This is a genomic window from Ruegeria sp. N10 (assembly GCF_056531545.1).
Map to the genome: position 1 here is coordinate 1 of NZ_JBQFLY010000001.1, position 55,984 is coordinate 55,984.

The following is a 55,984-nucleotide window of genomic DNA, read 5'->3' on the forward strand; positions in this document are numbered from 1 at the left end:
CTCGATCTCGTCGCGCTGACGACCCAGCTCAGACCGGATCGAGCCAAAAAGCTCAGGATCGCGGTCCGACAAGGACTGGGTGAAAAATCCGGTGTCACGAAGATTGGCGTTCATTGGCGCTCCACATGGCTGGGTATTAATCTTGCGGATTTCCTATCGGAAACGCCACATTCGCAAAAGGCTTAAAGCGACGATTTGGCCTGCTGCGGCGTCAAGACTGGCCTATTGGGGAAAGGTATGTTTGTTTCGGAACCAAATGTGCAACACCGGAAACCACAAAACATGAAAAAGAGAATCGCCTTTCTCGCCAGTGAGGTCAAAGTGGCGCAAACGGCGCGCGACATCCTGGTGGCCAAACATGGTAACGTGGCACCTCGGGACGCAGATATTGTGGTTGCATTAGGTGGGGACGGCTTCATGTTGCACACCCTGCACAACATGCAGCGTCTTGATACTCCGGTCTACGGGATGAATCGCGGCACGATCGGCTTTCTGATGAATGAGTATCACGAAGACGACCTGATGGCGCGGCTGGAGGATGCCGAGGAAGAGGTTATCAACCCGTTGGCCATGCAGGCGATGGATCAATCTGGAAAACTGCACGAGGCGCTGGCGATCAACGAAGTGTCATTGCTGCGTGCCGGTCCTCAGGCAGCAAGGCTCAAGATCAGCGTAGACGGCCGGGTGCGCATGGCCGAACTGGTCTGTGACGGGGCGTTGCTTGCCACGCCTGCGGGATCGACCGCCTACAACTATTCCGCGCATGGGCCGATTGTTCCGATTGGCGCTGACGTTCTGGCCCTGACACCCATCGCGGCGTTTCGCCCACGGCGGTGGCGCGGTGCCTTATTGCCGAAAATGGCGAAAGTCAGGTTCGATGTGGTCGAAGCTGACAAGCGCCCGGTCATCGTGGCCGCCGATTCCGTTTCTTTCCCGGATATAGACTGGGTCGAGATCAGGTCGGAACCAGCCATTGCGCACCGTATCCTTTTCGATCCCGGCCATGGGTTGGAAGAACGCCTAATATCCGAACAATTCACATAAAATTAGGATTCCCCAAATTTTTCTCACGCCTGTGTGAAGCAGTTCACAGGAATTCCCTTAACGATTGGCTAATGTGAACTTGCCCGGAGAACGCGCCAAGGTGGGAGTGAGTGGCCACCTGAACGGTGTTTTCGAATGGTTGCGCAGATTTTGCGCTGGCGAGGGTGGGTGGTGCTACGCTCGTCATCAGAAATCCGGGCTTATTTTAGCAGCTGGACCCCGGGCACAATGACCCGGGGTCTATTTTTGCTACATATGATCCCAAAGCGGCAAACACATCTGTCCCACGCGGGCTTCTATCGCGGCGGCGGCATCCACGGCCAGATCCTCGCGCCAGCGCTGTGCCGCGATCTGTACGTTGATAGGTTGAGGCCCTTTGGGAAGATTGGCCAGCCGCGACGGAACGCAAGCTGCTGGCAGTCCTAGAAAGTTCATCGCATAGGAATAGACAGCGCATCCCAAAACATCATGCACGCCTTCCGCGCCTTCGGTGTCCCGGTCAGGTTTGAAAAATGGCTGTGGCAGGAAAGGAGACAAAACCAGCGGGTAGTCTTGCATAAACAGGGACCATTCGCGTGCATAATGGCTGCGCTTGGCCAGCATCCGAACCAATTCTGTTTCAACGATGGGCGGGAACTCCTGAAAGTAGACGTCAAAGATGTCGCGGATGGTTCTGGAACCAGCGGCTTCAATGTCAGATTTCATCAGGGTCAGCACTTCGCCCATCAAGGTCCGATACCCGATCCGGCCACATTCAAAGACATCGGGCGGATCGACCTCTTCAACGACGTACCCTGCATCGACCAGCGCATCGCGCGCAGTGTCGAGGGCTTTTTCGACCTCGGGGTGCAGGGCATAGCCGAAGGTGTTCTTGGTGAATGCCACCTTGATCGGCTGGTCAAAACGCTCGCCGTGCCAGGGCATTGGAACGTGGAATGGGTCCCGCGCATCGGTGGCGATCAAGCTGGGCATGGACAGGTGCAGATCCGCAGCCGACCGGGTGATCAGGCCCTGAACCGACATTGACTGCGCCAGCAATCCGCGTTCGGCCTTCTGACTTGGGTTCCACGCGGGAACGCGTCCCAACCCCGGTTTGACCGTCACGGCACCGATGGCGGCAGCCGGAAAGCGTAGGCTACCGCCAATATCGTTGCCATGGGCCAGGGCACCGACACCCGCCATCACGGCGGCAGCAGCGCCACCAGATGATCCCCCGGGTGAAATGTGCCGTCCCCACGGGTTGAACGTGCGCCCATGCAGGGGGTTGTCGGTGTCGGCCCTGAAGGAAAACTCGGGCGTATTCGTTCGCCCGATCACAATGGCCCCCGCTTTTTGCAAGTTGCTGACCACCGGCGCGTCATCCGGTGCAATCACATCCTTCAGCGCAATGACACCGTTGGTGGTCGCGTGGCCTTTTTGATCGACATTCACCTTGATTGTTACCGGAACTCCATGCAGCGGGCCGGTCGGCTGACCACGCTCCCGTGTAGCATCTAGCGACTGCGCGCGTTCCAGGGCCTCGGTGCGCAAATCTTCTACGACTGCGTTCAGCGCGGGGTTCACCGCGTCCATGCGATCAATCGAGGCCTGAACCGCCTCGGTTGCACTCAGATCGCCGCGTCGGGTCAGGGTGGTCAGCTCTGTGGCGCTGAGACGCCAGATATTGGTATGTGTCATGGGCCCTCACTGTCTTACAGCGACAGTAGGGGCCCAGATTCAGGTTGCAAGGGCGGACATGGTATGGGCGGCCGATGCCGCCCGATGGTTACTTTGCGTAACCAATTGTCTGCAACGCCACCTTGATCTCATCAAGGATGGCAGGATCGTCAATTGTTGCAGGCATTTTGTAATCTTGACTGTCTGCAATCGACACCATCGTGCCGCGCAGGATCTTACCGGAACGGGTCTTGGGTAACCTGTCGACAACAACAGCCAGTTTGAAGGCGGCCACCGGCCCGATCTTTTCCCGAACCATTTTGACGACTTCCTGAACCACATCGCCATGATCCCGTGTGGCACCAGCATTCAGGCACAGGAAGCCGACCGGCATCTGCCCCTTCAGTTGGTCCGAAACACCGATTACCGCGCATTCTGCCACATCGGGGTGGGCGGCCAACACTTCTTCCATCCCACCCGTCGACAGGCGATGGCCCGCCACGTTGATGACGTCATCGGTGCGCGCCATGATGTAGAGGTACCCGTCTTCGTCAATCATCCCGGCATCGCCGGTTTCGTAATATCCGGGGAAGTGTTCGAGATAAGATTTCTTGAACCGTGCCTCGGCATTCCACAGTGTTGGCAAGGTGCCTGGGGGCAGGGGCAATTTAACCGCGATGGCACCCAGTTCACCGGCCTTCATCGGGTGACCGCCTTCATCCAGAATTTGCACGTCATAACCCGGCATCGGTTTTGCGGGCGAGCCCAGCTTGACCGGAAGCTCTTCGATACCCAGCGGGTTTCCGGCTATGGCCCAGCCGGTTTCGGTTTGCCACCAATGGTCGATCACTGGAACCTTCAGTGCGTTTTGTGCCCAGATAATTGTGTCAGGGTCGGCGCGTTCGCCTGCCAGATAGAGGGCCTGTAGATGAGACAGATCGTATTTGGCGATCAATTCGCCTTTTGGGTCTTCTCGTTTGACGGCGCGGATGGCTGTAGGTGCGGTGAAGAAGCTTTTGACCTTATGTTCCGAGATCACGCGCCAGAAGGTGCCCGCGTCCGGTGTGCCGACCGGTTTGCCTTCGAACACAATTGTGGTGTTTCCATGGATCAGGGGCGCGTAGCAGATATAGGAGTGTCCCACGACCCAGCCCACATCGGAGGCTGCCCAGAATACGTCACCCGGATCGACGTTGTAGATATTCTTCATCGTCCAGTTCAGTGCCACAAGGTGTCCGGCAGTGGGGCGCACGACCCCTTTGGGCGCTCCGGTTGTGCCAGAGGTGTACAGGATATAAGCCGGGTCATTGCCATCAACCGGTACGCATTCAGCTGGTTCGACACCGTATTGGAAGCCATGCCAGTTGAAGTCGCGCCCTTCAATCAACTGAGCGACTTCTTGTTCCCGCTGGAAGATCACACAAAAATCAGGCTTATGGTTAGCCAGGTCGATCGCGCCGTCAAGCAGGGGCTTATAGTGAACCACGCGGCCCGGCTCCATCCCGCAGGACGCGGCGATGATTGCTTTGGGTTTGGCGTCGTCGATGCGCACAGCCAGTTCGTTGCTGGCAAACCCGCCGAACACGACTGAATGCACGGCGCCGAGGCGGGCGCAGGCAAGCATTGCCTCAAGCGCTTCGGGGATCATCGGCATGTAGATAATGACACGGTCACCTTTCTCGACACCCTTTGCGCGAAGCGCGCCGGCCAGAGTGGCCACGCGGTTGCGAAGCTCGACATAGGATATCTCGCGCTTGGTGTGGGTGATGGGGCTGTCATAGATGATGGCGGTTTGTTCACCGCGCCCGTTTTCCACATGACGGTCCACGGCATTCCAACAGGTATTGACCCGCGCGTCGCTGAACCATTCGTACAAGGGCGCATTGTCGTCGAACAGTGCCTTGCTGGGGGCCTTGACCCAATCGATCCCTTTTGCGGCGTTCATCCAGAACGCTTCGGGGTCAGTCTTCCAGCTGTCATAAACGTCCTGATACGCCATCTCGTCCTCCTCACAACGGCCTGGACATTGTGTTAGGTTGCAGAAAACATCCGGGCAAGCGCGACGCATGACGACGCGTCAGTTTATCGCAAAAAATTTGCAGATCAGCGGAATATGACTTGCAAATTTTTGCAAAATCGCAGGTGTAGCAGAGTTTTCATCGCCGCAGTGCGAAGATTTGCAAAGTTGCAAACTTTTACATGCAAATCTTGGGCTCCTCCGGGAATCATCTCAACCAGCCGTTTTGGCGTAACGTGGCAGCTTGTCCTGAAGGTTCAGCCAGGGCAGGTGATCGGCGTGGAACACGTGAAACTGTGGTGGCAGGGTTTCCGGTTCGTCCAGCGTTGCGGTGTATAGATGTATGTTCACGCAATCGCGCGCTGTGCGATAGGCCATCTGGGTTCCGCAGTTGCCGCAAAAAAGACGTTCGACCCCTTCAGATGAACGATAGATCTTTGGTGCCTGACCCAGCCATCTGACTGCTTCATGCGGCAGCCCGAAAAAAGCCGTGACCGGCGCGGCGCAGTTTCGCCTGCAATCTGAACAGTGGCAATAACAGCTCCACGCGACTTGGGCATCGCTTTCCCAATGCACGGCGTTGCAGTGGCAATGTCCTTTCATGCGCTTCCCCCCTGTTGACAGGGGCGCCAGCAAGGCTGCCCCCGGTTAACCGTAATGCGCCACGGGTGTTCCTGCAATCGCCGCCATGTTCAGCAGACCGCGCGCGGTGATGGATGGAGTAACAATATGGGCCTTGTTGCCCATTCCCATCAGGATCGGGCCAACTTCAATCCCGTCCGCCTTCATCTTCAGAATATTGCGCACGCCGCTGGCCGCATCTGCGTGGGCGAATATCAGAACGTTTGCCGCCCCCTCCAATCGCGACGCCGGGAAGATGCGCGCCCGCAGGTCTGCATCCAAAGCCGCATCTACGTTCATTTCGCCTTCGTAGACAAAATCGCGCGGCTGCCGATCAAGGATTTCCAGCGCCGCCCGCAGCCGTTTGCCTGATCCTTCAGCCTGATTGCCAAATTGCGACTGCGAACAGAAGGCGATCTTGGGCTCGATCCCGAACCGGCGAACATGTCGCGCAGCACCAATGGTGGTTTCTGCCAGTTCTTCCGGCGACGGCAATTGCCGGACATGCGTGTCGGCAATGAACAGGGGGCCATCTTCCAGGATCATCAGGGACAAGGCACCATGCGGGCGCAGTTTGTTGTCGTCCAACACCTGTTCGACATAATTCAGGTGCCAGCGGAATTCACCAAATGTGCCGCAGATCATGCTGTCCGCTTCGCCACGATGCACCATGATCGCGCCAATGGCCGTTGTGTTGGTGCGCATGATCGCTTTGGCCAGATCCGGTGTAACACCGCGGCGCTGCATGATCTGGTGGTAGGAAGTCCAATAATCGTAATAGCGCGGGTCGTTTTCCGGGTTGACGATCTGACAGTCCTTGCCCGGACGAATGGTCAGCCCCAGCTTTTCACACCGGGTTTCGATCACATCGGGTCGCCCGATCAGAATTGGCGTTTCCGTCGTCTCTTCGAGAATGGCCTGCGCGGCTCTCAGAACCCTTTCATCTTCACCTTCGGCAAAAACGATGCGACGGGATGCGACGGCCGCAGCCTCGAACACAGGACGCATCAGAAGGGCAGACTTGAAAACAGTCTGGTTGAGCTTTTCCTTATAGGCTTCAAAGTCGTCGATAGGGCGTTTTGCAACACCGCTTTCCATGGCGGCTTTGGCGACCGCCGATGACACCACGCCCACAAGACGCGGGTCAAATGGTTTTGGGATCAGGTAATCCGGGCCAAAGGTCAGTTGCTCGCCCTTATAGGCAGCCGCGGCTTCGGCGCTTGTTGTTGCGCGCGCCATCTCAGCGATACCATCCACGCAGGCAATCTGCATCGCGTCGTTGATCTCGGTCGCTCCGACGTCCAATGCACCCCGGAAGATAAACGGAAAACACAACACGTTGTTGACTTGATTGGGAAAATCGCTTCGACCCGTGGCGATGATTGCGTCTGGCGCAACTGCGCGCGCGTCCTCTGGCAGGATTTCCGGCGTCGGGTTGGCCAGGGCGAAGATAATCGGGCGGCTGGCCATTTTCCGGACCATATCAGGCTTCAGAACATTTGGTCCGCTGAGACCTAAAAACAGGTCAGCCCCACCGATCACATCGTCCAGCGTCCTCAAGTCCGACTTCTGCTCGAACTGTGACTTGTGTGGGTTCATGTCCTCGGCCCGTCCTTCGTAGACAAGCCCGTGAATGTCGCACAGCCAAATGTTTTCACGTTTCACGCCCAGCTTGACGAGCATGGTCAGGCACGCGATCCCGGCGGCCCCGCCACCGGTTGACACGACCTTGATGTCCTCAAAAGACTTTCCGGCCACATGTAGCGCATTCTTGGCCGCAGCCCCGACCACAATGGCAGTTCCGTGCTGGTCATCATGGAAAACCGGGATGTTCATACGTTCACGGCAGAGCTTTTCGACGATGAAGCAATCGGGGGCCTTGATGTCTTCAAGGTTAATGGCGCCAAATGTCGGTTCAAGGGCACAGACGATATCCGCCAGCTTTTCGGGATCGGGCTGATCTACCTCGATATCAAAACAGTCGATGCCCGCGAACTTTTTGAACAGAACAGCCTTGCCTTCCATGACCGGCTTCGAGGCGAGTGCCCCGATATTCCCCAGGCCGAGCACGGCGGTGCCGTTTGACACCACAGCAACAAGGTTACCGCGCGCGGTGTACCGCTCGGCATTGGCTGCATCGGCCTTGATTTCAAGACTTGCCTCCGCCACGCCGGGCGAATAGGCGCGGGCCAGATCGCGACCGTTGGCCATAGGTTTGGTGGCCTTGATCTCAAGCTTTCCGGGTTTGGGAAATTCATGATATTCGAGCGCAGCTTGTCGCAGGCTGGGGGTGTCAGACATCGGCGATTCAGCTCCCATTGAGAATTTGATTTAGCCTTAAACTATTTATTTGAACTTGGCTACGCTACGTAACTCTGCCGTGATGTCGCAACCAGAATCCGGATTGATATTGTCTGAGTTCATTTTCACCTTTTCACATTGCGACGTCCAAGATCACTCTGGCAAGGCCGTCGTGACATTCAGGCCTGATGACATGGCTGGTAACCAATGAGGGATCAGTAGGTTGGATGTTGGTTGCAGCGATGCTGGGCAGTTGTTGTCGCCCAGATTTTGGTCGAGTTCACCGCGCTGAACGGCGGAATTTTACCCGTGATCATTGAAATGCGGTTCTTCGCTGCGGAAGAAATGCCGGGGATGTTTTTTTCGGTTGGCATTTTGGCGTCTGTTCTGATCGGATGGCCAAAGTTGCAATTCGAAGAGAATACTGATGACCAAGACATCCGATCTGGCGAAAACGCACGCTGAGATTCGCCTGCCCACGCGGGAAATTCGCGACGACATCCCCTTTTACACGAAAAAACTGGGGATGAAGATGGACATGATCTATCCCGCTGACGATCCGCGCGTCGCGGTGTTTTCGGGGCATGGCGTGCGGTTGCGCATTGAAAAAGACGCACCGGAAAGCCCTGGAACCTTGCGTATTCTGACGGATAATCCGTCTGATTTCGCGGGTGGTGAACGCGTTCTGGTGGCGCCAAATGGCACCCGGGTCGAAATTGAAGAACGAAATCCGCCACTGGTGATGCCAGAGACCGTGCATTCCTTTGTCGTGCGCAGGCTCAAGGATCAGGCCCCTTGGATCATCGGTCGGGCCGGGATGCACTATCGCGATCTGGTGCCGGATCGGCTGGGCGGGTCGATCATCGCCAGTCATATCCGCATTCCCGATGGCGGACCGGTCCCGGACATGGTGCATTTTCACAAGGTCGGGTTTCAGCTGATCTTTTGCATCCATGGCTGGGTGGATGTGGTCTATGAGGATCAGGGCGAGAAAATGCGCCTGACAGCGGGGGACTGCTTTATTCAACCACCGGAAATCCGGCACCGTGTTCTCGAAGCCTCTGATAATGTTCAGGTCATCGAGATTGGAGTGCCGGCTGAGCATGTCACGGAAATCGACCATGACATGATACTTCCCACTCCGCACATCCGCCCGGACCGCGAATGGCAGGGGCAACGTTTTGTCTATAATCAGGCCAAGGGTGCCGAGTGGATGCCCTTCCGTCTTCCGGGTTACATCTGCCGCGACACCACGATTGCCGAGAACACCAAGGGCGTCGCTGGGGTGCAGGTTGTGCGCAAAGGATCGGGTGATCCGGAATGGGCCATCCATGACACCGACATTCACTTTACCTTTGTGATGGACGGAGAGGTCACCCTGGAAGGAGAGGGGCGCGATCCCTACCGGCTGGAGCAAGGGGATGCGTTCGTCATCCCACCTGGGATGCGCACACGGCTGTCCGACCCAACAGACAATATCGAATTGTTGGAAGTCACCTTACCCGGTACCTTCAACACAACGCTGGGTTAAGCGAAAAACACGGGTCGGGGGCTTCAAATTCCCCGCTTTAATACGTTAGCGTGCAAATTTCTGACCAGATGATCAAAAAAATGGGGAATCGCCATGTCGCTGAAAGACGCCGCCTTGTCTGTCCGGGAAAACGCCTACGCGCCATATTCGAACTTCAAAGTTGGCGCAGCGCTCCGGTCTTCTTCGGGTCATGTCTTTTCCGGGTGCAACGTCGAAAATGTGGCCTATCCCGAGGGCACCTGCGCGGAAGCAGGTGCAATTGCCGCAATGGTGGCCGCGGGTGAGCAGGAACTGACCGAAGTCTACGTGGTTGCCTCCAGCCCTCAGCCTGTGCCGCCTTGCGGTGGATGCCGTCAGAAGCTGGCCGAGTTTGGCAAGCGCGATGTAAAGGTCACTCTGGCAACCGTCGATGGTGCGGAGTTTGAGACAACCATCGGAGATTTGCTGCCGGGTGCGTTTGACGCGTCGCACATGGAAGATGTCTGAACGCATGGACGCCCGTTCAATCATAGCCAAACTGCGCAGGCACGAAGTTCCAGGCCGCGACGAGCTGATCTGGTTCGCGCAAGGGTTGGCAGACGGCAGCGTCAGCGATGCGCAGGCCGGGGCGTTTGCCATGGCCGTCTGTATGGGCGGGCTGGGCCCTCAGGGGCGTGCGGACTTGACGATTGCGATGCGCGATAGCGGCGATGTTGTCAGTTGGGATGTGGACGGGCCGGTGATCGACAAGCACTCGACCGGTGGGGTCGGGGACTGTGTCAGCCTTGTGCTTGCTCCGGCGCTGGCGGAATGCGGTGCGTTTGTTCCGATGATCTCGGGCCGGGGTTTGGGGCACACGGGTGGAACATTGGACAAGCTTGAGGCGATTCCGGGTGTCAGCACTCAGATCAGTCAGGACCGACTTGCGCAGATATTGCGCGAAACGGGTGCGGCTATCGTCGGCGCGACGGGCCAGATTGCACCGGCGGACAAGCGGCTTTATGCAGTTCGGGACGTGACGGCGACGGTCGAAAGTCTGGATCTGATCACAGCATCGATCCTGTCCAAAAAGCTGGCGGCCAGCCCGGATGCCTTGGTTCTTGACGTCAAGGTCGGTAGCGGTGCCTTTATGAAAACAATTGAGGATGCCCGCAAGCTGGCCACAGCATTGACCGAGACTGCGAACGCGGCCGGGTGCCGGACTTCGGCGGTGATCACCGACATGAACCAGCCTTTGGCACCGGCGCTGGGCAATGCACTGGAGGTCGCGGAAGTGATGAAGGTTCTGACCGGTCCGGATGCTTCGCCTCTGGTGGACATATCTTCCGAGTTGGGCGGCGTCCTGTTGGCCGATGCAGGCATGTGCAAATCGGTCGAGGAGGGGTGCGAGCAGATCGCCGAGATCATCCGTGACGGTCGCGCCGCCGAACGGTTTGGTCGCATGTTGGCTGCGGTTGGTGGTCCTGTGAAATTTGTCGATACCTGGACCCGTTTCCTTCCTGAGGCGAACGTTATTCAGGAGGTTCCTGCCTCCGAAGACGGTTACATCTCCGCCATCGACGGTGAGGCGTTGGGCCTTGCCGTTGTCGCGCTGGGTGGCGGCCGTCAGGTCGAAAGCGATGAGATCGATCCGGCAGTAGGAATATCCAACATCCTTAGGCTGGGGGATCGTGTGTCCAACGGTTCACCGATTGCCGTGGTCCACGCTGCGCGGGAAGACGCCGCACGGCGCGCGGCGGAAACTGTGCTGTGCGCGATGACGATCAGCGATACAGCTCCCAAGCGTCCCGATCTGATCCACGAAAGGATCAGCGTATGAGCCGTGCATTCCTTGTGGTTATGGATTCCGTCGGAATAGGCGGGGCACCCGACGCAGATCAGTTTTTCAACGGTGATGTCCCGGATACCGGGGCAAACACGCTGGCCCATATCGCCCAAGCCTGCGCGGAAGGCCGTGCAGAAGAGGGGCGCACCGGCCCATTGCACCTGCCCAACCTAGACGCGCTGGGTTTGGGCGCGGCTGTGCGGCTGGCGTCTGGAGAGGCCACTCCGGGCCTCGATGCCGAACCCGCTGGACTATGGGGCTGCGCGCGTGAGCATTCGCCCGGTAAGGACACGCCCTCAGGCCACTGGGAACTGGCTGGCCTGCCGGTGCCCTGGGATTGGCATTACTTTCCAAACACGGTTCCGGCTTTTCCAACGGAACTGAGCCGCGCGGCAGCCGAAGCTGCCGGGACCGAAGGCATTCTTGGCGACTGCCACGCGTCCGGAACAGCGATCATTGCCGAGCTGGGCGCCGAGCATATGCGCACCGACTGGCCGATCTGCTACACATCCGCTGACAGTGTATTTCAGATCGCGGCTCATGAGGAAAGCTTTGGGCTGGAACGGTTGCTGGACATGTGCCGCGCGCTTGCACCGCGTTTGCATCAGATGAAAGTCGGGCGTGTCATTGCGCGCCCCTTTGTCGGAACGCCTGAGGCGGGGTTTGATCGGACGACCAATCGCAAGGATTTCGCCATTCTGCCCCCGGCACCGGTGCTGACCAATTGGGTGCAGGATGCAGGGCGGCGGGTTCATGCTGTAGGTAAGATCGGCGACATCTTCTCGATGCAAGGGATCAACACGCTGCGCAAAGGGTCGGATGCCCAGCTAATGCAGCACCTGTCTGACCTTGTGGACGAGGCGGAAGAGGGCAGTCTGGCCTTCGCCAACTTTGTCGAGTTCGACAGCCTTTACGGACATCGCCGGGACATCAGCGGATATGCGCGTGCGTTGGAATGGTTCGACCGCGAGATCGGAGAAGTCCTTAAGAAGCTTCACCCGGGCGACCTGTTGCTGTTGACTGCTGATCATGGCAATGACCCAAGCTGGACCGGAACAGATCACACCCGTGAACAGGTTCCGGTTCTGATTGCGGGGCAGGGTGCGGGACAGATCGGGCAAGTGGATTTTGCCGATATCGCGGCCAGCATTGCCCATCATCTGAATATTCCGGCGCAAGGGCCGGGAAGGAACTTTTTATGAGCGTTGCTGACCTGCCCAAAATTGAACTGCATCTTCACCACGAAGGTGCAGCGCCTCCGGCCTTCATCCGCCAGCTTGCGCATGAAAAACGTGTGGATCTGAGCGGTATCTTCAAGGCGGACGGGTCGTATGATTTTCGTGATTTCGCGCATTTTCTGAGCGTGTACGAAGCCGCTTGCGAAGTTCTGAAAACGCCCGAAGACTTCCGGCGGCTGACATTGGCCATTCTTGAGGAAAGCGCTGAAAATGGCGTGGTTTATTCCGAGACATTCCTCAGCCCTGATTTTTGCGGCGGTGGCGACCTGCATGCGTGGCGGGATTATCTGAACGCCATTCAGGATGCGGCAGACGAAGCCGAGCGTAAATTCGCTATCACCTTGCGCGGTGTCGTTACCTGTGTCCGCCATTTTGGCGCCGAACAAGCCAGGCGAAGTGCCCATTGTGCGGTCGAGACCGCCGGAAACTGGATCACCGGTTTCGGCATGGGCGGCAACGAATCCATCGGCACGCAGGGCGACTTCAAATGGTCTTTCGATTGTGCCCGCGAAGCCGGGCTGCGCCTGACCGCGCATGCAGGTGAGTTTGGCGGTCCGGACAGTGTGCGCGACGCTGTGCGCGATCTGGGGGTTGAGCGTATCGGGCACGGCGTCCGCGCCATCGAAGACCTTGATCTTGTTCGTGAACTGGTTGACCGGGATATCACGCTTGAAGTGTGTCCGGGTTCGAATGTGGTTCTGGGCCTTTTCCCGGATTTTGCTGCCCACCCCATCGCGAAACTGCGCGATGCGGGCGTAAAGGTTACGGTTTCCACCGACGATCCTCCGTTTTTTCACACGACCATGCGGCGGGAATATGAGATGTTGAACGCGGCTTTCGGTTGGGAGGCTGGGGATTTTGCGGCATTGAATGAGATGGCCCTGAATGCGGCCTTCTGCGATGAAGACACCCGCGCGCGGGTCAAGAAAAGACTGGAGAACACATGAGCGAACATCTGACCGTCGTCGATCACCCGCTGGTGCAACACAAGCTGACGCTCATGCGGGACAAGGGCACCTCGACCGCCGGGTTCCGGCAGTTGTTGCGCGAAATCACATTGCTGCTGGCCTACGAGGTCACGCGCGACATCCCCTTGACCACGCGCAATATAGAAACGCCGATGGAAGAGATGGACGCACCCATTCTGGCAGGTAAGAAAATGGCGCTGGTGTCAATCCTGCGCGCCGGAAACGGGATGCTGGATGGGGTGCTTGAACTTGTGCCTTCAGCACGCGTCGGTTTCGTGGGGCTGTATCGCGACGAAGAAACGCTGAAACCCGTACAGTATTATTTCAAGGCCCCCGAAAGCCTGAAGGACCGTTTGGTCATTGCGGTGGATCCAATGCTGGCCACCGGCAACAGCTCGGCCGCGGCCATTGACCTACTGAAAGAGGCCGGGGCGACGGATATTCGCTTTCTGTGCCTGTTGGCGGCACCCGAAGGTGTCGCGCGGATGAAAGAAGCGCACCCTGACGTGCGTATCGTTACAGCAGCGCTGGACCGCGAGTTGAACTCGAAAGGCTACATCATGCCCGGTCTGGGGGATGCCGGTGACCGGATGTTCGGAACTAAGTAACCCGGTTTATTCGCCGCAAATATTCTGTAGCCGGACCCAGTCGCGGTCCGGCAGCACCTGTTCCAGCGCCCTTCCCGCCATTGGATCCGCTTCGATCAGGCCAAGAACGGTTTCGCCGGTCACATCACGGGCATAGGCGTAGGGGGTAGAGGGAAGCGCGCTTTGCGAGAACATCGCCAGCAAGTCGTCATCAGAAATGGCCGGGCGGGGCTGTGACAGGACCTGCTCGGTATATGTGTCGATAATCTCGGACGTCAGTCCGCCGGTTGTCAGCAGTCTAAAGGCAGAGGTTGCGCCGGTTCTGTCCAGCAAGTCATCCAGCGGGTCTTTGTGCGCGGTCCGCGCCCGTTCAGCAATCACATAGCCCGCTGCGACCGCAGGGTCTTCGTAATCCTCTACCAAAGCACGGCTTAGCAGGACTGTGCCGCCAGGCAGGCTGAGGCTGTCCTGAACGCCTGCGGGCAGAATGATGATTTGCCGTACGCCGGTGCGCCGGGCCAATTGTTCCAGTGAATCCCGAGCATCCCGCGACGTACAGGCCCGGCCCGAGACGCGCTCGATCCGATGCAAGATCATATCGCCGATTTCTTGCCGTTTAACTTGGGGCACGACCGAGACAACATGGTTTTGCAGCGCACCGGGCAGCCAGAACAGCAACAGCGCCAGCACAGCGGCCACGACGCCTCCGACACTCAGCCAGCGCAAACGCCCCGGGTGGGGGCGGGACCGATCTATAGCGCGCTGCAATCGGTCGATCGCTTCAAGCATCGTGGTTTCGGATTCGGCCAGCTCAAGCGTTTCATCCGGATCACCGTCCGGGTTGAATATGGCCGGAAAGGAACCGGGGTTCTGGCGTTCAAGTGCCGCCAGCGACCAGTGGGTCAGCGCCCTGTCATTGAAATCGGAAATGGTCAGGGTGGCTTCGCCGATAGACACCACAACCTCGCGCCGCTGTTCATCGGGCGAGGGGCGCCACAGACCGGTGGCTTCGATCCGCTGGTACTGTTTCAGGGCCGTCATCTGGGTGGGTCTGCTCGAATTTGTTTTGCCGCAGCTTAGCATGCTGAAATCGCAGGGCGCAAACCTGTTGCGCAGTCATTGCGAATTGTGCTGGATACCCGAAAGGATCGAGACTGTCGGTCCACGATCACAATCAGGACACGACTTCATGCAGGCGCATTCCTCATCTTCTGCTATGCTGGCTTCGGCCCTGATGGTCAGTGCCATGGCAATTATCGGCGTCATCGACAATGTTGTGATCCTTTTGGCCGAAACCGTTGGGCTGTGGCAGTTCCATCTGACCCGTGCACTGTTGATGCTGCCGCTGATAGTTGGCCTGTCGTTTCTGGGGCTGGGCGGGTTGAGGCCCGTGCGGTGGGGCCCTGTCATTTTGCGCAGCGTTCTGATTACCACGGCAATGCTGTTCTATTTTGCATCCCTTGCCATGATGCCAATTGCACAGGCGCTGGCAGGGTTGTTCACCTCACCGATTTTTGTGCTGTTGATTTCCGCTCTGGTGCTCAGGCAACCAATAGGGCCGTGGCGCATACTGGCAGTACTGATTGGATTTACTGGCATCCTTCTGGTGCTTCAGCCAAACCCCGGCGATTTTGACCTGCGCACGTTGGTGCCCGTGGCGGCCGGGTTTTTCTATTCCCTCAGTTCGATCCTCACGCGTACACATTGTTCTCAGGAAAGCACTGTGGCCATGCTGGCCGTCATGGTCATTACGCTGGGTTTGGCCGGTGCGATGGGGCTCACGTTTCTGACAATCTCGCCGGTCGTTACGGCAGACGGTGCCGAGGGGTTTGTTACGCGTGGATGGGTCTGGGATATGGGGCCTGCCATACCGTGGCTGGTTACTCAGGCTATCGGTTCTACAATCGCGGTTTTCATGCTGATCAAGGCGTATCAGGTGGGCGAGCCGTCTTATGTGGCGGTGTTCGAGTATTCTGTCATGATTTTCGGCCCGCTTTTCGCTTTTGTGGCCTTTGGACAAACCATTGGCGTCTTTCAGATTTCGGGCATCCTTATGATTGCGTCAGCGGGTCTGTTGCTGGGGTGGCGCGCCAGCCGATCATCTGACCAGCAAAAAGTTGCCTGACGCGATTGGGTCGTATGTACGCCTAAGCCAGACCGTTTTGTTATTTCCGTATCCAGTGAAACGCCGTGGATTCGGAGGATCGACAAATGGCATTCGTTTCAGAAATGGCAAAAATGCCCGGTGAGCTTCCTGGAGTGTTCACGAAAACCCTCGGTAATTACGCGGAATTGGTCAAAAATGGGCGCAAATATGTCTGAAATGTGACGGGCGGAATTTTTGCTGTTAGCTCATTGGCATAACCGTTTTGTGCCAAAAGGGGGTAAGGCACGTGTCCAAAGTAACAAGTATTTCTGTTTATCTGGATCAGCTGCCTGAAGTTGATCGAACCAACAAAAAACAGGCGGTAAATGCGCGCCGTGGCGGATTTTTGCACGGCACCAAGATCGCCACGACTGCAGGGTGGAAGCCGGTCGAACGGATCACGGTGGGTGATCTGGTTAGAACCCTCGATCATGGGTTCAAAGAGGTACGGCGCATCTCAATAAGCGTTGTGGTCATTCCGGCCGATGAACGCCGGGTCGAGTTCCTGCCGGTCCTCGTGCCCGCCCACGCTGCATATAACGGGCGAGCTGTCTGGTTGATGCCCGAACAGGGCATGGCGCTGAACCTGTCCCGGATTAACGCCAAGGCCGATGGACCTTCGGTGGTGCCCGCGCGTTTGCTGAACGGAGCCGGTCGCCTGACGTCACAGGCACCGGGGTCGTCTTTTGAAGTGTTTTCCTTGTTCTTTGATGATGATCAGGTGATCTTTGTCGAAGGCGGATTGCAGGCCTATTGCCCGTCCGGTCGCTTCAACATGCGCGGCGCAACTACGGGAACACGGTATGAAGTCGCGACCGAAGAGGTTGCCTCCGACCTGATCCATTCTCTTTTAAGCAGGGGCGATATGTCGGCTCTTGCCAACCCATTGGGTGCGCTGCCTGCGCCCATTCCCCAGGAACCGATATTTCCGATCCGCCCGCCATTTGGGGTCAGGCGACCGGGTCGACCGGGACGCCCAAGCGCGCCGGTTCTGTTCCTGCGGCCCGAATGGCAGATCTAACCAAACACTGACAAGAACGATGCGGGCGCATGATGACATGCGCCCGCGTCATTGGATTAAGCGGCTTTTGCTTCGGGGTTGAAGCGACCGTAGAAGCTCTGACCTTTTTCAGCCATCTCGCGCAGCAGCGGCGGGCAGGCAAAGCGTTCGCCGTATGTCTCGGCCAATTGATCACAACGCTCGGCCGCATAGGGCGTGCCGATGATGTCCAGCCAGCTGAACGGACCACCCGACCACGGGGCAAACCCCCAGCCCAGAATTGCACCGACATCGCCCTCGCGGATGTCTTCCAGAACACCTTCTTCCAGTGCGCGGACCGCTTCCAGAACCTGAGCAAACATCAGACGTTCCTGCACTTCGATCAGGTCAGGCTGGTCATCGGCAAGCGGATACTTCTCTTGCAGGCCCTTCCAGTATTCGACGCGCTTGCCCTTTTCGTCATAGTCGAAGAAACCCGCGTTCGCCTTGCGACCCAGACGGCCCTGTTCTTCCATCCAGAAGATCAAATCGTCCGAGGGGCTTTCCGGATAGGCATCGCCCATCGCCGCCTTTGTCGCGCGGGCGATCTTGGCACCCAGATCAATCGAGGTTTCGTCGGTCAGCTGGATCGGACCGACCGGGAAACCCAATTGCCGCGCGGCGTTGTCGATCAAAATGGGGCTGACGCCTTCAGTGACCATGCGCGCACCTTCGTTGATGTATGGAATGATGCAGCGGTTTGCGTAGAAGAAACGCGCATCGTTGACCACGATCGGGGTCTTGCGGATCTGACGCACATAGTCCAGCGCCTTGGCCACCGCACGATCCCCGGTTTCCTTGCCCTTGATAATCTCGACCAGGAACATCTTCTCGACCGGTGAGAAGAAGTGGATGCCGATGAACTGGTCAGCCCGCACCGAGGCTTTGGCCAGATCGCTGATCGGCAGGGTCGAGGTGTTCGACGCAAAGATGCAGTCTTCGGGGATAATCGCCTCGACCTTCTTGGTCATCTCAGCCTTGACGCCCATGTCTTCAAAGACGGCTTCGATAATCAGGTCACACCCTTTCAGGTTGTCCAGATCCGGCGTCGCGGTGATGCGACCCAGCATGGCCTCTTTTTTCTCAGCCGTGACCTTGCCGCGCTTCATGCCTTTGTCGAGATAGGTATCGGTATAGGCTTTGCCTTTGTCCGCAGCCTCCTGGTCGCGGTCGATCAGAACCACTTCCATACCGGCCTGCGCCGAAACCAGGGCGATACCAGCCCCCATCATGCCCGCGCCCAGAACACCGATCTTCTTGACCGACTGATCCGGGACACCGGCGGGGCGCACGGCGCCTTTTTCCAGCGCTTCCTTGTTCAGGAACAGCGACCGGATCATCGCACCTGACGAAGGGTTCATCAGCACGGACGTGAACCAGCGCGCTTCGATTTTCAGCGCGGTGTCGAAATCCACCAGAGCGCCTTCGTAAACCGCGCTCAGCAGAGCCTTGGCTGCCGGGAAAGCCCCTTGGGTCTTGCCGTTCACCATCGCCGACGCGCCAACGAAGTTCATGAAGCCCGCAGGATGATAGGGGGCGCCACCGGGCATCTTATAACCCTTCGCGTCCCATGGCTTGACCAGATCGGCGTCCTTGGCGTTCAGCACCCATTCCTTAGCCGCTGTCATTGGATCGGCTGCAATTTCGTCGACATAGCCTGCGCCCTTGGCTTTCTTGACGTCCAGCATCTTGCCTTCCAGCAACAGCGGTGCCGCCGCAATGGCGCCAACTTTGCGGACCATGCGGGTGGTGCCGCCCGCACCGGGGAAGATGCCGACCATGATCTCGGGCAGGCCGTACTTCGCCTTTGGGTTTTCAGCCGCGAAGATACGATGGGTGGACAGCGGCAGTTCCATACCGATGCCCGCAGCGGTCCCCGGCAGAACTGTAGCAATCGGCTTGCCACCTTTCTTGTTCTTGGGGTCCATGCCAGCCAGTTCGATCTTGCGCAACAGGGCGTGCATTTTCATCGTTCCCTCGAACAGACCCTTGGCCGGATTGTCGCCCGCCTGTTCTTTCATCACCGCCAGCAGGTTCAGATCCATGCCGCCCGCAAATGACCCTTCCTTGCCCGAAGTAACGATGATGCCTTTCACCTCATCGTCGGCCAGCGCCTGATCGATGCAATCGCTCAATTCTGCTAGCCCATCAAAGGACATCACGTTCATGGTCTTCCCGGGCACGTCCCAGGTGATCGTGGCGACGCCGTCTGCGTCTTTGCTCAGAGTGAAATCAGTCATTGTCATCTCCAATCTGGTCAGCCGTCAGCGGGCTGCCATCTTTGCGTGTGAAGGAGAATCCGTTCTCATCAACCTTCACCATCATGTCCATGTCGCTGTAATAGCCGGTCTCGGTCGGGGTCCGTGTGCCCACCACCAGAAAGGTCATGGGCGCATCGGTCTTGTTCACAAGATGATGGCCGTTGGCCTCACCTGCGGGCCAGGCAGCGCAATCGCCGGGCTGCATCTCGTGCTCGCCATCATCATCGACCAGCGTGCACGAGCCGGTGAGGATGATGGCAAACTCGTCCTGCTTCATGTGGTAATGGCGCAGCGAGGACAGGCCCTGCGGTTCCAGCCGCACGATGTTGACCCCGTATTGGGTCAGCCCGCCCGCATCGCCCACCCGCTGCGCGAAGCGACCTGCGGTCGCTTCGGCCAGCTTGCCGGGATAGGCCGAGCCGCCCTGAAACGGGATCTGAGAAAGATCCAGCTTGGGCATCAGACGCGCTCGATAATGGTTGCCGCACCCATGCCGGATGCAATGCAAAGCGTGGCCAGACCGGTTTCCTTGTCCTGACGCTCAAGCTCATCCAGCAGCGTACCGATGATCATCGCACCCGTGGCACCCAGCGGGTGACCCATCGCGATCGAGCCACCGTTGACGTTGACCAGTGCAGGATCGACATCAAATGCCTGCTGGAAACGCAGCACGACCGAGGCGAAGGCTTCGTTCACTTCAAACAGGTCCAGATCGCTGATCTTCATGCCATTGTCGGCCAAAATCTTCTCGGTCACCGGTACCGGGCCGGTCAGCATAATGGTTGGATCGGTGCCAATCTTGGCGGTGGCCTTGATGCGAGCACGCGGCTTGAGGCCGTATTTCTCGCCAAATTCCTTGTTGCCGATCAGAACAGCAGCGGCTCCGTCCACGATGCCCGAGCTGTTGCCTGCATGGTGGATGTGGTTTACGCGTTCAAGATGGGGGTATTTCAGCATCGCAACCTTGTCGAAGCCAGGCATCTGTTCGCCCATCATTGCGAATGACGGGTTCAAAGCGCCGAGGCTCTGCATATCGGTGCCCGGACGCATGTATTCATCGCGGTCCAGAATGGTCAGACCGTTTTGATCCTTGACGGTGATCACGGATTTCTCAAACCGGTTGTCGGCCCAGGCTTCCGCAGCACGTCTTTGCGATTCAACCGCCAGCGCATCCGCGTCATCACGGGTAAAGCCATACTCGGTCGCGATGATGTCGGCCGAGATGCCCTGAGGCACGAAATAGGTCTCCATCGCCAGCGAGGGGTCAACGGCGATTGCTGCACCGTCGCTGCCCATGGCCACGCGACCCATCATCTCGACACCGCCTGCAATGTAGGCATCGCCCGCGCCGCCTTTCACCTGGTTTGCGGCCAGGTTCACGGCTTCCATGCCCGAGGCGCAGAAACGGTTGATCGCCAGACCTGGGATCGACTGGTCGAGGTCGGACGCCAGAACGGCCGAGCGCGCCAGACAGCCGCCTTGCTCCATCACTTGCGTGACGTTTCCCCAGATCACGTCTTCGACGGCGTGACCTTCCAGGTTGTTGCGCTCTTTCATCGCGTTCAGGGTCAGGGCGGACAGGCGCACCGAGGTTACCTCGTGCAGGCTGCCATCCTTGCGGCCCTTGCCGCGCGGCGTGCGCAGGGCGTCATAAATATAGGCTTCGGTCATGGGTCTTCTCCTCAAGCTCGATCCGACGGGTTGCCGGGCATCAGGTCATAGGGGTGTTTCCAGCCGGGCTGTTCGGACAAGCGGGTCAGCCAAGCGTCGATATGGGGCCAGTCGGCACGGTCAAAGCCAAATGGTTCAGGGTAATACAGATAACCACAGCAGCTAAGGTCGGCGTTGGTCACACCATCACCAACGATCCAGTCGCGGCCGTCCAGGTGGTTGTTCAGGATCTCATAAGCTGCCTTCAAACGCCCTTTATTGAATGCAATGACATCAGGGTTGCGGTGCTGCTCGGGTAGGAAATTGATCAGGAACCGCGTCAAACCAGCCATGGAGCTGAGTTTGTGATTGTCCCACAAGACCCAACGCAGAATATCGTAGTTTTCTTCCCGGTCCTTGCCACCGAACTTGCCGGATTTCTCTGTGACATAGGCTTGAATTGCACCGGATTGGCTGGTGCGAAAATCTCCATCGACCAGAACAGGCGCTTCACCCAACTCGTTTACGTCAGCACGATATTCCGGCGTGCGGGTTACGCCTTTGAAGAAATCGACAAAGACAGGTTCCCACTCCAAACCGGACATTTCCAGAGCCAAAGCAGCTTTGTAGCTGTTTCCACTTTCTCCGAAGCAATGAAGTTTGATGGTCATGTGCTCGCCCCTCCCAAGGCGCATGTGGCTAGGTTGGATTTGAGTATTTTTGAAAAGATGAAGGACTGCCGGTAACCTTAAATCAACCATCTTCGTTTCAAGTGGTCGTGCGGGACAGGCTGGAGAGCCGATGACCGCAAAAGGTGAAAGTCGTTCCTGTCCTGATGGCGAGTGCGCCCGGTGGCAGGGACGCATCGCCGCTTCATCTTTTCACAAATACTCCCGCCGGAGGCGTCCGGCATTCAAGTTAGCGTCGCCGTTGAGTTTTCTTTGCAGCAGCTCATCTTTTCCGTGCCTCAAGTTCGGAATTGAAGATGCGCAGGCGGTGGGTCAGGTTCTCCTCATCAATCACGCTGTTGAAATTCTCGAACAAGAAAGACAGCGCCTCGCCTTCGTCCAGACCAGCATCCCGCGCGAACGCTTTGAGTTTGCGATACCCATCTTCAGTCATCGCAACCGGAAAGCGGCGGGTCAGGCGAAAACGTTTTGGCATTTGGTCTCCTCCGGTAAGCTGGGTCCGGGCGGTGTTGCCCAGACCCAGACTGAGTTCAGAAGTTCGCCGCGTCTAGTGCCATTACCGTGTCCGCACCGGTCTGAATGCGCGCAAGATGCATCGCTGTCGCTGGCAGGCGGCGCGCCATGTAGAAGCGACCGGTGTTGATCTTGGTCTCGTAGAACTCTTTGTCCGACGCATTACTGTCCAGAGCGTGCTGCGCGGCCTTGGCCATCTGCGCCCACATCAGGCCCAGGCAAACATGGCCGAACATGTGCATGAAGTCATAGGACCCGGAAAGTGCGTTATTCGGGTTCTTCATGCCTTCCTGCATGAAATACATGCCTGCGGCCTGAAGATCCTTGGACGCAGCTTTCAGCGGCTCAATGAACGCCTTGTTGTAAGCTTCGTTCTGGCCCGCGTTATCCTTGCAGAAGCTTTTGACCATCTCGAAGAAGGCCATGACGTGTTTGCCGCCATCCTGCGCCAGTTTGCGACCCACAAGGTCAAGCGCCTGAACGCCATTTGCGCCTTCGTAGATCATCGCGATGCGGGCGTCGCGGGTGTATTGTGACATACCCCATTCTTCGATGTAGCCATGGCCACCATAGACCTGCTGCGCCTGAACGGTCATGTCGTAACCTTCGTCGGTCAGGAAGCCTTTGATGACCGGAGTCAGCAACGAGATCAGCCCGTCTGCATCCTTGTCTCCCGCGCGGTGCGCCTTGTCGATCATTGTCGCGCCCCAAAGGATGAACGCGCGTGCGCCTTCGGTAAAGCTTTTCTGATCCATCAGGTTGCGACGGATGTCAGGATGCACGATCAGAGGATCGGCCGGACCATCCGGATTTTTGACACCGGTCACATCGCGACCCTGCAAACGGTCTTTGGCGTATTCCAGAGCGTTCTGATAGGCCGCTTCGGCTTGCGACAGGCCCTGCATGCCCACACCCAGACGCGCTTCGTTCATCATGGTGAACATGGCGCGCATGCCCTTGTGCTCTTCGCCCAGCAGCCAGCCGGTGGCTTCGTCATAGTTCATGACGCAGGTCGAGTTGCCGTGGATGCCCATTTTCTCTTCGATCTTTCCGACCGATACGCCGTTGCGTTCGCCCAGGCTGCCGTCTTCGTTCACAAGGAACTTGGGCACAATGAACAGCGACACGCCTTTGATGCCCTCGGGGCCACCTGGGATCTTGGCCAGCACCAGGTGGACGATGTTGTTAGCCATGTCGTGGTCGCCAGCCGAGATAAAGATCTTCTGGCCGGAAATCTTGTAGCTGCCATCACCTTGCGGTTCTGCCTTGGTGCGCATCAGGCCCAGATCGGTGCCACAATGCGGTTCGGTCAGGTTCATGGTGCCGGTCCATTCACAGCTGACCATGTTGGGCAGGTATTTGTTCTTCTGCTCGTCTGTCCCGTGCGCCAGAATGGCCGAGGCCGCGCCATGGGTCAGGCCCTGATACATGGTGAAAGCCTGGTTGGAGCCCGAGAACATCTCACCTACGGCTGTGCCGATCACGTAGGGCATGTTCTGGCCACCATACTCTTCCGGCATGTCGAGGCCAGTCCAGCCACCTTCCTTCATCTGCTCGAAGGCGTCTTTGAACCCGGTAGGGGTGTACACAATACCGTTTTCCAACCGGCACCCTTCGGTGTCGCCGACAACGTTCAAAGGATGCAGGACGTTGGTGGCAACCTTGCCTGCTTCTTCCAGAACTGCGCCGGTGAATTCGGCTTCTAGTTCGTCATAGCCGGGGATATCCGACTGCGAGACTTTCAGAACATCGTGCAGAATGAACTGCATGTCTTTGGTTGGCGCGTTGTAAACGGGCATGTGAAACTCCCTTAATTCATATGTCCGGAAGGCAGGGCGAGGTTACTCGGCCGCCTTCTTTTCCTGTTTCATTGAGGCGATGACTTTCTCGCCCCAGCGCAACTGCTCTTTCAGATCGTCGATGGCCTGCGTCAGCTCTTCGCGGCGCGATTCCATGTCGGCCAGACGCTCGCACGCGATTTCATATGTGCGATTCATCTGGGTGACCTGTTGGTCGCCCACATGGTAGAGATCCAGCAGCTGTCGAATTTCCTCGAGGCTGAACCCGAATCTTTTGCCGCGCAGGATCAGCTTCAGCCGCGCCCGGTCACGTTTGGTGAACAGACGTTTTTGGCCTTCGCGGATCGGGAACAGCAGTTCCTTTGCCTCGTAGAACCGCAAGGTGCGTGGTGTGACATCATAGGTCTCGCACATCTCGCGAATGGTCATCACATCTTCGGTCATTCGTCATACTCTCGTCACTGGCGTCATGAGACATGAATTGCGCAGTTGGTGGGCGCTTTACAACATGTGAGTGACGTTTACGTAATCCAGACGCTGCGTCACTTTTAAGTTGACGTAACATCCGTGCACGTAAGCAGCTTCCGGCGTAATTTTGTTACCGTTACGTCAACTAATTTCCGGCATGAATAAACGGGTGCCTTGAAGGGGATGCGCACCGGTTTTGACAGGTTCTGCCACCTGCAATGCTTAGTTATGAAATATCGGAAAAGGTTATTCCAGCGACTTGGCCGTTTGGTTGCGCAGGCTTTTGAGTTCGTCCATTGCCTCATCCAGCTGCTGGCGCTGCTGCTGAAGCTCACTCATCTGGCGGTCCGCCATTTCGACAAAGGTGGCCATCTGGGCCTCGTTTCCCTGATCTTCATAGATCAGTAGCCATTGGCGAATCTCTTCTAGAGGAAAACCAAACTTTCGGCCGCGCATGATCAGTTTCATCCGCGCGCATTCCCGGGCCCCATAAAAGCGCGAACGCCCTTCGCGGTCCGGTTGCAAAAGCTCGATATATTCGTAGTAGCGCAAGGTGCGCGGTGTCACGTCAAACTCGGCGCACATTTCTTTGAATGACAAACGGTTGTTGGACATTCCCGGTCTCCTCGTCAGCAACCTAGGCGGTCCCGATCCCAAGCGCAACAGGCAGGCTTGCTCTTTACCGGAACACCGGCTCATAAAGGCGGTGCAGAGAACAGGACGCATACCCATGGTCGATAAGACAGTTTTAGCCCGCCAGTTTATCGAGGCGATCCCCCATGCGCGGGCATTGAACCTTACGCTCACGCAGATCGGCGAAGGTGAGGCTGAGATAACCTTGCCCTACAACGAAGACCTGATCGGGGATCCGCGCACAGGGGTGATACATGGGGGGGCGATATCCACGATTCTGGACACCTGTTGTGGTGCTGCGGTGATGAGCCACCCATCGGCCCCCGGAGGAACCGCAACAATCGATCTGCGGATAGACTATATGCGCGCGGCGACGCCAGGTCAGACGATTACTGCGCACGCCGTCTGTCACCATATCACGCGAAACGTTGCCTTCGTGCGGGCCACCGCAATGGACAACGACACGGACCTGCCGGTGGCGACTGCCTCGGGCTCTTTTACGGTTGAAGGGAAGTAATATGCCAAGACCTCGTCCCGAGCCGATGCAGGTGGTCAAGCAGCGCCGCGATGCAGCCCTGCGTGCGCTTGTCGACGGCGTACCGTATATACGTTTTCTGAACATCAGTTTTGACAGGCGCGGGGATGAACTGACCGGCGTTTTAAATTTCGATGACAAGCTGATCGGCAATCCGTTTCTGCCTGCAATTCATGGCGGCGTGACGGCTGCCTTTTTGGAAGTGACAGCCGTTATCACGCTGAGCTGGGAACACATATTCCCAAGTATAGAAAACGGTGAGATCGATGCAGATGCCATCGTGTCAGACGAAAGCATCCGGTTTCCGAAGACGATCGACTTTACCGTCGACTATCTGCGTTCCGGCTTGCCGCGAGACGCCTATGCGCGGGCGTTTATCAGCCGGTCCGGGCGGCGTTACGCCTCGGTACGGGTTGAAGCCTGGCAGGACAATCATGCGAAACTGTTTGCGCAGGCCTCGGGGCATTTCTTGATGCCGCAACCAGCCAGAGACAAGAGCTGACCATGCAGGACGCCTCGGCGCCCATCACGCATGGACGGGTGCTGAAGATCGCGGTGCCGATTGTCCTGTCGAACGCCACGGTCCCGATTCTGGGGGCAGTGGATACCGGTGTTGTCGGTCAGTTAGGGCAGGCTGCGCCTATCGGGGCGGTCGGGATCGGCGCAGTTATCCTGTCAACGATCTACTGGATCTTCGGCTTCTTGCGGATGGGAACCACCGGGATGGCGGCGCAGGCACGCGGGGCAGGCGACGCTGTTGAAACCCGCGCTTTGCTGATGCGTGGTCTGATGCTTGGCGGCGCGGCCGGGTTGTTCTTTATTTTCACCCAAGTGGCTGTGTTCGCGGGTGCGTTCGCTTTATCTCCGGCAAGTCCCGAGGTCGAAACGCTGGCCCACGCCTATCTTGAGATTCGAATTTGGGGCGCGCCTGCCACTATCGCGCTTTATGCGGTTACCGGATGGTTGATTGCGGTTGAACGCACGCGTGGGGTTTTTGTTCTTCAGGTCTGGATGAACGGATTGAACATCGTTCTGGACCTGTGGTTCGTGCTTGGTCTCGGCTGGGGTGTCGAAGGGGTTGCCATAGCCACTTTGATTGCGGAATGGACGGGTCTGGCGCTGGGCCTTTGGCTGTGTCGGGACGGGTTCGAAGACGGAATCTGGCGTGACTGGGCCCGCGTATTTGATGCCGTTCGGCTGCAACGGATGTTGCAGGTCAACGGCGATATTATGATCCGGTCGGTTTTGCTAACCGGATCCTTCACGACCTTTCTTTTCGTCGGTTCCGATCTGGGTGATGTCAATCTGGCGGCCAATCAGGTCTTGCTTCAGTTTCTAGAAATCACAGCTTTTGCGCTGGACGGGTTCGCCTTTTCCGCCGAGGCGCTGGTCGGAAGCGCGGTGGGTGCCAGAGACAGGTATCAGGTGCGCCGCGCGTCCGTCATGACTTCGCAATGGGGTGTTGGCGGTGCCCTGTTACTGGGTGTGGTTTTCTTTGTCGCCGGACCGGCGTTGATCGACCTCATGTCAACATCGCCGCAGGTGCGCGAGGCCGGGCGCGAGTTTCTTATCTGGGCCGCGTTGGCACCCGTTATCGGCGTGGCAAGCTGGATGTTTGACGGCATCTACATAGGTGCTACATGGACCCGCGCCATGCGTAGCGCGATGTTCCAATCGGTCGCTATCTATCTGGTTGCGCTGTTCATTCTGGTGCCAAGTTTCGGAAACCACGGCCTGTGGGCCGCGTTGATGGTGCTTAATATAGCACGTGGCGTGACATTGGGATGGCGCTATCCCAAGCTCGAGGCGCAGGTGGCCTAGAGCAGCGCAAGAAGGTTTTCCGGCGGACGCCCTATGGCGGCCTTATCCCCCGCAATTGCAAGCGGACGCTCAATCAGGATCGGGTTTTCAGCCATGGCCCGGATCAGGGCGTCGTCTGGCGAAGCCTTTGTCAGCCCCAGTTCCTTGAACCGAGATTCTCCGGTACGAATCATCTCAACGGGCGAAAGCCCCAAGGCGGATTGTGCCGCTCGCAGCTCATCGATTGATGGTGCATCCTCAAGATATTTGCGCACCGTGACCCGTGCGCCATTCTCTTCCAGTAATGCAAGACCCGCGCGGGATTTTGAACAGCGCGGGTTGTGCCAATATTCGATCATAGCCAGTCCTCTCGTTTGCTGCCGACGGCTTGGGCTACATTCTCAAAGCCGTCGCGGGCCAGTAGTTCATCCAGCCCGTTCGCAATGTCCGCCGCCAGAGAAATGCCGCCATACACCATCGCCGTATAGAACTGCACAGCAGATGCCCCGGCGCAGATCTTGGCATAGGCCTGTTCCGCATTGCTGATGCCACCGACGCCGATCAGGGGAATGTCACCCCCGGTCAACTGGCTGAGCCGCGCCAGAACACGTGTTGATTTCTCGAACAGCGGTGCGCCGGACAGCCCGCCGGTTTCACCTTTGTGCGAACTGCGCAGCCGGTCGCGTGACAGGGTGGTGTTGGTGGCGATCACGGCATCCACACGGGTCTCGCGCGCAACCTCCGCAATGTCCTGCAACTCGGCATCGGTCAGGTCCGGCGCGATTTTCAGGAAGATGGGCAGCGGACGAGGCAGCGCATCCCGGGTTTCAATCACACCGTTCAAAAGTGCGCTCAGCGCTGCTTTGCCCTGCAAATCCCGCAGCTTTTCCGTATTCGGGGATGACACGTTGACCGTGGCAAAATCCAGATGCGCGGCACAATGCGCCAGCACCTTGACGAAATCACCCGCGCGATCCTCGCTGTCCTTGTTAGCGCCCAGATTCAGGCCGATCACCCCATTCTTGGGGCGATCAGCAAGCCGTTTTGCCATCACCTCCATGCCTTCGTTGTTGAAGCCAAAACGGTTGATCGCCGCTTTGTCCTCGGTCAGGCGAAATAGGCGGGGTTTGGGGTTTCCCGGTTGGGGGCGCGGTGTGACGGCGCCGACTTCGATGAAGCCGAATCCTGCGCGTGACAGCGGCGTCAGAACCTCACCGTTCTTGTCGAAGCCCGCGGCCAATCCTACCGGGTTAGGCAGGTCCAAACCTGCAAGGCTGGTTTTCAGACGCGGTGTTGTCACCGGCCCCGGCGCAGGCGCAAGCCCCGCCTTCAAAGCCCTGATCGACATCCCGTGGGCGGTTTCGGGGTCCATGCAGTGCAGGGCTGCAAGCCCGAATTTCTCGGTCAGTTTCATCCGAACGCTTTCCCGCTTTTGCTTGATCCGCACCGGATCAGGCGCGAGGTTTCTACCGCAGCCTGCCGATGGACCACCGCTGCCCGGTACACCGGGTCAGTCACCATTTCAAGAAACGCATATGCAGTCGGATAGCGTGCGATAAAGACGGCATCCCATACCTCATCAGCCGGTCCGATCAGAGTCGTTTCAAATACACCCCGCCACAGGATGCTTGCCCCGATACGGCCAATGATTGCGGCGGTTTCAGTCCCGTATTTCTGATAGGCCTGCGCCCCGGTCAGCCCTGCGCCGGCCAATTCATGCGAACTGGGATACTGCGCCTCGGCGCGGAACTTCACTAGATTGAGCATCTCGATCGGCTGGTCGCGGTCCAGGGCCTTGAACGCCTCGAACTGGGCGCGATCCGGATCGACATAGGATGTCATGCCATGTCCTCGGGAAACCGATGTGCCGTACCGACAAAAGGCAGCGGACGCGCCCAGACAACATCGCTTAACCTGATCTGACGATACAGATGCGGAAACAGGGCGTTTCCTCGCGACACTTCCCATTTCAGGTCATCGCCCATGGCGTCGGCATCACATGCCAACAGTGTAAGCCCTTCAACGCCGGCAAAATGCTTGGCGGCGGTTTCAGCCGCTTGTTCAGCGGTGGAAAAGTGAACAAACCCGTCTGACACGTCAATGGGTGCTCCGTCTGTGGCGCCCAGACTTTGCAGTTCAGCCCATTCGTCGGTTCGGAAAATCTTGTAGATCAGCATGATGACCTGATGCCCCGCACGGCGCTTGGAATCAAGCTGGATTTCTCCTTTGACTCTCAGTCGACATAAGCGCACGATCCCCGGCAATAATAATAGGGAGTTCCAAGATGTTGACCCGATTTTTAACTTCGGTTGCGGTGGTGGGCCTGACTGCGGGCGTCGCAGCAGCCGACTACAAGCTGACAATTCTGCACACCAACGATTTCCATTCGCGCTTTGAGCCGATCAACAAATACGACAGCGGATGCGGTGCGGAAGACAATGCGGAAGGTAAGTGCTTTGGCGGCTCGGCGCGCCTTGTTACGGCAGTTGCCGATGCGCGCGAGCGCGCAGAAAACTCGATTCTGGTGGATGGAGGTGACCAGTTCCAGGGGTCCCTTTTCTATACCTATTACAAGGGCAAGGTCGCGGCCGAGTTCATGAACAAGCTGGGCTATAACGCCATGACCGTTGGCAACCACGAGTTTGATGACGGCCCCGAAGTGTTGCGGGGGTTCATCGACTCGGTCGACTTCCCGGTCCTGATGTCCAACGCTGATATTCGCGACGAAGAGCTTTTGACGGACAGGATCAAGAAATCGACTGTTATCGAGGTGGGCGGCGAAAAGATCGGCCTGATCGGTCTGACCCCAATCGACACGGATGAGCTTGCCTCGCCCGGCCCCAACGTCACGTTCTCGGACCCGGTGCCAGCCGTGCAGGCCGAAGTCGATAAACTGACGGGTGAGGGCGTTAACAAGATCATCGTTCTCAGCCACTCCGGCTATGGCGTCGATCAGCGCGTCGCGCAAGAGACGACCGGCGTTGATGTGATCGTCGGCGGACATTCAAATACGTATCTTTCGAATGTGTCGGATAAGGCGGCAGGTCCGTACCCAACGGTGGTAAACGGCGTACAGATCGTTCAGGCCTATGCCTATGGCAAGTTTCTGGGCGAGTTGAACGTCACTTTCGATGACGACGGCAAAGTGGTCGAGGCAGTTGGCGAGCCTTTGATCATGGACAACGCAGTAACCGAGGATCAGGCCGCGCTGGACAGGATTGCGGAACTGGCGGTGCCTTTGGATGACATCCGTAACAAGGTCGTTGCAAGCGCTGCGGAAGCTGTTGAAGGGGATCGCTCTATTTGCCGCGTGCAGGAATGCCAGATGGGCAACCTGGTCGCCGATGCGATGCTGGCGCGCGTGGCGGATCAGGGCGTTCAAATCGCCATTGCCAACTCGGGTGGGTTGCGGGCGTCCATCGACCCTGGCGATGTAACCATGGGCGAAGTTCTGGCTGTACTACCTTTCCAGAACACATTGTCGACCTTCGAAATCAGCGGACAGGGTGTCATTGACGCGCTGGAGAATGGCGTTAGTCAGGTGGAAGAAGTGAAAGGTCGTTTCCCGCAGGTCGCTGGTCTTAGCTTTACCTGGGACCCAAGCGTTGCGCCGAACGAAGGACGCGTCAGCGAGGTGATGGTTGCCGACGGTGACGGTTTTATACCGATCGACCCGAACAAGACTTACCTTGTCGTCACCAACAACTTTGTTCGCAACGGCGGTGACGGGTACGAGATGTTCGAAGGCGACGACAAGAACGCCTATGACTTCGGCCCGGACCTTGCGGATGTAACCGCAGAATTCCTGGCGGAAAATGCGCCCTATCAGCCCTATGTCGACGGGCGTATCAAGCAGAAATAACTGGGTTTACGACAAAGAAAAAAGCCGCATCCTCGTGATGCGGCTTTTTGGGGAACCGATCAGCTGAAATCGTATTCCGGCCAGAGTTCGGGGTCGATCCCGTCGAGCATCGGCTTGATATGCTCGACAACCCCGCGCCAACCTCCGATAGACTTGGTCGAGATCTTGCTGCGCACCTGATCAATGCTGGCCGTGCGCACCTGTTTCGTGTTCTTTTCAGGGTGCATCATCGTTTCGTTCCACTCCAAATCGCAGAACGCGGCGACCTGCTGGCTGTAAGTTTTCGGGTCTGCCACCAGTTCTTCGTAAGGCACCGTCAGAATACGATTGCCGAACACGGCATCCCAATGTGCCATGTAGCGACGATACATATTTGCCGAATGGGCGATGGCCTGCATATTCGAGGCATAGCGCATTCCACCGGCAGGAAAACACCTGATCCATTTGGACAATCCAACATCACGCGGATCGCGCAGCATATTAATAATCTTTGCCTTTGGGAAGGCAGACAGCAGGAAGCCGATACGTTGATAATTGTGCGGCATCTTGTCGACAAAGGCGACAGAGTCGCCCGGAATGGGCGGCATCAATTCGAGGAATTCCCGCGCGAGTTCAGACGCTTTGGCAACGTCGTACTTCTGGCCTTTTTTCTCATATTCACGCGACAGGTCCGCCCCCAAAGTCAGTTCACCGCAACCGGATATTCCGGGGGCTGAACTCAACATCATTTCCATCAATGTCGTGCCCGAGCGGGGCTGACCCAGTACAAAGATTGGTGTTGGCCCCTCGGCAAAGCCGGACTCTGGTGCTTCGGCATCAACGGGAAACAAGCTGGTGATCCGGAACAGTTTTTCCTCTTCATCGGCCGAGACATAAGGGTTGCCTTGGTGCTGAATATCATTGGCCCGCGCGTAATGCGGCATGGCGGCATTCAACCCGTCTAGCGTCGAAATCAGATGTGCCTTTGCGAACTGAAGCTCCAAAATATTATCTCCTCTGTCGGAGATAGTTGTATTAACGGCTTCTAGTAGTTCCGAAGCGTCCTCAGCTGATACCATTGTCGACAATTGCAGCAACGCCGACACGTGCCCAGGTTCATTTTGAAGTATGCGCTTCAGAATCGCCTTGGACCCGCGCTTGTCACCGCTTTGGTGCAGATTGACGGATTTATGAAAAGCAATCTTTGTGTTCTCGGGGGCCAACTCGTAGGCGCGCGCGATATCGCGCGAGTTTTCATCGTCAAATCCAACTTTGGCGTAGGCTCGTGCACGTTTTTCAAGAAGATCCACATTGTCGGGATCACTTTTCAGCTTTTTGCTCGCATGCTCAATGATCATGCGCCAGTTGGTGCCCTTGAGATGAATTTCATCCAGAACGCGGTTCAGTTCCTGATTGTTGGGGAATAGTTCCAGTTTTTGTTCGGTATATTCGAGGGCCTTGGGAATCTGCCGGGTCTGCATCAAAGCATTCGCCAGGTTTTCGACAAACTGCGGGTCGTCCGGTTTCATCCGCGAGGCTTCAATAAAATGCGGAATTGATTTCTTGTATTGCTTCATCTCGGTCAAGACAAAGCCGGCGATGGCATGATAATCCGAGTCTTTTGGGAATTTCTTGACACCCAACTGGGCCTTTTTCAAAGCTTGCGGAAGCTTGCCCGCGTCCAGAAGGGCCAGTGCTTTGCTCTTAAGGGATTGCGTTGTCTGGTTTTCCATGTGACCCCGTGAAATCCTGTGCCTGTATCAAGAATGTATCGGTGGTTCATTACCCATGTGCGGACGGTTTGCAATAACTCTTCCCAACGACGCAATGGCACAGCTGTTTTCGGCGCGCCCGGCAAACGCTCTGCCTGCGGTGCCGAATTTCAATGTTTGTCCGACAAATCAGGTACATGTCGTGCGTAGTGGCGAAACAGGGCGCCATCTGGACGCGCTGCGGTGGGGATTCCTGCCGCATTGGTACAAGACCGAAACAGCGGGGCCGTTGCTGATCAACGCCCGGGCCGAGACCCTGGCGGACAAGTCCGCCTTTCGCGATGCTTGCCGGACACGCCGCTGTCTGATCTTAGCGACCGGGTTCTATGAATGGACAAAAACGAAACAGGGAACGCGCCTGCCCTGGTATATCCACCGTCAGGACAAAGCTCCGATTGCTTTTGCCGGGGTCTGGCAGGACTGGGGTCCTGAAGGTGAACGGCAGGGCACCTGTGCTATCGTGACGACGGCTGCCAACAAAAGGCTTGAGGTCATTCATCAGCGAATGCCCTTGATCGTAGAATCCAAAGACTGGCCATTGTGGTTGGGTGAAGCCGGAAAAGGGGCCGCACGGCTGATGCAGCCAGGGAACGAGGATGTGTTGACCTTCCACCGGGTCGGGCCTGCGGTGAACTCGAACCGGGCCAGCGGGCCAGAGCTGATCGAACCTTGTGACGCGTGACCTTTTCTTTGGAAACGCGGCAAGCTAGACCTTCGGCATGGCTCTGAAATTTCCTGACCTGACCCAACTTTACGCGCACGGCTATGATACCGTGATCGACGTTCGCAGCCCTGCCGAGTTTGCCGAAGATCATCTGCCGGGTGCAATAAACCTGCCTGTGCTGAACAACGAGGAACGCGCCCGGGTCGGAACCATTTATGTACAGGACAGCCCCTTTCTGGCGCGCAAGCTGGGCGCTGCTTTGGTGTTCCGCAATGCAGCCAATCACATCGAACATCACCTCAGCCATCATGACGGAGCGTGGCGCCCCTTGGTCTATTGCTGGCGCGGTGGACAGCGTTCCGGATCATTCACATGGATGTTGCAGCAAATTGGCTGGCGCGCCGAAGTGGTTGACGGCGGCTATCGTACCTACCGTCGATTGGTGAACGCTTATTTGTACGATGATCCTTTGCCACATCGGCTGACCGCGCTAGATGGCTACACGGGCACCGCAAAGACCGATCTTTTGGCTTTGTTGAACGCACAAGGCGTACAGGTTCTGGACCTTGAAGCGCTGGCCAACCATCGCGGGTCCTTGCTGGGCGAAAGGCCGGGGGGGCAGCCCAGTCAGAAGGGGTTTGAATCTGCCCTGTCTGCTGCGCTGTGTTCAATGGATCCGGCGCGTCCAGTCGTGGTCGAAGCGGAATCATCCAAAATTGGCAGCTTGATCCTGCCTCCCAGCCTTTGGAACGCGTTGTGCAAGGCTCCGCGTGTGAACATTACGGCTTCGATTGAAGCACGTTCGGCCTATCTGGTGCGGGCTTATGACGACATTCTGTCTGACAGTGACCGATTGCGGGACCGGTTATCACCGCTGCGGTTCCATCGCGGGCATGAGGTCGTGGACGGGTGGCTGCGCTTGATTGATGCGGATGAAAAACAGGCGCTGACACAGGCGTTGATGGAACAGCATTATGATCCCGCATACACCAAGTCCCGGCAATCCCGCCCGGTACAGGTGTTGGCCAATCTCAATATCGCAACTTTGGACAATGCGGGGCTGAGCAACGCGGCCGCGCAAATTGAAAGCCTGCTGGATCAGCTGTGAATGCGCAAGCCGGGTGTGCTGGTCAGTTGGCCAATGATCATTGCCGGATATCCCGCGTCCAGAAGATCTTGCAGAAGAGTATCGGCGTCCTTCGCATTCACGGCGGCCAGCAGGCCCCCGGCTGATTGCGGATCAAAAAGCAGCGCCGCCTTGCCCCCGGACGGAAGATTGGGCGCAATCGCGCTGTTGTCAGCAAAAATCGTTGACCGGACCCCCTGATCCGTCAGCGCAAGAGCACCGTCCATAACCTTTACAGCGTCCAGATCAAGCATGGCGCCGCAATGCGATGCGTCGCAGATGCCTTGCAGATGCCCGGCCAGACCAAACCCGGTCACGTCGGTCATCGCATGGGCGTTGGCCAAAATGCGGGCTGCATCGCCCTGCGGCTGTGTCATATGTTTGTAGGCTGCCGCGACCCAGGCCCCTTCGGCAAGACCGGCCATTTCCGCTGCCATCAGAACTCCGCTTCCCAAGGGTTTGGTCAGGATCAGGCGATCTCCCGGCTGCCCGCCCGCCAATGTAATCGGGGTAGCCTCACACAGGCCAGTCAGCGTGAAACCAACAGTCATCTCATCGCCCATTGAACTGTGCCCGCCCACGATTTCTGCGCCCGCAGCGCGCATGACGTCACTCGCGACTGACATGACTTCGGACATTGTGCGGCTTTGCAGGGGGGCGGACATGCGCGGCAGGATGATCGTTGCCGTGGCCGCCTGAGGCGCGGCCCCCATGGCCCAGATATCCCCTAGGGCGTGAACCGCGGCAACACGAGTCATCAGTGCGGGATCGTTGGTGAAAGCCCGCAGATGGTCGGACGTCATGACTTGCTGCGCTCCGCCCGTTTGCAATAGCGCGGCATCGTCGCCGGGCAAGGTAGCGACGTCGGTACGAGTAGGGGCGGGGAGGGATTTCAGGGCGATTTGCAATGCGTCGCGCCCGACCTTTGCTCCACATCCTCCGCACATGGGCTTTTCACCCAAAACCCCATCAAGCCCAGCGGCCCGGTCGCGTGGCAGGGCGGGCGGTGTCATTCGCGGCAGGTCGCGAAACTTTTTCATGAAACTCTGGTCGATATGGTTCTTCCAGGCCCACATCAACGGGCCGCTGAACGATGTTCCCAAACGCTCGGCCAGTGCAGACTTGCCACCTAGTGAGATCAGTTTGAGATAGTCTTTTTGCGGTGTGTATTTTCGCATCCGTCCCGCGCCGAGCGCTGCGCGCAGATTATCGAACAAAACCGGCGCTTCGCGCACCGCATAGACGCCAGCCTTCGGTCTGGGGTTTTCCGAAAGATGGGCGCAATCCCCGGCGGCAAACACAGCCGGATCACTGGATTGCAGGTAGCTGTTCACGCGGATGTATCCGTCCTGAAGGTCAAGCCCTGTATTTGCGATCCAGTCATAGGCGCGTGCTCCGGCGGCACCGGTCACGAAACCAGCCGGAATTGTGCGCCCGTCCTGTAGTTCCACGTGATCCTGCCCGATCCGGGTGATCACCGTGTTTTCGATCACCTCCACGCCAAGATCATGCATTGCAATCCGGATTGTTGCCGCCGCCTTGGGTTTGGTTGCAGTCAGGGCCGAGGCACTATCGATCAGGGTAATCTGTGCCGCCCGCCCCCTGGCCTTTAACGCGTGCGCCATCGCCATGACCAGTTCGACGCCCGCGACGCCGCCGCCGATCACAGCGACCGAGGCCGGCCCTTGACCCTTTAGATACTCGGCCCATTTCGCAGCAAAAGGTCCCAACGGCTTGGCTGGCACTGCATGTTCCGCAAAGCCCGGCAGGGCGGGCATGTCCGACGTGATCCCTACATTGACCGAAGCCACATCGAAGCCTACCGGAGGATGCCCGGGGACGTGCACTTCATGTGTTTCGGTGTCGATGCCACTGACCGCACCCAAGATCACACGTGCACCTGCGAAACGGGCCAATCTGACAAGATCGATATCCAACTCCCACCGGTCGTAATGACCGGCGACATATCCGGGCAACATTCCTGAGTAGGGGGCAGTGGGGCCGGGGTTGATCACGGTTACCCGCGCGCCGGGCAAAGGGTTCATTCCCCATTTGCGCAGCAGCAGGGCATGGGTGTGGCCGCCGCCAATAAAAACCAGATCACGGGTCAGGGGCAGCGGAGATGTGTGCATTTGTGTTAATTCGCGCTGTGGTCCGGAACATCCTCGACCTGCTCGACCGCGTGGGTGGCCCAGAGCTCATCCTCGCCAGCATCGGGCAGGTCGCTGGGCAGTTCATGACGGTGAATGTGCCATTTTGCAATGAACAGGGCCGTGATCGGAGCCGTCAGGAATAGAAACAGCGTGATCAGAAGCTCGTGTAGCGACAGTTTGCCTTCCAGCAGAACGGAATGGGTGATCGAAGCCAGCAACACCCCGCCCACACCCAAAGTTGTCGCTTTGGTCGGCGCGTGAAGGCGCGACATAGGGTCATTCAACTTGATCATGCCGAAGGACCCGACAAACCCGAAGATACCCGAGACTATCAGGAAAACGGCGATCAGCAGCTCTGCAAGGAATGTCATATCGCCCTCATTCGATGATGTTGCCGCGCAGCATGAAGCGCGCATAAGCCACGGTTGAGACAAAACCCAGCATCGCGATGATCATCGCCGCTTCGAAGAAAATCTCGGTCCCTTTCGACAGGCCATAAAGGATCATCAGGGCAATCGTATTGATGACCATCGTATCCAGAGCCAGAACCCGTGTCCCAACGCCGTCCGCGGTAATGATCCGCCACAGACACATCATGATCGCCGCGCCGAAACAGGCAAATGCAAAGTAGATTGCGTATTCGATCATTCGAAAATCTCCTTCAGGCGACGTTCATAGCGTTGCTTGATTTCGTCGCGCACCTGATCCGGGTTCGGCGCGTCCAGGCAATGAACCAGCAGATTGTGCCCCTGTGCCGACAGGTCGCAACTGACGGTGCCGGGCGTCATCGTGATGGTTCCGGCCAGCACGGTTATGGCCTCGGGTGTCCGAAGCTCCAGCGGAATGCTAACCCAGTTGGGCCGCCGGTCTTCATTGCGTTTGAAGAGGACGATCCGGGCCACCGTCATATTTGCAACGACAATATCCCACAGCACCACGATCATGTATTCGGCGACCATGGGCCAGTTGCGCAGCTTGGGCCTGTCGGGCCAGTAAGGTTGTGTGACGAAGGGAATGATGATTCCAAGGATCAGGCCAAAGACCAGAGAATTCAGTGACGGGCTGTTGGCCAGCAGAATCCAGACGATCGTCAACAAAATGGTCAGGTGCGGGTGCGGAAAAATCCGGTGTAGCAGTTTCATCACTCGGCCCCTCCCAATACGGCGGAGATGTAGTTTTCGGGCATAAACAGCTGCCCTGCGGTTTGGCTTGTATATTCCAGCGCAGGACCCGCGAACAATGTCAGCAGGATCAGGCCGGCTACGGCGCCAAACACGGCAGTAAAGGCCAGACCGGGTTGCGGTTCAGGTGCGACCGGTGCAGGGGCAGCTTCATTTTCCGCTGGCTCAGCTATCGGAACAGCCTGAGTGTCGTAACTTTTCCAGAAAATCAAAGTTCCGGCTCGGGCCAACCCGATTATTGTGACGAACGAGCCGATCAGAATCACGGCCCAGACCGTCGTGGCATCCGAAGCATCGCGCGAGGCGTCCAGCACAAGCAGCTTGCCAATAAAGCCGGACAAGGGCGGCATCCCCGCCATCGCAATCGCCCCCACGAAGAACAGCGCGGACACCAGCCCGCTTTGCGGCATGGGTGGCGTTGGTGCGATGGCCCCGCCGCGCCGCGCCATCACCAGATCGGCAACCAGGAACAGCAGGGCTGTCGCCAGTGTCGAATGGAACACATAGTACAGTGCCGCGGCTGTTGCATCAGGCGTGAATTGCGAGATTGCGATCAACAGGGTGCCCATGGATGCAATCGCGCAGAACGCCACCATGCGGGCGATGTGTTTTGACCCCAGAATGCCGATAGCCCCGACAGCCAAAGTGACAAGTGCAGCAGGTTGCAACCACGCACCCACCAGTCCCTGTGTTGCGGCGACATCGGGGCCAAAGGCCAGTGTGAACATCCGCAGAATCGAATAAGCCCCGACCTTGGTCATGATTGCAAACAGGGCCGCGACGGGCATTGGCGCATTGGCGTAGCTGGCAGGTAGCCAGAAATGCAGGGGCAGAACGGCGGCCTTGATGCAAAAGACCAGCAGCAAAAGAACCGCGCCAACCCGCAGCAATGCCGTATCCTCGGCCGGGATTTCTGCTACCCGTAAGGCGATATCTGCCATGTTCAGTGTCCCAGTCACGCCATAGATCGTGCCCAAAGCAAACAGGAACAAAGTCGATCCCAACAGGTTGTAAGCGACATATTGCACACCCGCCTTCAACCGCACCGCACCGCCACCATGGGTCATCAGGCCATAAGAGGCGATCAGCAGAACTTCGAAAAACACGAAAAGGTTAAAGGCATCTCCGGTCAGGAAAGCGCCGCAGACACCCATAAGCTGAAAATGGAACAGGGCGTGGAAATGCTTGCCCCGGTTGTCCCAGCCTGTTGCAATGGCGTAAAGCACAATCGGCAGGGCAAGCAGAGCTGTCAGCAAAACCATCATGGCTGACATTCGATCCAGCACCATGACAATGCCAAACGGGGCAGGCCAGTTGCCAAGCTCGTATACCTGAATATCTCCGCCCGAGGCCTGTGCCGTGATCGTCAAGGCGATACCCAACAGGGCTACAACACCGGCAACCGAAAAGATGCGCTGCAAATCCAGATGGTATCGCAGGACCATGATGTTAAACGGAGCCAGGATCGCGGGCAGGACGATCGGCGCAACGATCCAGTGGTTCATGCGTCTTCTCCTGCTGCATCTACGCTGTCCTGCGCTGTCATGTCGATATGGTCATCCTTGGAGGACAGGTACGCGCTGAGCGAGATCATCACGATCACCGCGGTCATCCCAAAGGAAATCACAATTGCGGTCAGCACCAGCGCCTGTGGCAGAGGATCGGTATAAGCGACGTCCTTGTATTTGTTCAGAACCGGGGGGGCGTTCAGCGCAAGGCGCCCGGTCGCGAACAGGAACACGTTGACCGCGTAAGTAATCAGCGACAGGCCCAGAATAACAGGGAACGTCCGGCGGCGCAGGATCAGGAATATTCCGGCAGCGGTCAAGATACCGACGGCAGAGGCTACGAGCGCTTCCATCAGGCCTGCTCCTTCTCTTGTTCTTGTTCCGGTGGAGAGTCCCGCAGAGGGTTGATATCCATCGGAAATTCCTGTGCCATTCCGGGTTGCCATGCAAAGCGGGACAGGCTGTCGAGCGCCAGCATTACCGCGCCCAGAACCGCAAGGAACACGCCCGTGTCAAACAGCATGGCGGTGGCCCATTCGAATTCCTCAAGCGGGGGCCAGTGGAGATAGCCAAAATCACTGGTCAGGAAGGGGCGTTCATTGAACCAGGCCCCCAGACCCGTGGCCGCAGCGATCAGCACGCCCCAGCCAATGGTGCCGTGGTAATAAAACCGCTGCCGCTCAATCGCCCAAGTATAGCCGCTGGCCATGTATTGCATCAGATAGGCGATAGCGACGATCAGCCCGGCGATAAATCCGCCGCCGGGCTGGTTGTGCCCACGGAAGAAAATATAGGCTCCGACCATCAGCGCAATCGGCATCATCACGCGGGTCGCCACAACCATCATCAGCGGGTGTGAATCACCGGACTGGGGCCAGTGCGGTTTGCGATTCAGCAGGTAACTGCGGACATTGGTGCTTAGCACGGATTCCGTCAGCGCAAAGATAATCAGCGCGGCAATGCCCAGCACGATGATCTCTCCAAACGTATCAAAACCCCGGAAGTCGACCAGGATCACGTTGACCACATTGGTGCCGCCACCGCCCTTATAGGAATTGGCCAGATGGAACTCTGAAATCGTTGGAAATGCAAAATCGCGCATCATCATCGCGTAGACCAGCGCGCCGGTGCCAAGACCGGCAACGACGGAAATCGCGGCATCCCGCCATCGCCGCGCTGCGCTGCTGTCCCATGGCGTCTCGGTCGGCAGGAAGTTCAGCGACAGCAGCAACAAGATCATCGTTACCACCTCGACCGAGATTTGCGTCAGGGCAAGGTCCGGAGCGGAAAGATAGTTGAACGCGATGGAAACGATCAGGCCCACGACGCCGATCAACACCAGCGACAACAGGCGGTTCCGGTGGAACCACATGATACCAAGCGTTGCGCCCACCAGACAAATCCAGCCGATGATCGGAATGATCTGCGCTGGCAGCGGAACGCGGGTTTCCAAGCCGATGGTTCCTGTCGAATAGGCGTAATAACCAAGGCCCACGGTGAAAGCGACGAAGATGATCGCATAGCGGCTGAGAACACCGTTATGCATCTCGTCGGTGATCCAGCGGCTTAACCTGGTCAGCGCGTCGATGATAGCCTCAAAGATTACCTTGGCCTCGGGCCGGGGCAGGGCATTCCAGACCTGCTCGCCGCGTTTGTGCAGCGCCAGCAGGAAAAGGCCGCCCAATGTCGCAACAACCGACATGTAAAGTGCAGGCGTGAAGCCATGCCACAGTTTGAGCGAGTAATACGGCAGCTTCTCGCCGCCTATCACCGCGCTGGAAACCACGGCGATCAGGGGGCCAACGATCGTGGCGGAATTCAGGCCGATCAGGACGACCAGTACAACCAGCAGTGCGGGTGCCAACCACAGCCCGACAGGCGGGTCATGCGGCTGGCTGGGATAATCGTCTCGCTTGGGTCCAAGGAAAACATGGCTGACGAAGCGGAAAGAATAAGCGGCCGAGAACAGCGCTGCTAAAAGTGCCAGCCCCGGAACCAGATAATGTGAATGCAACCAAGTGGTGTGAACGGTCTCTTCCAGCATCATCTCTTTCGACAAAAAGCCGTTCAGCGGCGGCAGACCCGCCATGGACAGGGCCGCGATGGTGCCGATGGTAAAGGTGATCGGCATCAGATGACGCAGACCACCCAGCCGTTTCAGGTTCCGCGTGCCGGTTTCGTGATCCACGATCCCGGCGGTCATGAACAGGGCGGCCTTGAAGGTCGCATGGTTGATGATGTGGAAAATGGCGGCCACGGCGGCAATTTTAGTGCCAAAGCCCAACAGCATGGTGATCAGGCCCAGATGGGATACGGTCGAAAAGGCCAGCAGCGCCTTCAGGTCATCTTTGAACAGCGCGATGACCGCACCCAGCAGCATGGTGATCAGACCAGTTGTGGCCACGATGTAAAACCAGGCATCTGTTCCCGCCAGAACCGGCCACATCCGCGCCATCAGGAACAGACCGGCCTTCACCATGGTGGCCGAATGCAGATAGGCCGATACCGGCGTCGGCGCGGCCATTGCATGGGGCAGCCAGAAGTGAAACGGGAACTGTGCCGACTTGGTGAAAGCGCCCAGCAGGATCAGGATCAACGCCGGCAGGTAGTAGGGGGACGCCTGAATCAGTTCCTTGCTCTGCAAAATGACACTCAGGTCATAGGACCCAACGATATTGCCGAGGATCAGCATCCCGGCGATCATCGCCAACCCACCCGAGCCGGTGACGGCCAAGGCCATGCGCGCGCCCTGACGGCCATCGGGCAGATGTTTCCAATAGCCGATTAGCAGGAATGAGCTGAGCGATGTAAGTTCCCAGAAAACAATCAAAAGTAGGATATTGTCGGACAGGACAATACCAACCATCGCCCCCTGAAATAGCAGCAGGTAGGTATAGAACTGCCCCATCGGGTCTTCGCGCGACAGGTAAAACCGTGCGTAGAGGATGATGAGCAATCCAATGCCGAGGATCAGCAAGGCGAAAAGAAATCCCAGCCCGTCCAGCATGAAATTCGCGTTCAGGCCCAACCTCGGTATCCAGTCAAACCGGGCAGTCACGACGTCTCCGCGCATGACCGAAGGGATGTGGATCAGCAGCCCCATCAGGGCCAGAAATGTGGTCAACCCGGCTGCGGATGCGGCAGCGTTTCGGCCCGCGCGGATCAGCAGTGCGGGAAATACAGCACCAAGGAAGGGAAGGGCCGCGATAAGGAATAGGGACAAGTGCGATACTCCGGTCTGGGCGGTCAGGGTGAGGTCAATTTTGTAAGGATATTTTGCCGACTGTCCAGAGATGGCAACTTTTTAACGAGCTGAAATGGATCACCAAGGTATTGGCGGCGCAGCGCATTAATGACGCGATCTTGATCTGCGAGCTGTCTTTCACCGCGCAACCTGCTGTTTGGTTGTGATAGAAACAGCACCAGCGAACAGGAGGCTGAGGTGTGGCCGAAAAAATGAACCGATCCCGACGGTGGGTAGTGATTGGCGTCGGTGCCGCGATTGCTGCCGGGTTTGCGATTAGGCAATACAGGCTGATCCCCGAAGATCACAACGGCAGTCGCATCAGCGTGGCCGACGCCCACGAGCAGGCAGTGGACAGGCGCGTTCTGCTGGTTGATATCCGCACACCGCGCGAGTGGCGCGCCTCGGGAATTGGCGAGGGCGCGGTACCGCTGGACTTGCGCCGCGAGGATTTCGTTGACGTTCTGACACAAATGACCGGCGGTGATCAGGCTGCGCCCGTGGCCCTGATTTGCGCCCGAGGGGTGCGGTCCGCGCGCCTCAGCAATCGTTTGATTGAAGCCGGATTCACAAATATCATCGACGTACCCGAGGGTATGTTGGGCTCGGCGGCCGGGCCGGGATGGGTAAGAGTCGGTTTACCGGTCCGCAAATACAATGAGGATGCGGGATGATCAGGGAAATCGGCCTGGCAGCAGTATTTGCCTTCACCGCGCAGTTGGCCCTGGCGGGTTGCGCTGATCAGGGGGAAATTTGCGAAACCTCCTTGGGCGCGTACCATATCGAACTGCCCGATGCGGAAAACCCGCCATTGGTGGTGTTTCTGCACGGATATGGCGGCAGTGGATCGGGAACGATGCGAAATCGCGGGATGGTCGAACCTCTGTTGGCGCGCGGTTATGCAGTGATGGCACCTGAAGGTTCGGAAAGGCCCAACCGGGGTGGCAGAAAAAGCTGGAATTTTATCCCTGGATTTGGCGAACGGGATGAAACCACCTTTCTGTCCGAAGTGGTTCAGGACGCGGAAAACCGGTTCGGAATCAATGCGGATCGGGTCATGCTGGGCGGGTTTTCGGCTGGTGGCTTTATGGTCAACTATCTCGCCTGCAAGTCACCCGGGACATTTTCGGCATATGTTCCGGTGTCCGGAGGATTCTGGCGGCCACACCCAGAAACCTGCAAGGGTCCGATCCGGATGTTACATACCCATGGCTGGACGGACAACGTAGTTCCGCTTGAGGGGCGCGTACTGGGCGGGGGCAGGTTTCAGCAGGGCGATATCTATGCCGGGCTCGAAATCTGGCGCGAGGCAAATGGCTGCGTCGATCACAAACCGGCCGGCTTTAGCACAACGGGGAATTTCATGCGTCGCCGCTGGACCACCTGTGCCAAAGGCAGCGCGCTGGAGTTCGCCTTGTTCCCGGGCGGTCATACAGTTCCAGCCGGTTGGGCCGATATGGTCGTGGATTGGTACGAAGGGCTTCCCGGCAGTTGATCATTCTGCCGGCGCCATCTTGATCTTGCCTTCAACCAGTTGCTTCAGCTCGGCCCGGTAACGGCGGGCCGACCGGGTGATGGCAGGTTCGCGGAAATCCTCGCGCATCCCGACCATCCGGCGTGCGGCACCGGCCGAAACACCGCTGAGTGCCGATAGCGGGATGGCCAGGGCGAGACTGATGGCAATCGGAGCCAACCAGATCGAGACCAGCCCGGACAGGATACCAACACTCAAGGCGATGCCACTGACTGTTTCCAATGCATGACACAGAAGCAGCGTGCGCAATCCGTAAGTGCCACCGTCGCGTGCTTGCGGCGACCAGCCCCGCTGAATGCCAAGCGCCGTCCGGAAAACGGCGATCATCTGTTGCACCATCAGGATCGGCGCATACAGGATCGACAGAATGACCTCGGCCAGAAACGAGGTCAGGAACTTGAGGCCGCCTCCGAATTCGGAATAGCGTACACCGCTTAGCGGCAAAGCCAGAACTCCCAGCACCTTGGGTGCCAGCAGCATTGCATACATCACAAGAATGATCAGAACGTGCCGGGTTTCGGACATTTCCGGCCATTGCGGGAACAGCGGATTATCGGGGCTGAAGTAATGCAGGACAGAAGCGTCTTTGCCCTGACCGATCAGTGCCCACATCAAAAGCAGCGCAAACCACAAAGGTGACATCAAATAGCCAACGGCACCGTGGAACATGTGAAAACGCGAGACGGCCCGGAATCCAGTTGAGCCCAACAGTTTCAGGTGTTGCAGATTGCCCTGGCACCAACGCCGATCCCGCAACGCATGATCGATCAGTGTGGGGGGCGTTTCCTCGTAAGATCCCCGAATGCGCGGCAGGAACCGCACCGCCCATCCGGCACGGCGCAGCAATCCAGCCTCGACGAAATCGTGGCTCATGATCAGCTTATCCTGACCGTTGAGCGCACGCATCTTGGGCAGTCCGGCACTGGTAGCGAAAGCCTTGGTGCGGATAATTGCGTTGTGGCCCCAATAATTACCCTCTTGCCCGCACCAACGCGCCAACCCTTCGGCAAAGGCGATGCCATAGACTCCATTGGCAAATTGTTGCATTCGGGCAAAAACCGATTGCGCGCCGATCAGTTGCGGGTAGCTCTGAATCAGCCCGGCACCGGGATCACGCGCCAGCGCATCGGTCAGCCGGTGTATAGCGCGGCCGGTCATCAGGCTGTCCGCATCCAGAACCAGCATCGCGTCCCAGTCTGCGCCCCAGCGACTGACCCAGTCGGCGATGTTTCCCACCTTGCGGTCGGTGTTTTGCTCGCGACGGCGGTAATACAACTCCAGTCCTGGGGCGAGCGTGGTGCGCAGGGCTTCGACGCTGGCCTGTTCCTGTGCCGCGATTTCAGGATCGCGCGTGTCGGACAGGATGAACATGGCATAGTGATGCTGCCCACCGCGTGCCTGCAAATCTTCGAGCATGGTGCGGGCGTTGCCCAGCACGTTCCATGGCACTTCGTTGTATACCGGTGTCAAAAGGGCCACGCGCAGGGGCTGTGCTGTGCGTTTGCGCTGCGGACGATCCTGTCTCGACAGCGAAACCATACCCAGCAGAACGGTGCAGACCGTGAACGAAATCCAGAAGAAGTTGAACGAGATAAGCGCCAACAGGATGCCCTCGATCAGATTGATCCCCTGGGCGCTGAACCAGTCGCTCATGATCCACAGCAGGCCCAATGTCGCTACCATCGCCGGTGAAAACGCAAGCGCGCGCCAAAATCCAGTCGCGCCCGTGTCTGTGCCCGATGGGGCATCGGCATCGTGGAACCCAACGCTGAAATTCTGCGCGGGCATCGCCAGAGGTGCCTCGGGCGGCATGATATGCAAATCGCGGTTCATATGGTCCATCGGTAAAGCCACACCTCAGAGGCAGGCTGTTTGTCTTTCAGCAGTTGCGCGCGCAACTCGACATGATCGCGCCCATCTGGCTGGAATGAAAACGCAAGACGCAATCCACCCGTATCCGGGTTGCGTTGCAGTACACCGTCCGAGGTTTCTGCATGAGGGGAATCCACGAAGACACTGATCGCCTCGATATCATCGAACAAATCGCTGCCTTCGAAATCGATGACAGCCAAACGCCCTTCACCGAAGGTGTTCTCGCCCATGGCAGTGTTGGTCACCCGTGGCATCGGAGTGCGCTGAGGCTCCTCACCCCAGATCAGACGATAGGACAGGTCAACCCGACTGCCTGCTGCATAGGGTTCTGCCGGGCGCCAATAGGCGACGATGTTGTCGTAGATTTCCTGATCTGCCGGTATTTCGACCAATGAAACGGTGCCTTTGCCCCAGTCATTCTGAGGCTCGACCCACAGGCCCGGGCGTTTATGATAATTCGCCTCAAGGTCGGCATAGTCCGAAAACTCGCGCTTGCGCTGCATCAGCCCGAAGCCGCGCGGGTTCTCGTCAACGAACGACGATATTTGCAGGCGGGTCGGGTTGGCCAGCGGACGCCACAACACCTCGCCCGCGCCATTGCGGATCAACAGCCCGTCGCTGTCATGGACGGCAGGGCGGAAATCGTCAAACCGGCTGTGGTTGGTCTGGTCGAACAGGAACATCGAAGTGCCCGGCGCGATACCCACATGAGGCAGGTCTTCGCGGGGAAAAAGCGTGGCCTCGACATCGATAACGCAATCTGCCCCCGCCGTGACATTGAAGCGATAGGCGCCAGTCACGCTCGGACTGTCCATCAACGCATGGACGACCATATTGCGATGGCCGGGTTTGGGGCGTTCCAGCCAGAAACGGATGAATTCAGGAAATTCCTCACCATCCGGTTCGCCTGTTTTCAGGGCCAGACCGCGTGCTGACAAACCGTAGACCTCGTCCAGACCGATAGCGCGGAAATAGCTGGCACCCTGCCAGACGCAGAATTCATCCGTCTTGCCGGGGCGGTGCATCTCGGTCCGAAGGCGCAGGCCTGAAAAGCCCAGAGTCTCGTCGATGGGCAATTGTGGCACATCTTCAGATTTCTCGAACATCCCCAGATCGAAAACGACCGGTGTGGTCATGCCATTTTCGACCGTTTCCACCTTGACGGTCCGGGGGAAATACAGGCCCGGTGTGAAGAAATCGACGTTGAATGGTGTTTCGGTCTCGTACCACAAAGCCCGGTCCAGTCGGAATCGGATCGAGCGATACTGTTCGTAAGTCAGATCCTGCCATTCCTGAGGAACCATTTCACGTTCCGCATAAGGGCGGCTGGCCAGGTCGCGGGCCAATTCGACCACGTGGTCGCGGTCAAAGGGAACTGCGCCCCCGGATGCATAGGCCGATGGGGCAAAGGCCAAGGCTGTCGTCGAGACGAGGAATGCGCGACGGGTTAAATTCATCTCTTCAATTTCCAGGGTTGAGACTTGAACCAAGATGCCAGATAAGCCACGCCAATGATCATGGCAAAGCCAATCATGTTGGCGACAAAGACGGTGGCAACATCCCGCCCAGTCTGATCAAGGGCAACGCCGATAAGTCGTGCTGCCGCCATGGAAAATACAAAGACTGCAAGGGATTGCTGACCGACTTTGGTGATGACCGTCAGCAGGAACTGCCAGACGCGCGCGCCCATGCTGTGGCCCGTCGCAATCAGGCGGTGACCATGTTCGCCAGCCGCGACCCAGCCCAGATAGGCCAGTGACAGAAAATGGACATATCGCAGTGCGCCAAACTCGGTCTTGTCGCGCAATTCGTCAGTCAATGGCCAGATCTTGCGGATCGCAGCGCCCAACTCAGGCGCAGCGGTGTTGACCCAGAGGAAGACCTTCCAAGATCCAAACGGAGCTGACAGGATCAGGAACAAGGCAGCCGCCCAGACCAGAGATTTCGATACCGGTGGAGCGGGAATCCAGCCGCGCATCAAGGCAAATCCGGTGAAGAACAGCAATTGCCAGCCAAACGGGTTGAAAAACCATTGCCGATCCGACCACGGCTCGGCCGGAAGGGCCAGCGCGCCGGTCTGGGTGACACACCAGATCGCCACAGATGCAGCAGCCATCAGCCAGAAACTGATACGATATAGCGCGATGTAGAGCGGCATCAGCGCCAGTACCACCAGATACATCGGCAAGATGTCAAAGTAGTTCGGTACATAAGTCAGCGTGAAGAGCCCCACCATCTGCGGGGCGGGATCATCGAAGAAATGCTGAAGGTTCAGCGACGAGACATAGGTTTTCTCGAACGCACCGGTCAGGTCCAGCGCTGCCATTGTCATGGCAACAAAGAAGAACAGGGCAATATGGGCCCAATAAACCTGCCAGATGCGATAGGCCACACGGGCTGTGCCCATCCACCAGCCCTTGTACAGGAACGCCCCGCCAAAGGCGATGGCCGAGGCCATGCCCGAACAGAACACGAAGATCTCGGTTGCATCTGAGTACCCAAAGCGCGCCGGGATCCAATTCGCCCAGGGATCATTGGGAATGTGGGCAATCAGGATGATGAACATCGCGATGCCGCGATAGAAATCCAGTCGCGGGTCACGCGTGCGGGCGGGGGTCGCAGCCGAGGCCGCGACGGGTGCAAAATCAGCAGCGGGCGATATGGTCGCCATACGGTCTCTGTCCTTCTTGGTCGTCTTGTTACTCGGCGGGGACGCTTTGCATGTCTCCGCCGTCGCGCGCCGCATCAATCAGGGCGCGGCGCGCAATGGCATAATTGTCTTCACCGCCGGCGCGTTTAGCACGGCGGTCATCCAGAATACGTTCGACGGCATCCAGACGCCCGGCACGCAGACCCGAGTCGATGGTAATGCGTTCAAATACATCACGTTGTGCGTGGCTTCCACCGGCCAGTTGCATTGAACCGCGCGCCGCCAACAAGTGATCAAATGCCGTGCCATAATGGCCGTCACCAAAGGCTTCAAGGCCCATGGCGGCCGCGACACCGGGATCGGCCATACGGCGGGTGGTGTCGTCATTGGCACGCGCTGCATCCTTGTTCATGCGGGTCAGCATCTTGGCGGTGGCGTCGGCGCGGTTGTCACCGGTCAGCGCCAGTAGATAGTGCAGATCGGCGAAGATCAGGCAGCCGTCTTCGGTGCGCGCAGCACTCAGGTCAGCCAGTTCTTCCCAGCGATTCCCTACATTTACGCCTTCAAGTTCAAGCCGCATCAGCAGCGAAGTTCCGTTCGAGATGTCGCGGTAATCGTCGGTTTTATCCTTGCGGACGTGGTTGTCATACAGATCCATCACCTGATCAATCTGACCCAGATCCAGATGCATCAGAGCCTTATGCCACCAGACGTGATAGCGGAAGTTGTTGCAATGGGCCCAGGCCGCCTCGCGTCCGGCCAGCCAGTCAAGGCCCAGCTGCGCGTTGCCGGTCATTTCATGGACATGGGCCACCGCGTGCAGACCCCAGGCATCGTCGGACACCATCCAAAGCGCCTGACGTCCTGCAATTTCGGCCTTTTCGTAGGCTCCGGTTTCTTCCAGCGCGAAGGAATGGCAGCCCAGCAGATAGCCGCGACCGGGGTGATCGGGTTCATATGCTGGCATTACCCGTTCGATCGAACGGCGCATTCCATCCGGATCCCCCAGAACGAAACGGGTCGCATGGCTGAGTTTCATCGCCAACGTATCTTGTGGATGATCGCGCAGAACCGCTTCGAACTTTTGCACCGCCTGTGTCAGTTGGCCCGCCAGATACAGCCCCAATGCATCGACAAACAGCCGCTCGCGCGCCGAGACGGGCTGCCGGCTCATCGCAGCATTGGCAGCCGCCAAAGCCTCGACTGCAACCGCCATCATCTCACGCCGACCGAGAAGGGCCATGAACAGGCCTTTCACGGCATGACCCAAAGCAAAATCGGGCTCAAGCTCCAACACTTTGCCCAGATGTTGGGGTGTAGCCGCGGCATGAGCCATGAACCCAAGCAGAACACCATTCCAGGCTTCGACAGCTTCCGGCTGCGCCAAGGTGTTCATCTGTCCAAAAACGTCTTGTTTCATACTTGGGTCCAATCTGATTGCGGTATTTGACACTGTTTGATGTAACAGAGTGTGCGAGAGCGGCGTATCAGTATCGACCCCGCTCTCGAATTGGTGAAATGTCGTGTGTAAGAAAGTCGAAAAAATCCGCCGATTCAAAGGCATGTTTCAGCAACTTGCCGCCTAGTTGTGCAAGTGTTTCAATCGTCGAACGGGTTTTCAGCGCTTAACACCCAGTCAGTATCGGCCCCGCAGGTGGGTGGCGCGCTGCGATATGTTACAGGCGTGCGTGACAAGTTCAGGGGATTCCCGATCAGGTTCACGATACCGGGCTGGGCCTGCATCGAAATCTGCATTTTTCGTGCTGCCACCTGTTCCGTATCAAAAACCTGATCCAGCGTCTGGACCGGTCCTACGGGCACTTTCACGGCTTCAAGACCGGAAATTACTGATCGTGTATCCAGACCTTGGACAGCGGGCCGAAGAATGGCGTTTAGCGCATCACGGTGTTCCAGTCGCGCCGGGTTGGTCACGAATCTGGGGTCGTCGGCAAGTTCGGGTTGTCCCAGGAAACCGCACAGCTTTCTGAACTGGCCATCATTTCCAACCGCCAGAATGACATGCCCATCGGATGTCTCGTAGACGTCATAAGGCACGATGTTGGGGTGCCCGTTTCCACGGCGCTGCGGAACGTTGCCAGAAGTCAGGTAATTGACGCCCTCGTTGATCAGCCATGCGATCTGAGAATCAACAAGTGCCAGATCGACCTGCTGACCTTCACCGGTCAGGTCGCGGTGGCGCAGCGCGGCCAGAATGCCAACGCTTGCATACATTCCGCACATCACATCAGCGATGCCGACCCCCACTTTCATCGGCGCGCCTTCCGGGTCGCCGGTCAGGGACATGATCCCGCCATAGCCCTGTGCCATCAGGTCATAACCGGGTTTGCTGGCATTTGGCCCGATTTGGCCGTAGCCCGAGATCGAGCAGTAAACGAGGCTAGGGAATTCCTGCGACAGGGTTGCATAGTCCAGCCCGTATTTCGCGAGACCGCCGGTTTTGAAATTCTCAATCAGAATATCCGCGTGTGAGGCCAGCCGCCGTACTTCCGCCTGACCTTTCTCGGTTGCGATATCCAGGGCCACAGATTTCTTGTTTCGGTTCGCTGACATGAAATAGGCGCTCAGGTCCGAACGGTTGCCCTCGGCATCGGTGACATAGGGCGGACCCCATTGCCGCGTGTCGTCGCCCCTGGTGGCAGGGTTCTCGATCTTGATGACACTTGCGCCCAGATCACCCAGCAACTGCGTGCAGGTTGGCCCGGCCAGAATACGGCTGAGGTCCAGAACTTTGACGCCCTTCAGCGGGCCCTCAGATGCGGCCATCGTATCCTCCACGGTCGATTTCAGCGGCGATTACGGTAAATGTCTCGGCCTTTACAGCAGCTTCAAGTGCTGCACGCAACTCTGCCCGGTTGCGGACAGTGTGGCCGTTCCCACCAAATGCACGGCCCATGGCGGCGAAGTCATGGTGACCGAAATCCACGCCATTATTGACCATCTGCCGCTGCCGTTGTTTCAACTCGATAAGGGCAAGGCTGGCATCTACGAAGACAAGAAAGATCGGATTGCCGCCCATTTCAGCTGCCGTCGACAATTCCCCGGCGACCATCAGAAACCCGGCATCACCCGAAAAGCTGATCACCGGGCGGTCGGGCTCGGCCAGTTTCAGACCAATGGCCATTGGGACAGCACAGCCCATGGTGCAGAGCGCCGAGGATTGGATCAGCCCACGTTCTTCGCTGCATTCCCACATCTGGCTCAGCAGAATGCGATGCGCGCCGCTGTCGGCGGTTGCCAGCGTTTCGGGGGGCAGGGTAGCGCGCGTTTCGGCGATGACCGCTGCGGGTCCCCAGTCCTCAACGGTGGGAAAGGCCTGTGCCAGTTCCGCCTTGACCTGCGCGGGCTCACCACCCGGCCATGTCGTGTGGGCGGGATTCCCCTTGGCAATGGCCTCAAGCGTCTCGCCCGTGTCGGCCACCAGATTAAGACCCGCCTGATGCATGTAGTGGTCATTGATCACCGCTGATATGTCGATGACGCGTTTTTCTTCGGGGTCCCAGATTTCGCGCCAGCCGGGGCGCATTTCGATCGGGTCATACCCCAGACACAGCACCAGATCGGCTTGTTCGACCAATGGGACAAGGTGCTTGTCTGCCAAAGGCGACAGACCAGCGCCGCCCAAACACAATGGGTGATCTTCGGGAACAACACCCTTGGCCTTGTAGGTGGTCACAAATGGAATTTCGAAATGTTCCAAAAACGCCTGCACCACACTGCGCGAGTCGTCATAGAGGACATCGAGACCGATAATGGCGATGGGGCGCTCGGCCTCAGCCACCCAGCGCCGGGCCTTTTCAAGGCATTCGCCATTGGGGCTGACGGGCGCGACCTTGGCCAGACGGCGGCGTTTCACGCCCGTCACTGGCGTATCCGCGACCGAGATCGGAACATCGATATGGACCGGGCCCGGTCGCGGCTGTGTGGCCAGTGACACGGCCTTGTCTGCGACGATATCCGCGCCCTTGGCCGTCAGTGTAAACGTGCCCTTGGTGATGGAACGGTAAACCTGGCTGTGGTCCATAACCTGATGAGTATAGGTCAGCGCCTCGTCCGCATCGACGCAACCGGTCAGAACGATCATCGGAACACGGTCCTGCAAGGCATTGGCCACCACATTGATGCCGTTCATCGCGCCCGGACCCAGAGTGGCGACCAGAATCGCAGGTGCGCCGTCGCGGTGATGCACGGCCTCGGCCATGAATCCGGCCGAGTTTTCATGTTTTGTCAGATGAAAGGTGATGCCCGCCTTTTCAAGCGCATCCACCAGTGTCAGGACCTCACCCCCCGGCATTCCAAAGGCGTGGCGGCACCCCGCTTCATACAGGCGTTGGGCCAGAAGATCGGCGGCGCGCGGCGTGGGGTCCTGCATCAGTCATGCTCCGAGATAACCGTTTCGAAGCAGATTGCGGAGGACGCCACCAGACGCAAGGCGGATCACGTCAGTGTGACTATTTGACTGCGTCTTCAGCGACAGATTGAAAGGTATTATCAAGTTCTGCAGCAATGTCCTGCAAAGCTTGTCCGCCTTCCGCCATGTAAGGGTCAAACACGAAACTGGGGGTCTTGTAAGACAGGGTTGCGGTTCCGTCCTCATTCTCGGTGACATAGAAACGGATCGGTGCTTCGATCATTGCATTGGTAGAGGTTTCCAGCACCCTTACCGCGTAATCGTTGTTGAACGCGCCAATAACCAGATTGCCCGGAATGGTGATTCCGCGCGCCGCAGCTGCCTTGGTGGGGCCGGCCTGCGTGACCACTATCAATCCGTTGTCCTTGATCGCAGCCTTGGTTGCATCGACCAGTTCCGAATAGGTTTTGTCCGCAGGAAACACGGCCCAACCGGCTGGGGCGTCTTGTGCCCAAACGGGTAAAGTGAACAGGCAGAGCAAGGGAATGAGGGCTTTCATTGTCACGTCTCCTGTATTGAGGTGCAACCTGTGTGCCAGACCTTACCGTCCCGCGACATCACAAACCCGTGTTCATGTGCCCGTGCGGTTTTTCCGGCGCGTCTTTAACAGGTAGATATCCATGATCCAGCCATGTTCGGCGCGGGCCTTCGCCCGGGTCTCAAGGATGTTCTGCGCGACTTCATCCAGCGGGCCACTGATCAGAACCTCTTCTTTCATACCCACATAGGCGCCCCACCAGATGTCATAATCTGCCAAATCAAGGGTTTGGAACGAGCATTCGCCATCCAGCATCACCGCGACGTTCGAGGCCGCATCGGGCCAGCCTTCGTCCCGGATACGACGACCGGTTGTGACAACGTAGGGCGCGCCCAGATCATTGATGGGAATCACATGGGCAGCGGTCAGCGCCTGCAACGCGGTGATGCCGGGGATAACCTTGGTATCGGGTTGCGGGTTCAACCGGGCAGCGATACGCAATGAGCTGTCATAGAGGGACGGATCCCCCCAGATCAGCAACGCGACATGCTGCGCCTCTGGATGAGCGGCAATGGCCGCTTGCCAGCGCAGGGCGATGGCGTCGTGCCATTCATCGACACCGCGCAGGTAGCCATCGTCGGCCCGGCGCTGGGGAATATCGAAATAGGCGATCTGTGGCGGCGTTTCGGCGACACGCTCAATGATCGCTTCACGTAGCCCGGCCAGATCAGCCTTGTTTTCCCCTTTGCGTGGAATCAGGATCAAATCTGCCGCCCGGATCGCCTGCGCACCCTGAAACGTGACATGATCCGGATTGCCGGTGCCGATGCCGATCAAGCTCAAATCAATCATCGTCGAACTCCGCCAACGGGCCGTAAAGGATCAGCGCCGGTGCTTTGCTGATCTCGGTTTTCAGCTGTTCCGCCAGCGCGCCAATCGTAGCGCGTTGCAGTTTTTGGTCGGGGGTTGAGACGGATTCGGCCATAAGCGCAGGAGTATCCAACGGCAATCCTTGAGTGTGCAGGGCTTCGACGAGCAAGGGGAAGGTGCGTTTGCCCATGAAAACGACGGTGGTGGCCTGTGGATCGGCCAGCGCCTTGAGGTTCAGGTCGTTGGGCAATTCACCACTGACGTCATGGCCGGTCACGAACTGAACCCGTCGGGCCGTAAGCCTGCGCGTCAATGGAATGCCTGCAGCCGCTGCCGCTGCCACTGCTGAGGGGACGCCGGGAATGATCTCATAGGCGATACCGGCTGCGCGCAGGGCGACAAGCTCTTCCTCAAGCCGTCCGAACATACCGCCGTCGCCGGATTTCAGGCGCACCACATGCTGACCGGATTGCGCGTAATCCACCAGCAACCGGCTGACATGGTCCTGCTTGGGTGACGGACGACCGGCCCGCTTTCCGACACCAACCAGATCCGCATCGTGGCGCGCATGGCTCAGGATCGGGCCGCTGCTGAGATCGTCGAACAAGATCGCGTCGGCCTTTTGCATCCGGTCCACCGCCTTGAGCGTCAGCAGTTCCGGATCTCCGGGGCCAGAGCCGATGAAAGAGACAAAGCCACTCATGCCGACGCCTCCGCAATCAGGTGAAAGAACGTGCCAGTGACATTGCCACGCAGTGATCCGGTTTGCGGGCCTTCTTCCCCTTCGGCGTCAAACACGCGTGCCAATGGGGCGTCCGGTTGGTCCACGATCGAGGAATAATGGAACTCGTGTCCGCGCAATGCCGATCCTTTGGCAAAGCCGGGCATAGGGGCCAGAAGGGCGGCCTTTCTGTAACCAAGGTTGAACTTGCGCTTCTGATAAGATGTGACAAGGCCCAGCAAACCAGCCATTTCATGGTGCACGCCGTCCTTGTCGATCAGCGCCTGACCAAGCGCCATGTAGCCGCCGCATTCTCCGTGCACCGGTTTTGTTTCCGCGTGTTTACGCAAACCACTCAGAAAGGTGGTGGCCGCTGCCAATGTTCCGGCGTGCAATTCGGGATACCCGCCGGGCAACCAGACCAGATCGGCATCCGCCGCCGGAGGTTCGTCTGCCAAGGGTGAAAAAGGCAAGATCTCGGCACCCGCATCGTGCCACCCTTGCAAAAGGTGGGGATAGGTAAAGGAAAAGGCGGCATCACGGGCCAGCGCGATCCGCTGGGCCGGGGGCCGCGGCAGTGCGGCTGACGAAGGTCCGCTGGGGCCTGAGGAAGCTGCCCGCTTGATTGCGTCAAGGTCCAC

General features: G+C 58.0%; 53 protein-coding genes (1 of these 53 cut by a window edge). 17 read left to right on the forward strand and 36 right to left on the reverse strand.

Going from position 1 to position 55,984, the window contains the following annotated elements; translation table 11 throughout:
• Positions 1 to 237: 237 nt before the first annotated feature.
• The gene (locus ACR0JI_RS00005; RefSeq protein ID WP_480473556.1) at positions 238 to 1,044 is read left to right on the forward strand and encodes an NAD kinase; all 807 of its coding nucleotides are present in this window, start codon (positions 238 to 240) and stop codon (positions 1,042 to 1,044) included.
• Between the two features lie 249 nt (positions 1,045 to 1,293).
• On the opposite strand, the gene ACR0JI_RS00010 is transcribed toward ACR0JI_RS00005, so the two are convergent.
• The 5 genes from ACR0JI_RS00010 to ACR0JI_RS00030 form a co-directional block, all read right to left on the reverse strand.
• On the reverse strand, positions 1,294 to 2,721 hold the full coding sequence (locus tag ACR0JI_RS00010; protein WP_480492863.1) for an amidase family protein: 1,428 nt from the start codon (positions 2,719 to 2,721) through the stop codon (positions 1,294 to 1,296).
• 88 nt (positions 2,722 to 2,809) lie between these two features.
• Positions 2,810 to 4,699 carry a propionate-CoA ligase PrpE gene (gene prpE / locus ACR0JI_RS00015; RefSeq protein WP_480473554.1) on the reverse strand — a complete coding sequence of 630 codons (1,890 nt, stop codon included), beginning with the start codon at positions 4,697 to 4,699 and terminating at the stop codon, positions 2,810 to 2,812.
• Between the two features lie 231 nt (positions 4,700 to 4,930).
• Entirely contained in the window at positions 4,931 to 5,320 is a 390-nt protein-coding gene (locus ACR0JI_RS00020; RefSeq protein ID WP_480473553.1) for a GFA family protein, read from the reverse strand.
• A 45-nt stretch (positions 5,321 to 5,365) separates the two neighbouring features.
• Positions 5,366 to 7,639 carry an NADP-dependent malic enzyme gene (locus ACR0JI_RS00025; RefSeq protein ID WP_480492864.1) on the reverse strand — a complete coding sequence of 758 codons (2,274 nt, stop codon included), beginning with the start codon at positions 7,637 to 7,639 and terminating at the stop codon, positions 5,366 to 5,368.
• Positions 7,640 to 7,854: 215 nt separating this feature from the next.
• Complete coding sequence (locus ACR0JI_RS00030) at positions 7,855 to 8,013, reverse strand: hypothetical protein (protein ID WP_480473551.1); 159 nt, start codon at positions 8,011 to 8,013, stop codon at positions 7,855 to 7,857.
• A 53-nt stretch (positions 8,014 to 8,066) separates the two neighbouring features.
• Between ACR0JI_RS00030 and ACR0JI_RS00035 the strand changes: the two genes are divergently transcribed.
• The 6 genes from ACR0JI_RS00035 to upp all read left to right on the forward strand — a co-directional run bounded on the left by ACR0JI_RS00035 (position 8,067) and on the right by upp (position 13,788).
• Entirely contained in the window at positions 8,067 to 9,170 is a 1,104-nt protein-coding gene (locus ACR0JI_RS00035; RefSeq protein WP_480473550.1) for a cupin domain-containing protein, read from the forward strand.
• A 93-nt stretch (positions 9,171 to 9,263) separates the two neighbouring features.
• Positions 9,264 to 9,656, forward strand: a complete 393-nt coding sequence (locus ACR0JI_RS00040) for a cytidine deaminase (protein ID WP_267365809.1) — start codon at positions 9,264 to 9,266, stop codon at positions 9,654 to 9,656.
• Positions 9,657 to 9,660: 4 nt separating this feature from the next.
• On the forward strand, positions 9,661 to 10,968 hold the full coding sequence (locus ACR0JI_RS00045) for a thymidine phosphorylase (RefSeq protein ID WP_480492865.1): 1,308 nt from the start codon (positions 9,661 to 9,663) through the stop codon (positions 10,966 to 10,968).
• The gene (locus tag ACR0JI_RS00050) at positions 10,965 to 12,176 is read left to right on the forward strand and encodes a phosphopentomutase (protein ID WP_480492866.1); all 1,212 of its coding nucleotides are present in this window, start codon (positions 10,965 to 10,967) and stop codon (positions 12,174 to 12,176) included. The genes ACR0JI_RS00045 and ACR0JI_RS00050 overlap by 4 nt, the downstream gene beginning before the upstream one ends.
• A complete protein-coding gene (locus ACR0JI_RS00055; protein WP_480492867.1) occupies positions 12,173 to 13,159 on the forward strand; it encodes an adenosine deaminase in 987 nt (328 codons plus the stop codon). The genes ACR0JI_RS00050 and ACR0JI_RS00055 overlap by 4 nt, the downstream gene beginning before the upstream one ends.
• Entirely contained in the window at positions 13,156 to 13,788 is a 633-nt protein-coding gene (upp, locus tag ACR0JI_RS00060; RefSeq protein WP_480473547.1) for a uracil phosphoribosyltransferase, read from the forward strand. Before ACR0JI_RS00055 ends, upp begins: the two co-directional genes overlap by 4 nt.
• Before the next feature lie 6 nt (positions 13,789 to 13,794).
• Here the strand turns inward: upp and ACR0JI_RS00065 are convergent, their stop codons facing one another.
• A complete protein-coding gene (locus ACR0JI_RS00065) occupies positions 13,795 to 14,808 on the reverse strand; it encodes a hypothetical protein (RefSeq protein ID WP_480492868.1) in 1,014 nt (337 codons plus the stop codon).
• A 148-nt stretch (positions 14,809 to 14,956) separates the two neighbouring features.
• Between ACR0JI_RS00065 and ACR0JI_RS00070 the strand changes: the two genes are divergently transcribed.
• Both ACR0JI_RS00070 and ACR0JI_RS00075 read left to right on the forward strand, forming a co-directional pair.
• Entirely contained in the window at positions 14,957 to 15,892 is a 936-nt protein-coding gene (locus ACR0JI_RS00070) for a DMT family transporter (RefSeq protein WP_480492869.1), read from the forward strand.
• 268 nt (positions 15,893 to 16,160) lie between these two features.
• On the forward strand, positions 16,161 to 16,934 hold the full coding sequence (locus ACR0JI_RS00075) for a Hint domain-containing protein (RefSeq protein ID WP_480492870.1): 774 nt from the start codon (positions 16,161 to 16,163) through the stop codon (positions 16,932 to 16,934).
• A 56-nt stretch (positions 16,935 to 16,990) separates the two neighbouring features.
• Here the strand turns inward: ACR0JI_RS00075 and ACR0JI_RS00080 are convergent, their stop codons facing one another.
• The 8 genes from ACR0JI_RS00080 to ACR0JI_RS00115 all read right to left on the reverse strand — a co-directional run bounded on the left by ACR0JI_RS00080 (position 16,991) and on the right by ACR0JI_RS00115 (position 24,947).
• Entirely contained in the window at positions 16,991 to 19,192 is a 2,202-nt protein-coding gene (locus tag ACR0JI_RS00080) for a 3-hydroxyacyl-CoA dehydrogenase NAD-binding domain-containing protein (protein ID WP_480492871.1), read from the reverse strand.
• Positions 19,185 to 19,673: a cupin domain-containing protein gene (locus ACR0JI_RS00085; RefSeq protein WP_480492872.1), complete on the reverse strand. Its 489-nt coding sequence runs from the start codon at positions 19,671 to 19,673 to the stop codon at positions 19,185 to 19,187. Before ACR0JI_RS00085 ends, ACR0JI_RS00080 begins: the two co-directional genes overlap by 8 nt.
• Positions 19,673 to 20,884, reverse strand: a complete 1,212-nt coding sequence (locus tag ACR0JI_RS00090; RefSeq protein WP_267364658.1) for an acetyl-CoA C-acetyltransferase — start codon at positions 20,882 to 20,884, stop codon at positions 19,673 to 19,675. Before ACR0JI_RS00090 ends, ACR0JI_RS00085 begins: the two co-directional genes overlap by 1 nt.
• Before the next feature lie 11 nt (positions 20,885 to 20,895).
• Entirely contained in the window at positions 20,896 to 21,534 is a 639-nt protein-coding gene (locus ACR0JI_RS00095) for a glutathione S-transferase family protein (RefSeq protein WP_480473540.1), read from the reverse strand.
• Between the two features lie 280 nt (positions 21,535 to 21,814).
• Entirely contained in the window at positions 21,815 to 22,027 is a 213-nt protein-coding gene (locus ACR0JI_RS00100) for a hypothetical protein (RefSeq protein WP_209503252.1), read from the reverse strand.
• Between the two features lie 55 nt (positions 22,028 to 22,082).
• Positions 22,083 to 23,864 (reverse strand): acyl-CoA dehydrogenase C-terminal domain-containing protein, encoded by a 1,782-nt coding sequence (locus tag ACR0JI_RS00105; protein WP_480473539.1) that lies wholly within the window; start codon positions 23,862 to 23,864, stop codon positions 22,083 to 22,085.
• Between the two features lie 42 nt (positions 23,865 to 23,906).
• Positions 23,907 to 24,308 (reverse strand): MerR family transcriptional regulator, encoded by a 402-nt coding sequence (locus ACR0JI_RS00110; RefSeq protein ID WP_209503256.1) that lies wholly within the window; start codon positions 24,306 to 24,308, stop codon positions 23,907 to 23,909.
• Positions 24,309 to 24,578: 270 nt separating this feature from the next.
• A complete protein-coding gene (locus tag ACR0JI_RS00115; RefSeq protein WP_480473538.1) occupies positions 24,579 to 24,947 on the reverse strand; it encodes a MerR family transcriptional regulator in 369 nt (122 codons plus the stop codon).
• A 115-nt stretch (positions 24,948 to 25,062) separates the two neighbouring features.
• Between ACR0JI_RS00115 and ACR0JI_RS00120 the strand changes: the two genes are divergently transcribed.
• From ACR0JI_RS00120 to ACR0JI_RS00130, 3 genes are read left to right on the forward strand one after another with little or no spacing between them, the layout of a single operon-like run.
• A complete protein-coding gene (locus ACR0JI_RS00120; RefSeq protein WP_480473537.1) occupies positions 25,063 to 25,482 on the forward strand; it encodes a PaaI family thioesterase in 420 nt (139 codons plus the stop codon).
• A 1-nt stretch (position 25,483) separates the two neighbouring features.
• The gene (locus ACR0JI_RS00125) at positions 25,484 to 26,002 is read left to right on the forward strand and encodes a PaaI family thioesterase (RefSeq protein WP_480473536.1); all 519 of its coding nucleotides are present in this window, start codon (positions 25,484 to 25,486) and stop codon (positions 26,000 to 26,002) included.
• Positions 26,003 to 26,004: 2 nt separating this feature from the next.
• Positions 26,005 to 27,321, forward strand: coding sequence for an MATE family efflux transporter (locus tag ACR0JI_RS00130; RefSeq protein WP_480492873.1), 1,317 nt, complete (start codon positions 26,005 to 26,007; stop codon positions 27,319 to 27,321).
• Here the strand turns inward: ACR0JI_RS00130 and arsC are convergent.
• From arsC to ACR0JI_RS00150, 4 genes are read right to left on the reverse strand one after another with little or no spacing between them, the layout of a single operon-like run.
• Positions 27,318 to 27,659, reverse strand: coding sequence for an arsenate reductase (glutaredoxin) (arsC, locus tag ACR0JI_RS00135; RefSeq protein WP_480473534.1), 342 nt, complete (start codon positions 27,657 to 27,659; stop codon positions 27,318 to 27,320). The genes ACR0JI_RS00130 and arsC overlap by 4 nt on opposite strands.
• Entirely contained in the window at positions 27,656 to 28,714 is a 1,059-nt protein-coding gene (locus ACR0JI_RS00140; RefSeq protein ID WP_480492874.1) for a quinone-dependent dihydroorotate dehydrogenase, read from the reverse strand. Before ACR0JI_RS00140 ends, arsC begins: the two co-directional genes overlap by 4 nt.
• Positions 28,711 to 29,142: a DUF1330 domain-containing protein gene (locus tag ACR0JI_RS00145; protein ID WP_480492875.1), complete on the reverse strand. Its 432-nt coding sequence runs from the start codon at positions 29,140 to 29,142 to the stop codon at positions 28,711 to 28,713. Before ACR0JI_RS00145 ends, ACR0JI_RS00140 begins: the two co-directional genes overlap by 4 nt.
• Complete coding sequence (locus ACR0JI_RS00150) at positions 29,139 to 29,477, reverse strand: DUF952 domain-containing protein (RefSeq protein ID WP_480473530.1); 339 nt, start codon at positions 29,475 to 29,477, stop codon at positions 29,139 to 29,141. The genes ACR0JI_RS00145 and ACR0JI_RS00150 overlap by 4 nt, the downstream gene beginning before the upstream one ends.
• A 107-nt stretch (positions 29,478 to 29,584) precedes the next feature.
• Between ACR0JI_RS00150 and ACR0JI_RS00155 the strand changes: the two genes are divergently transcribed.
• Positions 29,585 to 31,162 (forward strand): bifunctional metallophosphatase/5'-nucleotidase, encoded by a 1,578-nt coding sequence (locus tag ACR0JI_RS00155; protein WP_480492876.1) that lies wholly within the window; start codon positions 29,585 to 29,587, stop codon positions 31,160 to 31,162.
• 59 nt (positions 31,163 to 31,221) lie between these two features.
• On the opposite strand, the gene ACR0JI_RS00160 is transcribed toward ACR0JI_RS00155, so the two are convergent.
• The gene (locus ACR0JI_RS00160; protein WP_480492877.1) at positions 31,222 to 32,874 is read right to left on the reverse strand and encodes a tetratricopeptide repeat-containing sulfotransferase family protein; all 1,653 of its coding nucleotides are present in this window, start codon (positions 32,872 to 32,874) and stop codon (positions 31,222 to 31,224) included.
• 55 nt (positions 32,875 to 32,929) lie between these two features.
• Between ACR0JI_RS00160 and ACR0JI_RS00165 the strand changes: the two genes are divergently transcribed.
• Positions 32,930 to 33,595, forward strand: coding sequence for an SOS response-associated peptidase (locus ACR0JI_RS00165; protein WP_480492878.1), 666 nt, complete (start codon positions 32,930 to 32,932; stop codon positions 33,593 to 33,595).
• 37 nt (positions 33,596 to 33,632) lie between these two features.
• Positions 33,633 to 34,685, forward strand: coding sequence for a tRNA 2-selenouridine(34) synthase MnmH (gene mnmH / locus ACR0JI_RS00170; RefSeq protein ID WP_480492879.1), 1,053 nt, complete (start codon positions 33,633 to 33,635; stop codon positions 34,683 to 34,685).
• Here the strand turns inward: mnmH and selD are convergent.
• From selD to ACR0JI_RS00205, 7 genes are read right to left on the reverse strand one after another with little or no spacing between them, the layout of a single operon-like run.
• Positions 34,676 to 36,835 carry a selenide, water dikinase SelD gene (gene selD, locus ACR0JI_RS00175; RefSeq protein ID WP_480492880.1) on the reverse strand — a complete coding sequence of 720 codons (2,160 nt, stop codon included), beginning with the start codon at positions 36,833 to 36,835 and terminating at the stop codon, positions 34,676 to 34,678. The two genes, mnmH and selD, sit on opposite strands and share 10 nt — an antisense overlap.
• 5 nt (positions 36,836 to 36,840) lie before the next feature.
• Entirely contained in the window at positions 36,841 to 37,227 is a 387-nt protein-coding gene (locus tag ACR0JI_RS00180) for a Na+/H+ antiporter subunit G (protein WP_480473524.1), read from the reverse strand.
• 7 nt (positions 37,228 to 37,234) lie between these two features.
• Positions 37,235 to 37,504 carry a K+/H+ antiporter subunit F gene (locus ACR0JI_RS00185; RefSeq protein ID WP_209503286.1) on the reverse strand — a complete coding sequence of 90 codons (270 nt, stop codon included), beginning with the start codon at positions 37,502 to 37,504 and terminating at the stop codon, positions 37,235 to 37,237.
• Complete coding sequence (locus tag ACR0JI_RS00190; RefSeq protein WP_480473523.1) at positions 37,501 to 37,998, reverse strand: Na+/H+ antiporter subunit E; 498 nt, start codon at positions 37,996 to 37,998, stop codon at positions 37,501 to 37,503. The genes ACR0JI_RS00185 and ACR0JI_RS00190 overlap by 4 nt, the downstream gene beginning before the upstream one ends.
• Positions 37,998 to 39,542, reverse strand: a complete 1,545-nt coding sequence (locus ACR0JI_RS00195) for a monovalent cation/H+ antiporter subunit D (protein ID WP_480473522.1) — start codon at positions 39,540 to 39,542, stop codon at positions 37,998 to 38,000. Before ACR0JI_RS00195 ends, ACR0JI_RS00190 begins: the two co-directional genes overlap by 1 nt.
• Entirely contained in the window at positions 39,539 to 39,898 is a 360-nt protein-coding gene (locus ACR0JI_RS00200) for a Na+/H+ antiporter subunit C (RefSeq protein WP_209503290.1), read from the reverse strand. Before ACR0JI_RS00200 ends, ACR0JI_RS00195 begins: the two co-directional genes overlap by 4 nt.
• Entirely contained in the window at positions 39,898 to 42,768 is a 2,871-nt protein-coding gene (locus ACR0JI_RS00205; RefSeq protein ID WP_480492882.1) for a monovalent cation/H+ antiporter subunit A, read from the reverse strand. Before ACR0JI_RS00205 ends, ACR0JI_RS00200 begins: the two co-directional genes overlap by 1 nt.
• A 233-nt stretch (positions 42,769 to 43,001) precedes the next feature.
• On the opposite strand from ACR0JI_RS00205, the gene ACR0JI_RS00210 reads away from it, so the two are divergent.
• The gene (locus ACR0JI_RS00210; protein WP_480493153.1) at positions 43,002 to 43,463 is read left to right on the forward strand and encodes a rhodanese-like domain-containing protein; all 462 of its coding nucleotides are present in this window, start codon (positions 43,002 to 43,004) and stop codon (positions 43,461 to 43,463) included.
• A complete protein-coding gene (locus tag ACR0JI_RS00215; protein WP_480473519.1) occupies positions 43,460 to 44,284 on the forward strand; it encodes a CE1 family esterase in 825 nt (274 codons plus the stop codon). The genes ACR0JI_RS00210 and ACR0JI_RS00215 overlap by 4 nt, the downstream gene beginning before the upstream one ends.
• On the opposite strand, the gene mdoH is transcribed toward ACR0JI_RS00215, so the two are convergent.
• The 10 genes from mdoH to ACR0JI_RS00265 all read right to left on the reverse strand — a co-directional run.
• A complete protein-coding gene (gene mdoH / locus ACR0JI_RS00220; RefSeq protein WP_480493154.1) occupies positions 44,285 to 46,156 on the reverse strand; it encodes a glucans biosynthesis glucosyltransferase MdoH in 1,872 nt (623 codons plus the stop codon).
• Positions 46,153 to 47,652 (reverse strand): OpgD/OpgG family glucan biosynthesis protein, encoded by a 1,500-nt coding sequence (locus ACR0JI_RS00225; protein WP_480492883.1) that lies wholly within the window; start codon positions 47,650 to 47,652, stop codon positions 46,153 to 46,155. The genes mdoH and ACR0JI_RS00225 overlap by 4 nt, the downstream gene beginning before the upstream one ends.
• The gene (locus ACR0JI_RS00230; RefSeq protein WP_480492885.1) at positions 47,649 to 48,866 is read right to left on the reverse strand and encodes an OpgC family protein; all 1,218 of its coding nucleotides are present in this window, start codon (positions 48,864 to 48,866) and stop codon (positions 47,649 to 47,651) included. The genes ACR0JI_RS00225 and ACR0JI_RS00230 overlap by 4 nt, the downstream gene beginning before the upstream one ends.
• 28 nt (positions 48,867 to 48,894) lie before the next feature.
• Positions 48,895 to 50,265 (reverse strand): tetratricopeptide repeat protein, encoded by a 1,371-nt coding sequence (locus tag ACR0JI_RS00235; RefSeq protein ID WP_480473515.1) that lies wholly within the window; start codon positions 50,263 to 50,265, stop codon positions 48,895 to 48,897.
• Positions 50,266 to 50,444: 179 nt separating this feature from the next.
• Positions 50,445 to 51,629: a CaiB/BaiF CoA transferase family protein gene (locus ACR0JI_RS00240; RefSeq protein ID WP_480492887.1), complete on the reverse strand. Its 1,185-nt coding sequence runs from the start codon at positions 51,627 to 51,629 to the stop codon at positions 50,445 to 50,447.
• Positions 51,616 to 53,235, reverse strand: coding sequence for a thiamine pyrophosphate-binding protein (locus tag ACR0JI_RS00245; RefSeq protein ID WP_480492888.1), 1,620 nt, complete (start codon positions 53,233 to 53,235; stop codon positions 51,616 to 51,618). The genes ACR0JI_RS00240 and ACR0JI_RS00245 overlap by 14 nt, the downstream gene beginning before the upstream one ends.
• A gap of 79 nt (positions 53,236 to 53,314) precedes the next feature.
• Entirely contained in the window at positions 53,315 to 53,773 is a 459-nt protein-coding gene (locus ACR0JI_RS00250) for a DUF302 domain-containing protein (protein ID WP_480492890.1), read from the reverse strand.
• 72 nt (positions 53,774 to 53,845) lie between these two features.
• Positions 53,846 to 54,604, reverse strand: a complete 759-nt coding sequence (cobF, locus tag ACR0JI_RS00255; RefSeq protein WP_480492891.1) for a precorrin-6A synthase (deacetylating) — start codon at positions 54,602 to 54,604, stop codon at positions 53,846 to 53,848.
• Positions 54,597 to 55,325 (reverse strand): uroporphyrinogen-III C-methyltransferase, encoded by a 729-nt coding sequence (gene cobA, locus ACR0JI_RS00260; RefSeq protein WP_480492893.1) that lies wholly within the window; start codon positions 55,323 to 55,325, stop codon positions 54,597 to 54,599. The genes cobF and cobA overlap by 8 nt, the downstream gene beginning before the upstream one ends.
• Positions 55,322 to 55,984, reverse strand: the 3' portion of a protein-coding gene (locus ACR0JI_RS00265; protein ID WP_480473509.1) for a cobyrinic acid a,c-diamide synthase CobB. 660 nt of this gene lie beyond the right edge of the window; 663 of the gene's 1,323 nt are visible here — the last part of the coding sequence; its start codon lies beyond the right edge, outside the window; it ends in the stop codon at positions 55,322 to 55,324. The genes cobA and ACR0JI_RS00265 overlap by 4 nt, the downstream gene beginning before the upstream one ends.

What these genes read in the sequence shown, in the direction of transcription:
- ACR0JI_RS00120 (WP_480473537.1), top strand. Translation starts at nt 25,063, where the DNA reads ATGGTCGATAAGACAGTTTTAGCCCGCCAGTTTATCGAGGCGATCCCC.
- ACR0JI_RS00200 (WP_209503290.1), bottom strand. Translation starts at nt 39,898, where the DNA reads ATGGAAGCGCTCGTAGCCTCTGCCGTCGGTATCTTGACCGCTGCCGGA.
- ACR0JI_RS00245 (WP_480492888.1), bottom strand. Translation starts at nt 53,235, where the DNA reads ATGCAGGACCCCACGCCGCGCGCCGCCGATCTTCTGGCCCAACGCCTG.
- ACR0JI_RS00025 (WP_480492864.1), bottom strand. Translation starts at nt 7,639, where the DNA reads ATGTCTGACACCCCCAGCCTGCGACAAGCTGCGCTCGAATATCATGAA.
- ACR0JI_RS00140 (WP_480492874.1), bottom strand. Translation starts at nt 28,714, where the DNA reads ATGAAACTGACCGAGAAATTCGGGCTTGCAGCCCTGCACTGCATGGAC.
- ACR0JI_RS00250 (WP_480492890.1), bottom strand. Translation starts at nt 53,773, where the DNA reads ATGAAAGCCCTCATTCCCTTGCTCTGCCTGTTCACTTTACCCGTTTGG.
- ACR0JI_RS00190 (WP_480473523.1), bottom strand. Translation starts at nt 37,998, where the DNA reads ATGAAACTGCTACACCGGATTTTTCCGCACCCGCACCTGACCATTTTG.
- ACR0JI_RS00125 (WP_480473536.1), top strand. Translation starts at nt 25,484, where the DNA reads ATGCCAAGACCTCGTCCCGAGCCGATGCAGGTGGTCAAGCAGCGCCGC.
- ACR0JI_RS00020 (WP_480473553.1), bottom strand. Translation starts at nt 5,320, where the DNA reads ATGAAAGGACATTGCCACTGCAACGCCGTGCATTGGGAAAGCGATGCC.
- ACR0JI_RS00035 (WP_480473550.1), top strand. Translation starts at nt 8,067, where the DNA reads ATGACCAAGACATCCGATCTGGCGAAAACGCACGCTGAGATTCGCCTG.
- ACR0JI_RS00055 (WP_480492867.1), top strand. Translation starts at nt 12,173, where the DNA reads ATGAGCGTTGCTGACCTGCCCAAAATTGAACTGCATCTTCACCACGAA.
- mdoH (WP_480493154.1), bottom strand. Translation starts at nt 46,156, where the DNA reads ATGAACCGCGATTTGCATATCATGCCGCCCGAGGCACCTCTGGCGATG.
- ACR0JI_RS00160 (WP_480492877.1), bottom strand. Translation starts at nt 32,874, where the DNA reads ATGGAAAACCAGACAACGCAATCCCTTAAGAGCAAAGCACTGGCCCTT.
- ACR0JI_RS00080 (WP_480492871.1), bottom strand. Translation starts at nt 19,192, where the DNA reads ATGACTGATTTCACTCTGAGCAAAGACGCAGACGGCGTCGCCACGATC.
- selD (WP_480492880.1), bottom strand. Translation starts at nt 36,835, where the DNA reads ATGCACACATCTCCGCTGCCCCTGACCCGTGATCTGGTTTTTATTGGC.
- ACR0JI_RS00235 (WP_480473515.1), bottom strand. Translation starts at nt 50,265, where the DNA reads ATGAAACAAGACGTTTTTGGACAGATGAACACCTTGGCGCAGCCGGAA.
- cobA (WP_480492893.1), bottom strand. Translation starts at nt 55,325, where the DNA reads ATGAGTGGCTTTGTCTCTTTCATCGGCTCTGGCCCCGGAGATCCGGAA.
- upp (WP_480473547.1), top strand. Translation starts at nt 13,156, where the DNA reads ATGAGCGAACATCTGACCGTCGTCGATCACCCGCTGGTGCAACACAAG.
- ACR0JI_RS00110 (WP_209503256.1), bottom strand. Translation starts at nt 24,308, where the DNA reads ATGACCGAAGATGTGATGACCATTCGCGAGATGTGCGAGACCTATGAT.
- ACR0JI_RS00065 (WP_480492868.1), bottom strand. Translation starts at nt 14,808, where the DNA reads ATGACGGCCCTGAAACAGTACCAGCGGATCGAAGCCACCGGTCTGTGG.
- ACR0JI_RS00130 (WP_480492873.1), top strand. Translation starts at nt 26,005, where the DNA reads ATGCAGGACGCCTCGGCGCCCATCACGCATGGACGGGTGCTGAAGATC.
- ACR0JI_RS00230 (WP_480492885.1), bottom strand. Translation starts at nt 48,866, where the DNA reads ATGGCGACCATATCGCCCGCTGCTGATTTTGCACCCGTCGCGGCCTCG.
- ACR0JI_RS00005 (WP_480473556.1), top strand. Translation starts at nt 238, where the DNA reads ATGTTTGTTTCGGAACCAAATGTGCAACACCGGAAACCACAAAACATG.
- ACR0JI_RS00185 (WP_209503286.1), bottom strand. Translation starts at nt 37,504, where the DNA reads ATGATCGAATACGCAATCTACTTTGCATTTGCCTGTTTCGGCGCGGCG.
- ACR0JI_RS00210 (WP_480493153.1), top strand. Translation starts at nt 43,002, where the DNA reads ATGAACCGATCCCGACGGTGGGTAGTGATTGGCGTCGGTGCCGCGATT.
- ACR0JI_RS00150 (WP_480473530.1), bottom strand. Translation starts at nt 29,477, where the DNA reads ATGCTGATCTACAAGATTTTCCGAACCGACGAATGGGCTGAACTGCAA.
- ACR0JI_RS00010 (WP_480492863.1), bottom strand. Translation starts at nt 2,721, where the DNA reads ATGACACATACCAATATCTGGCGTCTCAGCGCCACAGAGCTGACCACC.
- ACR0JI_RS00095 (WP_480473540.1), bottom strand. Translation starts at nt 21,534, where the DNA reads ATGACCATCAAACTTCATTGCTTCGGAGAAAGTGGAAACAGCTACAAA.
- ACR0JI_RS00165 (WP_480492878.1), top strand. Translation starts at nt 32,930, where the DNA reads ATGTGCGGACGGTTTGCAATAACTCTTCCCAACGACGCAATGGCACAG.
- ACR0JI_RS00070 (WP_480492869.1), top strand. Translation starts at nt 14,957, where the DNA reads ATGCAGGCGCATTCCTCATCTTCTGCTATGCTGGCTTCGGCCCTGATG.
- ACR0JI_RS00225 (WP_480492883.1), bottom strand. Translation starts at nt 47,652, where the DNA reads ATGAATTTAACCCGTCGCGCATTCCTCGTCTCGACGACAGCCTTGGCC.
- mnmH (WP_480492879.1), top strand. Translation starts at nt 33,633, where the DNA reads ATGGCTCTGAAATTTCCTGACCTGACCCAACTTTACGCGCACGGCTAT.
- ACR0JI_RS00105 (WP_480473539.1), bottom strand. Translation starts at nt 23,864, where the DNA reads ATGCCCGTTTACAACGCGCCAACCAAAGACATGCAGTTCATTCTGCAC.
- ACR0JI_RS00045 (WP_480492865.1), top strand. Translation starts at nt 9,661, where the DNA reads ATGGACGCCCGTTCAATCATAGCCAAACTGCGCAGGCACGAAGTTCCA.
- ACR0JI_RS00215 (WP_480473519.1), top strand. Translation starts at nt 43,460, where the DNA reads ATGATCAGGGAAATCGGCCTGGCAGCAGTATTTGCCTTCACCGCGCAG.
- ACR0JI_RS00155 (WP_480492876.1), top strand. Translation starts at nt 29,585, where the DNA reads ATGTTGACCCGATTTTTAACTTCGGTTGCGGTGGTGGGCCTGACTGCG.
- ACR0JI_RS00115 (WP_480473538.1), bottom strand. Translation starts at nt 24,947, where the DNA reads ATGTCCAACAACCGTTTGTCATTCAAAGAAATGTGCGCCGAGTTTGAC.
- ACR0JI_RS00100 (WP_209503252.1), bottom strand. Translation starts at nt 22,027, where the DNA reads ATGCCAAAACGTTTTCGCCTGACCCGCCGCTTTCCGGTTGCGATGACT.
- ACR0JI_RS00195 (WP_480473522.1), bottom strand. Translation starts at nt 39,542, where the DNA reads ATGAACCACTGGATCGTTGCGCCGATCGTCCTGCCCGCGATCCTGGCT.
- ACR0JI_RS00240 (WP_480492887.1), bottom strand. Translation starts at nt 51,629, where the DNA reads ATGGCCGCATCTGAGGGCCCGCTGAAGGGCGTCAAAGTTCTGGACCTC.
- arsC (WP_480473534.1), bottom strand. Translation starts at nt 27,659, where the DNA reads ATGATCGAATATTGGCACAACCCGCGCTGTTCAAAATCCCGCGCGGGT.
- ACR0JI_RS00180 (WP_480473524.1), bottom strand. Translation starts at nt 37,227, where the DNA reads ATGACATTCCTTGCAGAGCTGCTGATCGCCGTTTTCCTGATAGTCTCG.
- ACR0JI_RS00050 (WP_480492866.1), top strand. Translation starts at nt 10,965, where the DNA reads ATGAGCCGTGCATTCCTTGTGGTTATGGATTCCGTCGGAATAGGCGGG.
- ACR0JI_RS00030 (WP_480473551.1), bottom strand. Translation starts at nt 8,013, where the DNA reads ATGCCAACCGAAAAAAACATCCCCGGCATTTCTTCCGCAGCGAAGAAC.
- ACR0JI_RS00040 (WP_267365809.1), top strand. Translation starts at nt 9,264, where the DNA reads ATGTCGCTGAAAGACGCCGCCTTGTCTGTCCGGGAAAACGCCTACGCG.
- cobF (WP_480492891.1), bottom strand. Translation starts at nt 54,604, where the DNA reads ATGATTGATTTGAGCTTGATCGGCATCGGCACCGGCAATCCGGATCAT.
- prpE (WP_480473554.1), bottom strand. Translation starts at nt 4,699, where the DNA reads ATGGCGTATCAGGACGTTTATGACAGCTGGAAGACTGACCCCGAAGCG.
- ACR0JI_RS00085 (WP_480492872.1), bottom strand. Translation starts at nt 19,673, where the DNA reads ATGCCCAAGCTGGATCTTTCTCAGATCCCGTTTCAGGGCGGCTCGGCC.
- ACR0JI_RS00145 (WP_480492875.1), bottom strand. Translation starts at nt 29,142, where the DNA reads ATGACATCCTATGTCGATCCGGATCGCGCCCAGTTCGAGGCGTTCAAG.
- ACR0JI_RS00090 (WP_267364658.1), bottom strand. Translation starts at nt 20,884, where the DNA reads ATGACCGAAGCCTATATTTATGACGCCCTGCGCACGCCGCGCGGCAAG.